49 protein-coding genes (1 of these 49 cut by a window edge) are annotated in these 44213 nt (G+C 45.0%); 31 read left to right on the forward strand and 18 right to left on the reverse strand.

Annotated features, from left to right (window positions below):
- The 4 genes in view from fliF to R7Q38_RS09960 are tightly spaced (at most 15 nt apart) and all read right to left on the reverse strand, a layout consistent with a single transcriptional unit that may run on beyond the window.
- Positions 1 to 1219, reverse strand: the 5' portion of a protein-coding gene (gene fliF / locus R7Q38_RS09945; protein WP_005384024.1) for a flagellar basal-body MS-ring/collar protein FliF. Its footprint begins 533 nt before the window's first position; 1219 of the gene's 1752 nt are visible here — the first part of the coding sequence; it begins with the start codon at positions 1217 to 1219; its stop codon lies off the left edge, out of view.
- 3 nt (positions 1220 to 1222) lie between these two features.
- Positions 1223 to 1579: a flagellar hook-basal body complex protein FliE gene (gene fliE / locus R7Q38_RS09950; protein ID WP_005375045.1), complete on the reverse strand. Its 357-nt coding sequence runs from the start codon at positions 1577 to 1579 to the stop codon at positions 1223 to 1225.
- A gap of 15 nt (positions 1580 to 1594) precedes the next feature.
- Positions 1595 to 2926 carry a sigma-54 interaction domain-containing protein gene (locus R7Q38_RS09955; protein WP_047102378.1) on the reverse strand — a complete coding sequence of 444 codons (1332 nt, stop codon included), beginning with the start codon at positions 2924 to 2926 and terminating at the stop codon, positions 1595 to 1597.
- Positions 2926 to 3945: an OmpA family protein gene (locus tag R7Q38_RS09960; protein WP_318114207.1), complete on the reverse strand. Its 1020-nt coding sequence runs from the start codon at positions 3943 to 3945 to the stop codon at positions 2926 to 2928. The genes R7Q38_RS09955 and R7Q38_RS09960 overlap by 1 nt, the downstream gene beginning before the upstream one ends.
- Positions 3946 to 4324: 379 nt before the next feature.
- Between R7Q38_RS09960 and R7Q38_RS09965 the strand changes: the two genes are divergently transcribed.
- The 9 genes from R7Q38_RS09965 (at position 4325) to lafA (ending at position 12535) form a co-directional block, all read left to right on the forward strand.
- A complete protein-coding gene (locus R7Q38_RS09965; protein ID WP_138939445.1) occupies positions 4325 to 5143 on the forward strand; it encodes a FliM/FliN family flagellar motor switch protein in 819 nt (272 codons plus the stop codon).
- Positions 5140 to 5511, forward strand: a complete 372-nt coding sequence (fliN, locus tag R7Q38_RS09970; RefSeq protein ID WP_005375038.1) for a flagellar motor switch protein FliN — start codon at positions 5140 to 5142, stop codon at positions 5509 to 5511. Before R7Q38_RS09965 ends, fliN begins: the two co-directional genes overlap by 4 nt.
- An 18-nt stretch (positions 5512 to 5529) precedes the next feature.
- Positions 5530 to 6288 carry a flagellar type III secretion system pore protein FliP gene (fliP, locus tag R7Q38_RS09975; protein ID WP_005375037.1) on the forward strand — a complete coding sequence of 253 codons (759 nt, stop codon included), beginning with the start codon at positions 5530 to 5532 and terminating at the stop codon, positions 6286 to 6288.
- A gap of 12 nt (positions 6289 to 6300) precedes the next feature.
- A complete protein-coding gene (fliQ, locus tag R7Q38_RS09980) occupies positions 6301 to 6570 on the forward strand; it encodes a flagellar biosynthesis protein FliQ (RefSeq protein WP_005375036.1) in 270 nt (89 codons plus the stop codon).
- Entirely contained in the window at positions 6570 to 7346 is a 777-nt protein-coding gene (fliR, locus tag R7Q38_RS09985; RefSeq protein WP_005375027.1) for a flagellar biosynthetic protein FliR, read from the forward strand. The genes fliQ and fliR overlap by 1 nt, the downstream gene beginning before the upstream one ends.
- Entirely contained in the window at positions 7343 to 8470 is a 1128-nt protein-coding gene (gene flhB, locus R7Q38_RS09990; RefSeq protein ID WP_239939046.1) for a flagellar biosynthesis protein FlhB, read from the forward strand. Before fliR ends, flhB begins: the two co-directional genes overlap by 4 nt.
- 31 nt (positions 8471 to 8501) lie before the next feature.
- Positions 8502 to 10592 (forward strand): flagellar biosynthesis protein FlhA, encoded by a 2091-nt coding sequence (gene flhA, locus R7Q38_RS09995; protein ID WP_239939045.1) that lies wholly within the window; start codon positions 8502 to 8504, stop codon positions 10590 to 10592.
- A gap of 19 nt (positions 10593 to 10611) precedes the next feature.
- Positions 10612 to 11382, forward strand: a complete 771-nt coding sequence (locus R7Q38_RS10000) for an EAL domain-containing protein (protein WP_005375023.1) — start codon at positions 10612 to 10614, stop codon at positions 11380 to 11382.
- 301 nt (positions 11383 to 11683) lie between these two features.
- Positions 11684 to 12535, forward strand: coding sequence for a lateral flagellin LafA (gene lafA / locus R7Q38_RS10005; protein ID WP_005375019.1), 852 nt, complete (start codon positions 11684 to 11686; stop codon positions 12533 to 12535).
- Positions 12536 to 12605: 70 nt separating this feature from the next.
- Here the strand turns inward: lafA and R7Q38_RS10010 are convergent, their stop codons facing one another.
- Positions 12606 to 12893: a hypothetical protein gene (locus R7Q38_RS10010; protein ID WP_005375016.1), complete on the reverse strand. Its 288-nt coding sequence runs from the start codon at positions 12891 to 12893 to the stop codon at positions 12606 to 12608.
- A gap of 416 nt (positions 12894 to 13309) precedes the next feature.
- On the opposite strand from R7Q38_RS10010, the gene fliD reads away from it, so the two are divergent.
- The 9 genes from fliD to R7Q38_RS10055 all read left to right on the forward strand — a co-directional run bounded on the left by fliD (position 13310) and on the right by R7Q38_RS10055 (position 19941).
- On the forward strand, positions 13310 to 14656 hold the full coding sequence (fliD, locus tag R7Q38_RS10015; protein ID WP_318114208.1) for a flagellar filament capping protein FliD: 1347 nt from the start codon (positions 13310 to 13312) through the stop codon (positions 14654 to 14656).
- A 32-nt stretch (positions 14657 to 14688) separates the two neighbouring features.
- Entirely contained in the window at positions 14689 to 15075 is a 387-nt protein-coding gene (gene fliS, locus R7Q38_RS10020) for a flagellar export chaperone FliS (protein WP_005375014.1), read from the forward strand.
- A complete protein-coding gene (locus tag R7Q38_RS10025) occupies positions 15059 to 15379 on the forward strand; it encodes a hypothetical protein (RefSeq protein ID WP_005375013.1) in 321 nt (106 codons plus the stop codon). Before fliS ends, R7Q38_RS10025 begins: the two co-directional genes overlap by 17 nt.
- Complete coding sequence (locus R7Q38_RS10030) at positions 15376 to 16449, forward strand: flagellar hook-length control protein FliK (RefSeq protein ID WP_239939043.1); 1074 nt, start codon at positions 15376 to 15378, stop codon at positions 16447 to 16449. Before R7Q38_RS10025 ends, R7Q38_RS10030 begins: the two co-directional genes overlap by 4 nt.
- Before the next feature lie 22 nt (positions 16450 to 16471).
- The gene (gene fliL, locus R7Q38_RS10035; RefSeq protein ID WP_239939042.1) at positions 16472 to 16972 is read left to right on the forward strand and encodes a flagellar basal body-associated protein FliL; all 501 of its coding nucleotides are present in this window, start codon (positions 16472 to 16474) and stop codon (positions 16970 to 16972) included.
- Positions 16973 to 16984: 12 nt separating this feature from the next.
- A complete protein-coding gene (locus tag R7Q38_RS10040) occupies positions 16985 to 17713 on the forward strand; it encodes a FliA/WhiG family RNA polymerase sigma factor (RefSeq protein WP_005375008.1) in 729 nt (242 codons plus the stop codon).
- Between the two features lie 10 nt (positions 17714 to 17723).
- On the forward strand, positions 17724 to 18581 hold the full coding sequence (gene motA / locus R7Q38_RS10045) for a flagellar motor stator protein MotA (RefSeq protein WP_005375006.1): 858 nt from the start codon (positions 17724 to 17726) through the stop codon (positions 18579 to 18581).
- Positions 18581 to 19576, forward strand: coding sequence for a flagellar motor protein MotB (locus R7Q38_RS10050; RefSeq protein WP_005375003.1), 996 nt, complete (start codon positions 18581 to 18583; stop codon positions 19574 to 19576). Before motA ends, R7Q38_RS10050 begins: the two co-directional genes overlap by 1 nt.
- A 77-nt stretch (positions 19577 to 19653) precedes the next feature.
- Complete coding sequence (locus R7Q38_RS10055; protein ID WP_005375002.1) at positions 19654 to 19941, forward strand: hypothetical protein; 288 nt, start codon at positions 19654 to 19656, stop codon at positions 19939 to 19941.
- Here R7Q38_RS10055 and R7Q38_RS10060 read toward each other — a convergent pair.
- The 4 genes from R7Q38_RS10060 to R7Q38_RS10075 form a co-directional block, all read right to left on the reverse strand.
- Positions 19938 to 20156, reverse strand: a complete 219-nt coding sequence (locus tag R7Q38_RS10060) for a DUF6500 family protein (protein WP_017634431.1) — start codon at positions 20154 to 20156, stop codon at positions 19938 to 19940. The genes R7Q38_RS10055 and R7Q38_RS10060 overlap by 4 nt on opposite strands.
- A 10-nt stretch (positions 20157 to 20166) precedes the next feature.
- Positions 20167 to 20544: a PH domain-containing protein gene (locus tag R7Q38_RS10065; RefSeq protein ID WP_005386881.1), complete on the reverse strand. Its 378-nt coding sequence runs from the start codon at positions 20542 to 20544 to the stop codon at positions 20167 to 20169.
- A 112-nt stretch (positions 20545 to 20656) separates the two neighbouring features.
- Entirely contained in the window at positions 20657 to 20872 is a 216-nt protein-coding gene (locus R7Q38_RS10070; RefSeq protein ID WP_005374999.1) for a TIGR02450 family Trp-rich protein, read from the reverse strand.
- Positions 20873 to 21010: 138 nt separating this feature from the next.
- Entirely contained in the window at positions 21011 to 21484 is a 474-nt protein-coding gene (locus tag R7Q38_RS10075) for an HPP family protein (RefSeq protein ID WP_064354938.1), read from the reverse strand.
- A 99-nt stretch (positions 21485 to 21583) separates the two neighbouring features.
- Here R7Q38_RS10075 and R7Q38_RS10080 point away from each other — a divergent pair, with 99 nt between their 5' ends.
- Positions 21584 to 22129 carry a TetR/AcrR family transcriptional regulator gene (locus R7Q38_RS10080; protein WP_042521682.1) on the forward strand — a complete coding sequence of 182 codons (546 nt, stop codon included), beginning with the start codon at positions 21584 to 21586 and terminating at the stop codon, positions 22127 to 22129.
- 84 nt (positions 22130 to 22213) lie between these two features.
- Here the strand turns inward: R7Q38_RS10080 and R7Q38_RS10085 are convergent, their stop codons facing one another.
- Both R7Q38_RS10085 and R7Q38_RS10090 read right to left on the reverse strand, forming a co-directional pair.
- Complete coding sequence (locus tag R7Q38_RS10085; protein ID WP_239939041.1) at positions 22214 to 24652, reverse strand: formate C-acetyltransferase/glycerol dehydratase family glycyl radical enzyme; 2439 nt, start codon at positions 24650 to 24652, stop codon at positions 22214 to 22216.
- A 2-nt stretch (positions 24653 to 24654) separates the two neighbouring features.
- Entirely contained in the window at positions 24655 to 25596 is a 942-nt protein-coding gene (locus R7Q38_RS10090) for a glycyl-radical enzyme activating protein (protein WP_078609981.1), read from the reverse strand.
- Between the two features lie 258 nt (positions 25597 to 25854).
- Here R7Q38_RS10090 and R7Q38_RS10095 point away from each other — a divergent pair, with 258 nt between their 5' ends.
- Entirely contained in the window at positions 25855 to 26529 is a 675-nt protein-coding gene (locus tag R7Q38_RS10095) for a fructose-6-phosphate aldolase (RefSeq protein ID WP_053304029.1), read from the forward strand.
- Positions 26530 to 26904: 375 nt separating this feature from the next.
- On the opposite strand, the gene R7Q38_RS10100 is transcribed toward R7Q38_RS10095, so the two are convergent.
- The 5 genes from R7Q38_RS10100 to R7Q38_RS10120 all read right to left on the reverse strand — a co-directional run bounded on the left by R7Q38_RS10100 (position 26905) and on the right by R7Q38_RS10120 (position 31019).
- A complete protein-coding gene (locus R7Q38_RS10100) occupies positions 26905 to 27039 on the reverse strand; it encodes a hypothetical protein (protein ID WP_270022347.1) in 135 nt (44 codons plus the stop codon).
- On the reverse strand, positions 27036 to 27464 hold the full coding sequence (locus tag R7Q38_RS10105) for a DUF2809 domain-containing protein (RefSeq protein WP_045483953.1): 429 nt from the start codon (positions 27462 to 27464) through the stop codon (positions 27036 to 27038). The genes R7Q38_RS10100 and R7Q38_RS10105 overlap by 4 nt, the downstream gene beginning before the upstream one ends.
- Complete coding sequence (creD, locus tag R7Q38_RS10110) at positions 27451 to 28791, reverse strand: cell envelope integrity protein CreD (RefSeq protein WP_239939040.1); 1341 nt, start codon at positions 28789 to 28791, stop codon at positions 27451 to 27453. The genes R7Q38_RS10105 and creD overlap by 14 nt, the downstream gene beginning before the upstream one ends.
- A 75-nt stretch (positions 28792 to 28866) precedes the next feature.
- Positions 28867 to 30309, reverse strand: coding sequence for a two-component system sensor histidine kinase CreC (creC, locus tag R7Q38_RS10115; RefSeq protein WP_239939038.1), 1443 nt, complete (start codon positions 30307 to 30309; stop codon positions 28867 to 28869).
- Positions 30309 to 31019, reverse strand: coding sequence for a response regulator (locus R7Q38_RS10120; RefSeq protein ID WP_053350016.1), 711 nt, complete (start codon positions 31017 to 31019; stop codon positions 30309 to 30311). The genes creC and R7Q38_RS10120 overlap by 1 nt, the downstream gene beginning before the upstream one ends.
- Positions 31020 to 31278: 259 nt before the next feature.
- Between R7Q38_RS10120 and R7Q38_RS10125 the strand changes: the two genes are divergently transcribed.
- Entirely contained in the window at positions 31279 to 31791 is a 513-nt protein-coding gene (locus R7Q38_RS10125; protein WP_005374970.1) for a DUF2799 domain-containing protein, read from the forward strand.
- Positions 31792 to 31825: 34 nt separating this feature from the next.
- Here R7Q38_RS10125 and R7Q38_RS10130 read toward each other — a convergent pair whose 3' ends face one another.
- Both R7Q38_RS10130 and R7Q38_RS10135 read right to left on the reverse strand, forming a co-directional pair.
- Entirely contained in the window at positions 31826 to 32284 is a 459-nt protein-coding gene (locus R7Q38_RS10130; RefSeq protein ID WP_005386911.1) for a GNAT family N-acetyltransferase, read from the reverse strand.
- Positions 32285 to 32308: 24 nt separating this feature from the next.
- Positions 32309 to 32779, reverse strand: coding sequence for a GNAT family N-acetyltransferase (locus tag R7Q38_RS10135; protein WP_054865785.1), 471 nt, complete (start codon positions 32777 to 32779; stop codon positions 32309 to 32311).
- A gap of 132 nt (positions 32780 to 32911) precedes the next feature.
- Here R7Q38_RS10135 and R7Q38_RS10140 point away from each other — a divergent pair, with 132 nt between their 5' ends.
- The 10 genes from R7Q38_RS10140 to R7Q38_RS10185 all read left to right on the forward strand — a co-directional run bounded on the left by R7Q38_RS10140 (position 32912) and on the right by R7Q38_RS10185 (position 44116).
- Positions 32912 to 34102: an MFS transporter gene (locus tag R7Q38_RS10140; RefSeq protein ID WP_239939035.1), complete on the forward strand. Its 1191-nt coding sequence runs from the start codon at positions 32912 to 32914 to the stop codon at positions 34100 to 34102.
- On the forward strand, positions 34077 to 35045 hold the full coding sequence (yidZ, locus tag R7Q38_RS10145) for an HTH-type transcriptional regulator YidZ (RefSeq protein ID WP_318114209.1): 969 nt from the start codon (positions 34077 to 34079) through the stop codon (positions 35043 to 35045). The genes R7Q38_RS10140 and yidZ overlap by 26 nt, the downstream gene beginning before the upstream one ends.
- A gap of 141 nt (positions 35046 to 35186) precedes the next feature.
- Positions 35187 to 36056, forward strand: a complete 870-nt coding sequence (locus R7Q38_RS10150; protein WP_171345524.1) for a DMT family transporter — start codon at positions 35187 to 35189, stop codon at positions 36054 to 36056.
- Positions 36057 to 36445: 389 nt separating this feature from the next.
- On the forward strand, positions 36446 to 38623 hold the full coding sequence (locus R7Q38_RS10155) for an FUSC family protein (protein WP_239939031.1): 2178 nt from the start codon (positions 36446 to 36448) through the stop codon (positions 38621 to 38623).
- Between the two features lie 10 nt (positions 38624 to 38633).
- Complete coding sequence (locus R7Q38_RS10160; RefSeq protein WP_171345526.1) at positions 38634 to 40277, forward strand: TolC family protein; 1644 nt, start codon at positions 38634 to 38636, stop codon at positions 40275 to 40277.
- Positions 40277 to 40480 carry a DUF1656 domain-containing protein gene (locus R7Q38_RS10165; protein ID WP_239939030.1) on the forward strand — a complete coding sequence of 68 codons (204 nt, stop codon included), beginning with the start codon at positions 40277 to 40279 and terminating at the stop codon, positions 40478 to 40480. The genes R7Q38_RS10160 and R7Q38_RS10165 overlap by 1 nt, the downstream gene beginning before the upstream one ends.
- A 12-nt stretch (positions 40481 to 40492) precedes the next feature.
- Complete coding sequence (locus R7Q38_RS10170) at positions 40493 to 41383, forward strand: HlyD family secretion protein (RefSeq protein WP_033906681.1); 891 nt, start codon at positions 40493 to 40495, stop codon at positions 41381 to 41383.
- A gap of 17 nt (positions 41384 to 41400) precedes the next feature.
- Positions 41401 to 42087 (forward strand): potassium channel family protein, encoded by a 687-nt coding sequence (locus R7Q38_RS10175; protein WP_239939028.1) that lies wholly within the window; start codon positions 41401 to 41403, stop codon positions 42085 to 42087.
- Positions 42080 to 43228, forward strand: a complete 1149-nt coding sequence (locus tag R7Q38_RS10180; RefSeq protein WP_005386936.1) for an AI-2E family transporter — start codon at positions 42080 to 42082, stop codon at positions 43226 to 43228. Before R7Q38_RS10175 ends, R7Q38_RS10180 begins: the two co-directional genes overlap by 8 nt.
- A 216-nt stretch (positions 43229 to 43444) precedes the next feature.
- Entirely contained in the window at positions 43445 to 44116 is a 672-nt protein-coding gene (locus R7Q38_RS10185) for a DUF2057 domain-containing protein (RefSeq protein WP_017634411.1), read from the forward strand.
- Positions 44117 to 44213 lie beyond the last annotated feature (97 nt).

Genomic DNA, 44213 nt, shown 5'->3' on the forward strand with positions numbered 1-44213 from the left:
GCTCTTTATCGGCTTCACTCCACGCCACACCATCTGGCGAAGCTTTGGAGTTCAACAGAACCGAGACACTAAGCTTTTCTATTTGGCCTTGTTGGTATTGAGTACGACGAACACTACTACCTACAGCATATTGACGATTCACTTCAGATCGCGCATTCGTGTTTTGGCTATCGTTCGTTTCCACTTCACCAGATCCTGTCACTGGCGGTTGGTTACTTAGAGAACCAGGAACACCCAATGCAATTTGATCAACCGAGTTGTTATGAATGGTGTGCTCATTACGCACAACCGGCGCGTTATCCAAAATTTCTTGTGTTTCTTCAACTTGGCTAAAGTCCAGATCGGCAGCGACTTGTACGCGGAAGTTACTCGGCCCCACAATCGGCGTAAGCATATCTGCTGCGCGTTGGATGATCTGTTTTTCAACACTCTTCTGGTATTCAAGATATTTCGCGTTTACTTTGCCGGCTTCCGCAGAAGCGACATCCGCACTAAGAAGACGGCCATACTGGTCAATGACAGAAACAAATTCTGGCTTCATTGCCGTGACACTACCGACCACTAGGTTAATGATCGCTTCAACTTGTTCAGGCTTTAAGTCTTCACCAGGTTTGAGCTCAAGCATGACAGATGCTGAAGGATTCTCACTGTTTTGGCGGACGAATAGAGTTTGACGAGGTATTGCTAAATGAACACGCGCGTTCGCTACTGAGTTCAAAGACATGATAGTACGTACTAACTCACCTTCTAAACCATGACGATAACGCGCCGTTTCCATAAATTGGCTCGTACCAAGAGAGCTATCTTCCTTGAGCGAATCCAAACCTGTCGGCAGCTTAGCTTTAACACCTTTTGATGCAAGCAACATGCGTACCTTCGCAACCTCACCTTCAGGTACAAGAACTTGTCCATTTTGCTCTTGCATGCGGTAGCTTACGCCTTCGCTTTCTAATACCGACACAATTTCGCCGATATCAAAACGCTCTTGTTGGCTATAAAGCGGACGAAAGCTCTGCGAGGAACTCCATAGTGCAACCACAATAATCGCTGCAACAATCGCAGCTAACACCGCAGATAGCACTAAGTTTCTCTGACTGCTAGACCAGATTTGCTTCAGCTTCGTTGTCACATCGTCCATGCCGTTGGCAGTAGAAAATGTCTGTGCTGTGCCGGTAGCCATAGCTGTGTTTCCGGCGACTTGGGGGGTTAGTTCTGACATGAATTACACCGGCATCTTCATAATATCTTCAAATGAGGTCACGACTTTGTTGCGCACTTGCATCAAAGCATTAAAGGACAAGCTGGCTTTTTGGCTCGCGACCATTGCACCAACTAGGTCATCACTTTTTCCTGTTTCTACGGCCGTCATTTTTTGACTAGCCACTGATTGATGTTGATTCACTGTATCCAACACATTTGTCATCGCTTGTGAGAACGATAAAGGTGCGTTTAGTGATTGTTGATCTAAAGGATTTGCACTCACGATAAACTCTGGCGGCTGCACTTGTGCCTGCATCGCCTGCATTTTTGACAACATAAGTTGCTCTGCCGAGACCGCATGAGTAGGTTGACTTGCCATCTATTTTTTCTCCTATTAGGCAGCCGAGCCTAGTGCCGACTGTAAATCAATACCATGTTCTCGCATTGCTGCGAGCTTGTAGCGTAGCGCTCGAGTAGAGACTCCAAGCGCGTTTGCGGTTTTCGTTCGGTTTCCACCAAACTGACGTAACTTTTCCAAAATAAACTGATATTCAGCTTGCTTCTTCGCTTCTACATGACCAAAGTTTGAAGTTGGCTCTGCTGTAGGAACTGACGCGACAAGCTCAATAGGCAGCATCAGGTCATGGGCTGTAATGTAATCACCATGACGCATGACCAAAGCGCGTTGAATGACATTTTCCAACTCACGAATATTGCCCGGCCAGTGATACTGACTCAGCGCACTAATCGCATCTTGGGATAGGTGACAGCGGCTGCTATCTTGATACTTTTCAATAAAGAATTGGCTAATCGGTAGAATGTCCTCTTTTCTTTCACGCAAAGGCGGCCAGTGCAGAGGCAGCACATCTAATCGATAATAAAGATCTTCACGGAACGTGCCTTTTTGAACTTCCTCACGTAAGTCTTTGTTGGTTGCCGCAATAACACGAATATCGAGCTGAACGGCTTTATGGCTACCAACACGTTCTACTTCACGCTCTTGAAGGACGCGCAACAATTTCGCTTGAACCGCAGGTGACATTTCACCAATCTCGTCAAGCAGAATCGTCCCGCCATTTGCTTCTTCAAACTTACCGCTTTGAGAATTTGTCGCTCCGGTGAACGCGCCTTTTACATGACCGAATAGCACAGCCTCTAACATTGACTCTGGAATGGCGGCACAGTTAACCGCCACAAATGGACCATTGATACGCGGAGAGTGCTCATGCACATATCGCGCCAGCACTTCTTTACCCGTTCCCGATTCACCTGTAATAAGCACACTCGCGTTAGTACATGCTGCACGATGCGCCAATTGCAGAACTTGTTTGCTTCTCCAAGACTCCGCAACAATGTTGGCCATTGGCTTACCTAACGCTTCAACACGTTTAAGCAGATTAACCAACTGATTAGATTCAAATGGGCGTAATAGATAATCAGTAGCGCCCGCTTTCATCGTCTCAGCAGCCAAGATGCCTTGTTCTTGGTCGACAATCGCAATAACAACACCCGAATTTCGCTGCTTTTGGTGACACGCGACAAACTCACGAACACACATATCCGGCAGCGTAGAGCTCACTAAAGTGATTTCTGCTCGCTCTTCAAGCAAAGCGCCTCGACCAGTACGAGTGTGTTTCGCGGTGTAACCTGCATTTTGCAACACATCCAATACTGGTTGAGCAAGAGCTTCATTTGGCTCAACCAACAAAATTTTCGTTTTCGTCATCATTGAACCTTAACTTTCGTTTGTTGATTTTGTGATTGTAGATCTGGGTAGTGTTTCGTAGCCGTATACTCGTTGTCCCTCACTAAACGCAGGGTGACACGTCGGTTTTTTGCTTGGCCATTAACCGAGTTATTGCTGGCAATTGGGTAACGCGAACCATGAGCTCGTGTTTCGATCATCGACTCGTCGACCCCAAGCTCAATCAAAGCGTTGGTGACTTGCTCTGCTCGAGTACGTGACACAGAAAGGTTCGTTAAACTTGAACCAACGTTATCGGTGTGACCGTCGATGAGGATTTTGGTCACTCGATCATCCACAGATACATAGCTATACAGCGCTTCTAGTGTTGCTTTCTGTCCACGACTTAACGTCTTCTGACCAAACTCAAATGAGAGCGCCATATCCCTTGCCTCTGAAAAAGACAATTTAGGCAATCGCGCGCGACACGCATTAAATGATTTCAATGCGTTTTGAATTTGAAGAGTAGGAATCACAATCTCTGAAACAGAGGAAGCATTACTTCCTTTAAGTGACAGCGTCACCCAACTACCCGAAGCAATTGAATCCATGAATTCTTCAGCGCCTTTATTAAAGATGAAACGCTGAGACGGCTTAGTAAATTCAAGGGAGCCAAATTCTTTTCTATAAAGCTCATCACTCCAAGGAGCATTTTGAGTTGTTAAAGCAATCGTTTTCCATTTATTGTTTTCATATTCTATATCGGAAATAAAATAGAATTTATTATTAGGTTCCGCTAGGAAATAAAACTTCCCATAGTCATTATTTGATTGCAACAAGTTGCATTTGAATTTATTTCCCTCATATGTCCATTTAGAGAGGTCCATAGGGATTGTTAAGACTTCTTCTGAATATGACACTTTTGAAAAAATAAAACTGATAACAATAATTGTGTTACAAATTATCAAACGGACATGATTCATGTATATCTTACATTCCCATGACTTAAACCGTTTAATTAAATATGCCACCAAGCCGAGAGAACTGGCATAGCTAATCATTTTAATTACCTATTCTGAATATTAAAATTGTTTACAAAACGCTCAAGAGAGCACGCTTAGCCTCCGTCGGAAGCTTTAAGCATAAAAAACAGTATCTTATAGTTTATTTATTTGAAGTTGTTGTTACGCCATAAAGGCAATTTAAAAAATCTATAACAACTAAAACGCTCAACATTGTTATTTTATTTATTAAGCGATTTATAAAGAAAACTAACTCTTTTTAAATTTCATTAAAAGATTATGACTATATGAACAAAGCAACATGTGAACTAAAGTCACAATCTTAGAGTTTGGAGCTAAAAGATCATTAAAATTTCTGTGTAGACTACACGCCATTAAGTTAAAACACTTTCGATTGTTAACGCACGGTAAAATATAAATGGAAAATAGAGTTAGCGAGCCTATTTCTGATAGTCAACTACTTGATGTAGAATTATTAGGCAAACCTATTCATATCATTCGTGAGAAGCTCGATAATTTAATTTCAGAATCTTGCTCAAACCTTACGACTGAATTACAAAATTGGCTCAGCACAGGAAAAGTGGAAGCTAGCTTAACCTCAGTAGACTTGCACCGCTTTACATCGGTTGAGATGGACAAAGAGCAAACGTCGACCTATCAACATCAGGAAGGCGGCATGGTATTCATCCATGGTAACCCTCACACGCTAATAAAGTTGGCTGATAGATTTTATGGTGCAAGTGCAGAGCGCTCAGCCGCTACTCTGACGGCCAGTGACTTACGTTTACAAGAGCGCATCAGTCGAATCATCATCGGTTGGCTTGCTCCTGGTGAAATGTGGGACACGGGTGAGTATGAGACCCCTAGAGGAATTGGCATTAACGTTCAATTAAACATTGCGTTTGACGATCATCAAGGCTCAATTCATCTCAAGCTAGATAGTCATCTTATTCAAACGCTGATCGAGCAGCTTGAACTGCAACCTGATACCGATTTGTTTCAACCTTTCTGTCGTTCTTTAGAGACGACCCCCGTTCGACTGAACGTTGTTCTAAGTAAAAAGAAGATGCCTTTAAGTGATGTGGTTGGCTTACAACCCAACGATATTTTACCTATTGAGCTTCTTAACACGGTTCCAGTAAGCATTGGCAACCAATCTCTATTTACAGGTCGTATTGCCGAGCAAGACGGCCAACTTGTTTTGATCTTTAACCCTGATAAGGAACCGCAGCGATGAGCGAAGCGCTAGAAACTAATGCATTCGACGCAGAAGAACTGAACTTTGATGATTTTCAATTAGAAGACTTTGAAGCCGAAGATACGCTCCAACAAGAACCAGCCACTGCGGAACGTGACCTTAGCTTTTTCAAAAGCATTCCTGTCACAGTCACGCTGGAAGTTGCGAGTAAGGAGATCCCACTTGGGGACTTAATGAAAGCGGGTGAAGGCACGGTTATCGAGTTGGAAAAGCTCAATGGCGAGCCTTTAGACGTGAAAGTAAACGGTTCTCTTATGGGCCACGCTGAAGTTGTCGTTGTCAATGATAAGTATGGACTTCGTCTGATCGATGTACATGACTCTGCATTGAGTGGCGTTGGTCAATAATCTTAGGTAGGCATCACAATGAAAAATCTGAGCGCTTGGCACCGTTGGTTACCTCTTTTGGTATTGGTGTCACTTTTGTTTGCTTTCCCAACAATGGCGGCTGACAACGGCTTAACTATCTTGTCCGTTTCTGATGGCGACACACAACAAGAATACAGCGTTAAACTGCAAATTCTGTTGTTGATGACGGCGCTCAGTTTTCTTCCAGCATTTATTTTGATGGCGACGAGCTTTACTCGAATTGTCGTTGTCCTTGCGATTTTGCGCCAAGCTCTTGGTCTTCAACAAAGCCCACCTAACAGAGTGTTGGTCGGGATCGCTCTCGCATTGACGTTACTGATTATGCGCCCTGTCTGGAGCGATATTTATGAAAATGCGTTTCAGCCATACGACAACGGCGAAATCACGCTAATACAGGCTTTTTCTGTTGCAGAGAAACCAGTGAGAGAGTTCATGTTGGCACAGACGCACCAAAGCTCTCTTGAACAAATGTTACGTATTGCCAATGAGCCTCTCGACCAAAACGTTGAGGATATTTCATTTGCCGTTGTCTTGCCTGCATTTGTCATTAGTGAACTGAAAACCGCCTTCCAAATTGGTTTTATGCTTTTCATCCCGTTTTTGGTCATCGACTTGGTTGTCGCCAGTGTCCTGATGGCAATGGGTATGATGATGCTATCACCTTTGATTGTCTCACTTCCCTTTAAGTTGGTGGTATTTGTACTCGTGGATGGTTGGGCAATGACAGTTGGCACCTTATCTGCCAGCTTCGGTTAACTAGGAGCAGTTATGACCCCAGAACTAACCGTAACGTTATTTTCCGATGCAGTATGGCTGATCATTTTGATGGTTGCCGTATTGGTTGTTCCAGGCTTAATTGTCGGTTTGTGTATCGCCGTATTTCAGGCTGCCACACAAATCAACGAGCAAACACTCAGCTTTTTGCCACGTTTGCTCGTTACCTTATTAATGGTGATTTTTGCAGGTCACTGGATGCTCCGTAAGATCATGGAACTGTTTGATTTCTTGTTCCACAACATACCAGGGATGATTGGCTAATGGCCATCACATTTGCAGAGCTCTCGGCGATACTCGGTCAACTCTGGTGGCCGTTTTTTCGTGTGGGAGCCGTATTTATTTCAATGCCTTTCTTTGGTGATGCAATTATTCCTGTTTGGGTTCGTACTTTACTGGCCCTCTCGATCGTTGTCATTACTGGACCGTTAATGCCACCCATGCCACAAGTCGAATTATTCTCTATGACTTCCCTGTTCCTTGCTTTTGAGCAAGCTATTTGGGGGGTAATGTTTGGGTTAATTTTGCACATGCTCTTTAACGTTTTCACCATGCTTGGTCAGGTGATTTCTCTGCAAATGGGCTTAGGTATGGCGATGATGAATGATCCTATTAACGGGCTTTCTGTCGCCATTTTGGGACGCATATTTCTGATTTTCTCAACCTTGTTGTTTCTTGCGCTAGAAGGACACTTACTCGTCATAGATATCGTGATTCAAAGCTTTGTTGTTTGGCCAGTCGGATCTGGTATCACATCGCTTTCTCTGCAAGGTGTTGTCAATATTTTCGGTTGGATGTTTGCCTCTTCACTAGCTTTGGCTTTGCCCGCTATTGTTTCCATGCTTCTAGCCAACATCAGTTTTGGTGTAATGAACCGAGCCGCACCATCACTTAATGTCTATGCGTTAGGTTTTCCTATGACGATGCTGCTGGGTCTATTCAGCGTATTAATCTCAGTTTCTGGTGTTCCTGGTCGCTACACGGCGCTCGTTCACGACACCATTAGACATTTGAGTAACTTTATGTTGGGGGGAGCATGAGCGATCAATCTTCTCAAGACAAAACTGAAAAAGCCTCACCGCAGAAGGTAAAGAAAGCCCGCCAGGAAGGACAAATTCCTCGCGCGAAAGAGTTTACTACTGCGGTGATATTTCTAGCGGTGGCGCTCTACTTTTACTCTCAGCTTAATAGTATTTGGGAAAGCATGTCGGGTATCTTTCGCTACAACATGATGCTGACGCGAGCCGACCTAGAAAATCCTAAACAACTTGTCGAGCAATTGGGACGAAGTTTAGCGGTCATCATCGACATGCTATTACCATTGTTTACCGTCATTATTATCGTGACCTGTGGTAGTAGCCTTGTGCTAGGCGGCTGGATGTTCCGTCCCGCGAACGTGATGCCAAAGCTGAGCAAAATTAATCCTTTGAGCGGGATAAAGCGCATTTTTTCGACCCGCTCAGTGGTTGAGCTCTTAAAGTCGACGTTCAAAGTAGCCGTCATCTTCGGCATCTTATATGGCTACTTAGACAACCACTTACAGCCATTACTTGGCATGCAAAATCTCCCACTCAGCCAAGGTTTTTCTCTAGTAATGTCAATTCTGTTTGAAGGCTTACTCTTAATGGGCTTCGCCTTGTTGTTATTTGGGGTTATCGACATTCCTTATCAGCGTTGGGAACACCTAAAAGAACTCCGCATGACGAAACAAGAATTGAAAGAGGAATTTAAAAATAATGAAGGTCGTCCGGAAGTAAAACAACGTATTCGTCAAATACAGCAACAGTTTGCGCGCCGTAAGATCGATAAAATGGTGCCGACGGCTGACGTGATCATCACAAACCCAACGCACTACGCAGTCGCACTGAAATACGAGCCTTCGCTCTCTGACGCGCCCTTTGTCGTCGCAAAAGGCGTAGACGAAACTGCTATGCACATTCAACGTATCGCCCGAGAAAACAAAGTGGAAATCATTAACTCCCCGCCACTTACCCGTTCGATTTATCACACGACGGCGATTGAACAAGCAATCCCAAGCCAACTGTACATCGCAGTGGCACATATTCTTACTTACGTTTTGCAATTGAAAGCCTTTCGTAAAGGTGAGGGAAAAGAGCCAATTCCTTTACCTCATTTTTCGATTCCAAAACATTTGCAGCACTGATTAACCCGCGTTTATCCAAGGACACGAAAGTATGCTTAACCGGTTAAAACAACTTCAAACATCAACCAAAGGCTACGTTGGCATTCCAATCGTCTTGCTAATGATATTAGCAATGGTGATTCTTCCTTTGCCTCCTCTGCTACTGGATGCGCTGTTTACCTTTAATATCGTCTTAGCAATCCTAGTATTGCTGGTCAGCACAACCGCAAAGCGACCATTAGATTTCTCTGTTTTTCCAACTATTTTGCTGGTCGCAACATTATTACGTCTCACATTGAACGTGGCTTCTACGCGAATTGTACTCCTAGAAGGACATAATGGTGGTGACGCAGCGGGTAAGGTCATTCAAGCATTCGGTGAAGTCGTCATTGGCGGTAACTACGTCGTTGGTATGGTGGTTTTCGTCATCTTGATGATCATCAACTTCGTCGTAATCACCAAAGGTGGTGAACGTATTTCTGAGGTTTCAGCCCGCTTTACGTTGGATGCTTTACCAGGCAAACAAATGGCAATTGATGCCGACTTAAACGCTGGCCTTATCGATCAGGAAACGGCTCGCTTACGCCGTAAAGAAGTCGCCAACGAAGCCGATTTTCATGGTTCGATGGATGGTGCATCAAAGTTTGTGCGTGGCGATGCCATCGCAGGTTTGTTGATTCTGTTTATCAATATCATTGGTGGTATCAGTATTGGTGTCTTCGAGCATGGACTCGCTGCGTCTGACGCCTTTAAAACTTATGCCCTACTCACAATCGGTGATGGTCTAGTTGCTCAAATTCCTTCACTACTATTGGCAACGGCTGCCGCGATTATCGTTACGCGAATTAATGATAGCGATAATGGCATGTCGGAAACCATGCAAAAGCAATTACTGGCAACTCCTGCAACGCTATTTACTGTCGCAGGTATTATGGCGGTAATCGGTATGGTACCGGGTATGCCACACCTAGCCTTTTTTGCGTTTGCTGGCGCATTAGCGTTCGCAGGGTGGCGTCAAATCAAGAAGCCAGTGCAAGACTCCCAGATTGAAGAGGTCGAAGCACTTTCACAAGCAATGCAAGACGATGATACACCGCTGACATGGGATGATATTCCTCACGTCCAAACATTATCACTTGCGCTTGGTTACCGACTCGTCCATCTAGTCAACAAAGAACAAGGGGCACCTTTATCACAACGAATTCGCGGTGTGCGTCGAAACCTTTCTGAACAAGTTGGCTTTTTATTACCTGAAGTTCGTATTCGTGACAACCTGAGCCTCAAGCCAAACCAATACACAATTTCTCTAAATGGCGAAGTCATTGAGCAAGGCTTTATTGAACCAGAGCGTTTAATGGCGATAGCGGTTGGCGAAACTTACGGTGAGGTAGATGGCATTTTGGGTAGCGATCCTGCTTATCAGTTGCCAGCTGTATGGATTGAGCATCAAGATAAAGCAAAAGCACTTAATATGGGTTACCAAGTTGTCGATGATGGCACTGTTATTGCCACTCATATTAGTAAAATCATGAAGACAAACCTTGCAGAATTGTTTACGCACGACGATGTGGAAGCAATAACCCAGCGTTTGACACAACAAGCCCCGAAACTAGCAGAAGCATTAGCAGCAGCACTTAATCCAGCGCAGCAGCTGAAAGTATATCGTCAGCTTTTATTGGACCAAGTGCCACTAAAAGATATTCGCACGATTGCCAACACAATGTTGGAATCCGCGGAAAATACAAAGGACCCGATCCTACTTGCATCTGATGTGCGCTGTGCACTAAAGCGTACGCTTGTTAACTTAATTGCAGGACAAAAGAACGAGTTAAATGTCTACGCACTGTCTGATGAGCTAGAACAAATGCTACTAACTTCACTGCAACAAGCACAATCTTCTGGTACGGTAACACTAGATAGCTTCCCAATTGAGCCAAACATTCTTGGTCAGTTCCAACAAAACTTGCCATTGATTAGACAACAGCTTAAACAACAGGGGCTACCTCCGATCCTTCTCGTTATGCCACAGCTGCGCCCTCTTCTAGCGCGTTACGCTCGCACATTTACACAAGGGCTGGCAGTATTGTCTTACAACGAAATCCCAGAAAACAAACAAATCAATGTGGTAGGAAACCTTGGTTAATCTTATTTCAACACATGCGATGTACGAACATTTGGTTGGTCTCGCAGTACAACACATCGTCACGGATGACGATCAATTAGTCTTTGATGCTTTAAAACACAATGATGTCCAACACGCATGCCAAGCAATTAGGGAAGCTCAATCAGGGGAAGTAGAATTCCAACACCTGACGTTGAGATTTGGTATGCGTGGAGAACAAAGTGTCTATCAATTCAAACTCTCTGAACAAATGCAGTACTGCCTGGATTTGTTCAGTCTTTACCTTGCACTAAGACAAACACAATTTCAGTTAGAAGCCTTTCATCACGACTTGATTAGTAATGTTGTCGTGCCGATTCGCGTGGATGCATTACTTTGGGAGCCTGGGGTTTATTTTCTCGAACAGACGATTCAATTCCACTCTTCTGCTTTTCAACATGTGATTCCTTCTCTTCAAGCTGATGAAACGTTATGTGATCGTGATAAAGTCGCCACACTCACCAAAAAGTTAAAAGAGAATGCATATTCACTTTGGTTTGAAGTCGCGACATCGCAAGTGAACTTCGAACGCGTCGCAGACTTTAGTCCCGATATGATCAAATTGTCAGTCACACTAGAGGATAAAGAAGAAAGACACGCTTTCCTACCTATTGCTAAGTTCTTAAGAAAGCATAAATATACTTGGGTTGCCGGACGTGTAGCGAGTCAAACGGAACTTAACCGCTATCGTTTATTGGGTGCCAGTTATTATTTTGGTTATTTCAGCGATATCCCAACCTCTCTCTCCTTTCAGTCTTTTGATGAGGAATAGTTGAAACTCAACCATTTATATTTAAAACAGCACGATTTATTCGTGCTGTTTTTTTATTTATAACGGATAACCACAAGATCATTGGGCAATAGTTTCTTTAACTTAACTAAAAAATTTAGGCTTATATGATGATTTTCCCGGTTTTCATGGAATACAAATCACTAAAAATCATCAATTTTTATCTTTTTTAGAAATTTTTTAATTTTCAAATTAATCATTAAAGCCGACCGACCGCCTCTAGTTAGTGACAAGGGAATATCCCGAGGCCTGAAAGATATAGTGACTAACTAAGGAGACTAAGATGGCTTTATCAATGCACACTAACTACGCTTCGCTTGTAACTCAAAACACAATGAACACAACAAGCGGACTTCTAAACACAGCAATGGAACGTCTAAGCACAGGCTACCGTGTGAACTCAGCTGCTGATGACGCTGCTGGTCTTCAAATTGCTAACCGTCTAGAAGCGCAAACACGCGGCATGTCAGTAGCAATGCGTAACGCACAAGACGGCATCTCTATGATGCAAACTGCTGAAGGTGCGATGGATGAAATGACAAACATCGTTTACCGTATGAACGACCTTGCTACACAATCGTTGAACGGTTCAAACAGTGCAACAGACCGTGCGTCTCTTAACAAAGAGTTCACACAGCTTACTGCAGAACTAAACAACATCGTAGACAACACTAAGTTCGGTGGTCAAAACCTTCTTAAAGGCGGCGGCTTCGGTGCAGGTGACGTAACATTCCAAATCGGTGCATCTTCTGCTGAAACATTGACTGTAAGCGCAAGCGCAGGTATCGGTGAAATCACTACTATCCTTGCTGATGCAGCAATTACAGATGGTATCGATGACGCGACTAAAGCAAAAGCAGCACTAGACAAAATCAGCGGCGCTGACGGTCTAGTAGAAAAAATTGGTAGCTCTCGTGCAGACTTCGGTGCGAACATCAACCGTCTTGAGCACACTATGGCTAACCTTGGTAACATGGTAGAAAACGTTACAGCATCTAAAGGTCGTATCATGGATACAGACTTTGCAGTAGAGTCTTCAAACATGACTAAGAACCAAATGTTGATGCAAGCAGGTACAACTGTTCTGTCTCAAACTAACCAGCTTCCAAGCATGGCAATGTCACTACTACGCTAATTACTTAGTTAATAGTGCGCTTAATTTAAATCGTCTTAATTATAAAGCCTTCCTATGGAAGGCTTTATTTTTATCTACGAATATAAATAGAGCTCGTATTATCTTTGTGAGATTCAGGCACTCTGAATCCGAACTTCAACATAATATTGAATAAAACCTTATTAAACAGTTCTAATTCTATCGTCTCTAATTTACTTCCTATTTTACTATCTCTAAGTTCAGGAAAATTGAACTTAGCTTCCTTTAAGATACTAGCTATCTCATCAGAATTGATGCTCTGTTTACTTAATAGTTTTTTGTTAATGAACTCTTCATATGCACGAGCACATTTCATCAATCGTAACGCAAATTCATTCATAACTGACATTCTTTGAAACGTAAAAAATTTAATTTTTAGTGAGAACACTTGCACATCGCACTATCAAAAATAATATCAGAACGCAATTAATGCACTCTGTAAGAATTATCTGAATCAAGCTGAAGTAAAGGCTGAATATAACGTCTAATTAAAACATCTCTCCTAATTAGAACCGTCAATACAATTAAATATTTTCTTTGTTTAGGTCGCCTTTTCTTATAAGGAAATTACTTTTTCCATGGAGGAAGGCGGAACAAACAAGGTGGAAACACCACTTCCTCCCAAGAAAACAAAATAGCTTTAAACCTTTGTTTTAATTGAATTTAATATACGGCACGCATCTTGCCAATGATAATTAAACTAAGGCGTAGCATTCAAAGTATTCAAGCCAATAAGAGATGAGAGGAGCACACCTCATGAGTTCTTTAGACCCAGTAAAAATGGCAACCCAATTCGCACAATTGGACACAAACCCATTCAAAAACCGTTACCAAGCGCAAGCTAATGTGTACCAGTCACAACTGTCAGCTTTTAATAAAGTTGAAAGCGCACTACGTGATTTTCGTACTGCAATGAAAGAGATGAATAACAGCACAAACAGCATCATCAAAAACAGTGCGACACTCTCTCAAGAAGGTAACTTTACTGCAAACGCGGATGCTAAAGCGCTAACGGGTAACTATCAGATTTTTGTAGAAAAAGTGGCAACGGCGCATCAAGTATCTACAGGAATGCCTGCAGACCTTGAGGCGACGACAGAAGTACCAACTACTGGATCTTTAGAATTCACCATCAACGGTGAAACAATGACTCTAGACTTGTCCTCCGTTGATGTTAATGGTGACGGCACTGCAACGATCAGCGATTTAGCCAGTGCGATTAACAATCACACGGACAACCCTGGCGTTAACGCCACTCTAGTTCGCTCGAATGGTCAAACACACTTTATGCTATCGAGCACTGAGACTGGTGTCGAAAATAAGATCAACGTATCTGCATCGGGTACTGGCCAAGCGTGGTTTGAAGACGCCTTCACCAACCTCAAGCAAATCAACGCTCCGCAAGATGCGGTTATGTGGCTAGGTGCAAAAGACTCAGGCCTGAAACTAACCAACGCAAGTAATACTTTTGAAGGTGTCATCGACGGTGTTGACATTACCGTATCTAAACCGCAAGCCGCGGGAGATTCTCCAATCGGTTTAAAAATTGGAGCTGATAGCGAAGGCACTAAAGAACAACTAGATAAGTTTGTGGAAACCTACAATGCCCTTGTTTCGACAATCGATCAGTACACCCAAATTGGCGGTGAAGATCAGAAACGCGGCGTGCTCGCTAGCGACTCGACATTGCGTTCTATTGAGAGTCAGTTAACGGGGTTAATCCGAGGTGAACACCATGGTATGCGCCTAAGCGAAATCGGCGTGAGCCTAGACCGCAACGGTAAAATGAAAGTTGATCAAGAAAAGTTCAAAGAAGCTCAACAAACAAACAGCGCAGGCTTAGAGGCGTTGTTTAATGGGGATGACGCTTTGCTAGATTCTCTTGACGCGATGGTAGAACCTTTCTTGAAGTTCTCATCAGGTACCTTCAGCACGCGTAAAGACGCAATACAGTCAAGCTTAGACCGAATCAAAGATAAACAAACCAATTTAGAGCGTAAGTACGAAATGTCGTACAACCGCTATCTCAAACAATTCACTCAAATGAATTCAATTATGACCCAAATGAACCAAACCATGTCCATGTTTAATGCTCAAAAATAAGACATTTGGTTCCAAATTTAGGAGAAATATTCATGCTTATGGATTCTGGTTACGATTCGTACCAACAAGTCGATCTCGACGCTCAAGCGGCAGCAGCAAATCCACACCAATTAGTCATCATGTTAATCGATGGCCTACTCGATGAAGTTGAACGTATTCGCGGCCACCTAGCCGCAAATCGTTTGGCTGAGAAAGGGAATGGAATCAACAAATGCATGAACATCTTGATTGGACTAACAAGTGCTTTAGATGATGAAAACGGCGGTGAAATTGCGGAAAACCTACGCCAGCTGTATGACTTCTGCCAAGTCGAACTTTATTACGCTAGCGTGCAAAACGATGCAAATCGCTTGGTTAACGTTGAGCGTGTAATGGGTAACATTCGTGAAGGTTGGATGAATTTTGGACAACAAGCATAAAGTATCGCCAGAGCGATTCCGTCATTTATCTCAGCTCATCCAGTTCGCCGCAAAAACGGCCGATTGGCATGCGCTCAAGCGGTACGACTTGCAGTTGCGAGAGCTTTTGATCAGTCACAAGCCTTTTTTGAAAGATCCTAAGCTTGCCCCTGAAATCCAGCGAGCGAAAACAGTGCACGCTAATGCTTTCGCAGTATTAGAGAAGTCGACCAACGAGTTGAAAAAAGAGATGAACATGGTCAATGACCATCAAGAACGCGCTATGGCCTATCAATTAGCAATGACCATGGAGCTAACTCAATGATCATACCTTCTTCAACTCAGCACTCGGGTAATTCGCCAGCTAACAATGAGGGTCACATCAAGCAAGCGAACTCGGTACACGGCTTTTCTCATGGTTTTAAATCAGGGAACAAGCAGAATGGTGAGCAAAACTTTAACTCTGCGTCAGCGGTACCGAGTTTTCACCTTACGGCCTCTACTTTGAACAGCGCAAACAAAGTACAAAGTCATGGTTTTGATACTGATGACCGCTCAGCTTCAGATCCGGATGCCAGCTTGACCAGTACACCAGGGTTAACAGAATCGACTGATCTTGCAGCGCAAGCTCAAGCTTTAACCCAGGGTATGATTACCATGGCAGAGAAGCAGGCTGAGAAACTAGGAAAAGCGTCATCTTTAATGACTGCGAGCGAAGTTAAGTCTGTTACTCAAGATTCGTCTAACGCTATGTTAAACACATCATCAAAACAAGATGTGAAGCAAAGTCTGCCGACTTCATCGAGTTCGCGTTTGCCTATCTCCGGTGCTGAGTTTCAAACTCTTTTGAATCAACCTGTTCAAGGCCAACCAACCGCATCTCTACTTCAAGCACAAGCTCCTACAACACAACCTGCACATTCACCGGTTGCGACGAGTCATGTTCAAGCTCAAGGCTCTGAGTGGGCAGCGGTGCGTGTTGATACCACTGCCGGAAAGTGGGGGGAGCAAATGATGCAAGTTTTACATGATCGCGTGACGCTCCAAGCTCAACAAAATGTACAAGAAGCAAAAATCCGCCTAGACCCACCAGACTTGGGGAAACTGGATTTACTTGTACGTGTTGAAGGTGACCGATTGAGTGTCCACATCAACGCCAATACCGCAGCAACACGAGAAGCTTTAATGCAAGTTTCGGAACGATTGCGTACTGAGTTACAAGAGCAAAACTTCGTTCATGTCGATGTCAATGTTGGCTCTGATCAAAACCAAGGTCGAAATGACCCACATGCAAACGAAGAAGACGCCAATATTTTCGCCGCACGAGAATCTGGTGCATTCCAAACCACGACAACAACTAACTATTCAGAACACTGGCTAAGCACTCAAGCTTAGTGAATCTTCGAGGAAAAAGGTTATGACCAAACAACAAATGATCGCCCTGTTTATCGCCATGATCATCACCAGTGCCCTCGTTTCGGCCGTCACAATTATGGGCGGAATCTGGTACTTAAACAAACACGCTCAAGAGTCACCTGACTCTGGTTCACTGATCGAAGACTCTCCACTGTCTTTTTTGGTCACAGAACAACCGACAAACAAAGGTCCTAGCTTCCATCCTTTGGACAAAGTCGTTTTGACCGTTAAAGGCAAGAAACAGACTCACTTTGTGATGCTAGAACTGGCAATTGAGACACGCCGCCCAGAGCGTATCAAAGAGATCGATGAATACATGCCTATGGTACAAAACTCTCTATTAAAACTGTTTAGCGACAAAACGTTTGATCAGTTACAGCAAGCGGGTGCCATCGATATTCTGCAAGACGAAGTGAAGCAAACGCTTCTACTCGCTTTTGCTAAAACAGACATCGTCCGAGAAATCGACGATGTTTTGTTGACTAAATATGTTGTGCAATAACGGAGCACAACCATGTTAGACATGAATGTACAAGACACTTACACCACAGAAGAGGAAGTGACAACACCGTCACGACCAATTGATGAAAACGCATTGCTACAACGTCATCAGGTCATGGTAAAACGCGTAGTTAACCAGCTGCGCGTTCATGCCACTTCTCACTGTAGTATTGAAGATATGCAGCAGATAGGCCTTATCGCTCTAGTCGAGGCTGGACGCCGATATGGCGATGTTGACGATCCTCACTTTCCTGCTTTCGCCGTTTGTCGAGTTCGGGGAGCTATTTTAGACGAATTACGCCGACTAGATTGGCGTTCACGTAAGACTCGTCAACAAGCCCACGAGCTCAACGACGTGACTCGAGATCTCACTCGAACGTTAGGTCGAATGCCAACGGATGCCGAAATCATCCAGGCTTTAGGGACGAATGAGCAAGATTATTACAACCGCCAAAATGCCGCTCTCGCAGGCGAGATGCAAAGCCTTGACCAACTGATGGAGAGCAGCGGTGATAGCTACATTGGCGGGCAATACGATGGCATGGAACATGAACATATTCGTCGTAGTTTAGACAGTGCTTTGGGTAAATTACCTAAGCGCGATCAACTGCTCCTGACTCTGTTCTATCAACATGAACTCAACTTACACGAAATAGCTCTGGTATTGGATCTGACACCACCTCGTATATGTCAGCTTCACAAACAAGCGCTGAAACAACTCAACCAATTAATGTCCTCTTAGGAGTCACAAGATGCAAAAGTTTTTTGGAGTGCTCACTATCCTGGTGTGCGTCTTCGGTGGATATATGTGGGCCGGTGGTAGCTTAGGTGCTATCTGGCAGCCAGCCGAATTCCTTATCATTATTGGCGCCGCTGCTGGTTCTTTGATCATCGGTAATCCGCCTCATGTACTGAAAGAAATGCGTCGCCAAGTGCCAGCGACCATTAAAGGTCCAACAGAAGAGCATGAGTACTACATGGAATTAATGGCACTACTCAACAACTTGCTAGAGACAGCGAGAAACCGCGGATACAAGTTTCTGGATTCTCATATTGAGGCTCCGGAGCAAAGCTCTATGTTCCTCGCTTACCCGACGATCGCAGAAGATCATCGCCTAATTTCTTTCATTACTGACAATTTACGTTTAATGGCAATGGGACAGATGTCGCCTCATGAATTAGAGGGACTGCTAGAGCAAGAAATCGAAGCAATACAGAACGAAATGCTTTTACCTTCACGCTCACTACAGCGTACAGCTGAAGCACTACCTGGCTTCGGTATTCTTGCAGCAGTTGGTGGCATCATTATCACCATGCAAGCTATTGATGGCTCAATCGCTATGATTGGTTATCACGTTGCGGCAGCTCTCGTTGGTACATTCATTGGTATTTTCGGTTGTTACTGTGGCTTAGATCCACTAAGTAACGCCATGGCTCAGCGAGTAAAACGTAATATGACTGCTTTTGAGTGCGTTCGTGCAACCTTGGTTGCCTACGTAGCGAAAAAGCCGACATTGCTCGCCATTGACGCTGGTCGTAAACATATTCAGCTAGACATCAAACCAACATTCAACCAAATGGAGAAGTGGTTAGCTGAACAGGAGGGATAATGCAAAAACAAGAGCATGTAGTGTTCAAACGTGCCAAAGTATACAGCCATGATGAGTCGTCTCATGGCGGCGCGTGGAAAGTCGCGTTTGCTGACTTCATGATCGCCCTAATGGCGCTGTTTCTTGTACTTTGGGTTATGCAGGTGGTAGACAAAGAAGAGCGTAAAGCGATTGTTGCCCACTTGCATAGTTCAAGCGTATTCGACAAGAGTTACGGCAACCCATTTGATACGTCACAAAGTATTTCTCCTATCGACTTGGCACAGGACTCTTCTGTGCCAAGTAAACACAACTCCAACCATGTAGTAAGCTCTTACTTTAAAGGTGATGGGGATGGACCAGAAATTGATTCTTTGATTCCTGGTAACTTCGATACTCAAGAGCAACTTGCCGCACTAGCAAAAGTAATTGAGCAAATGACTGCCCAAATTAATGCGCAGGGAAATGTAAACGTCACGGTGACACCACAAGGTTTGCGTATCGTCCTTCAAGATGATTACAAACAGCATATGTTCAGCCGTGGTGGTGCAGAACTTACTCCTTTTTTTGAAGATTTACTGCTCGCACTAGCACCTGTATTTCATCGTGTTAACAACCCTCTGATCATCAGCGGACACACAGATGCAATTCCATTTAAAAAGCGTTTTGGTCGTCAATCTAACTGGGCGTTATCAGCCTCTCGAGCAGACGTAGCAAGAAATACGTTAGTTGAAGGCGGTATGCCGGACGATAGAGTAATGCAGGTAACGGGTATGTCAGATAGAGCGCTGCTTAATCCTGATGAGCCAGATTCTAGCGAAAACCGTCGTATTGAGCTGTTTGTTTTAACGACTCCTGCCGCTAAAGTGCTTGAAACCCTTTTTGGCAACCACCAAGAAAGTGAACTGCAAAAAGCGAAAGATAAGGCTGAATTTAACCAACCAGTCATTCGTCAAGAAGTCATCAATTACTCCGGCGATACCGCCACCAGCGAAGTAAAAATTCAAGAATTATAATCTTAAAAGGTCACCACTCTGATGGTGACCTCTCTAACCAAAGCCTCTGTTACTGTGACTTTTTAGTTGAGTTCTATATGCACATAACATCATCCGAAAAAAGAAAAAGCGACTTACTGAAGAAAGCCTTTTTATGGCTCATTGTCTTCGATTACCTTTTATTGGCGTTTTTCTTAACTCAGCTATCAAGTATGACACTAAACAGCGGAACCATGATCAGCTTGTTACTTGTTGTTTATAACGTCTTACTTGTTTCGCTATGTTTTCAACGAACCAACAAGCAGGACTCTTACATTATCTACCCTGTTTTGTCCGCAACGTTATTAGCATTTGTCTGCTTTCTTTACTTCTTTTTTTTAATTTAGCTCCCCGACTCGACCATTGATTTTATTTTTACTGCTTTTTCGAAGTGGTCGAGCTGATGAGTCTGAATCCACCACGTAGCCGCTTCCATCAACAGCTCTGGGTCGTCATTTTTATTAGCGAAAAACGCATAAAATGAGAGACCAACCAATTCACCTTTACTCGCGATCTTTTTGTCACAGACCTCTATAATTTTGTCTCTCAGCGAAGCTCTCATTTCTAACCCCTTAACCTAGTACATACTCACTAACCATACGGTTGAAAGAAATCAAATCAAACGAGCCTTTAATTTCAAAACGCACTCTTCCCACCTCACTCATGAAGAACTCGATTTCACAATCCAAATCAAAAGTACCAGAGGTCTCGATAGAAAATGCATTGATCTTACTGTAAGGCAAAGAAGTGTAATCCACTTTTGAGCCGGTAATCCCTTGCACATTTGCCGCTATCACTCGCTTGTTCGTAAACACCACTTGGTCACGAACTGTTTTAAAAGCAGCGAAAATAGTCTCACCATCAATCAAGAACTTAAGGAAGTCTTCTCTGGCATTAGAAACGTCAATCGGCTTAAGCTTAAATACAGAGGAATTGTCGAAATCAATCATAATTAATCCTTTGAGTGGGCGTTAGAACGAATTATCAACGTATCAGATAGCACCACTTTTGCCTACTCGCAACGCACGTTTCTGCTTGATTCGCCCAACAACGAAGCGTCACTCACTTCCACCCTTGCATCCATTGCTCAGAGTCTTTTAGGTCTTGCCAGTTCATCTCTCGGTCGCGTTTACTCATGACTGCCTCGATGACACATCTCACAACGTTACCATCTTCATCTAGTTCCATTTCTGTCACGACAAAATGCTTCTCTTTGTTTTTAGGTGAAATTGCCGTCCATTTACTGTGCAATAGTTTCTTAGGGTGGATTCTGTTCATCGCATTGTACCAATTTAACTACCATGTTGATGTATACGACTGAATACCAAGAGAGAATCAGATTTTGTTTTTGCAAACCGACAAAAGATAAAACCGCAAAAGAGATCACTCCCTTTCGCGGCTCTAACTACAATCCGACTAGGTCTTCTGACCATTCAGTCGAGGGTTTAGGTACTGATTTTGTAGCAACTGTAACCCTTTACCGACCAGAACAATCACTACCGCGCCAATCAGGACAGGCGTGAAGAGAAAACTCCATCCCTGCCCAGACGCCATGATCAAAATTGGATTTGCACCCGCAGGTGGATGAGTGGTCTTCGTAATCAGCATCGCAGAAACACCTAGCCCCGTCGCAATCGCGAGCGTGACCGGCGTGACGTCAACATACTGGCTAAACGCAATACCGATAGATGCCGTAATGAAGTGACCAATGATAACGTTTTTTGGTTGAGCGAGAGGGCTGCTAGGCACCCCAAACACCAACACCGCCGTAGCACCAAATGGCGCCATGAGAAGTACTACCTCAGTAAGAGATACCTCGGCGTAGGACAATACGCCAATAGCCAACGTAGCGCCAAGCCCGGCAACCAACGATAAAATTAAATTATTCATAAATACCTCAAAAGTAGACCGAATTGTCTACAAAATAAAATAGACAAATCTGTCTACCTTTGTCAATATGTATTTATGGAACTTTTTGAGGACGTAGTTATGAACAAAAAGAAACAGTTATTGATCGACACAGCTTTGTCACTGTTTTATAAACAAGGCATCAACTCTATTGGCATCAATGAAGTCCTCAATGTTTCCGGCGTGGCTAAACGCACGCTATATAACCATTTTGAGAGCAAAGAAGCGCTTATCATCGCCGCATTAGAACAACGCCACCAAGTATTTATGGAATGGTTGGAGGAAAAGCTTTCTTCAGCACAAACGTGCGCGGAGGTGATCGATCAGTTATTTACAGCACTCAACGGCTGGTTTCATGGCTCTGAAGAAAAGTTGGGCGAGTTTCGCGGTTGCTTTTTCATCAATACGTCCGCGGAATTCAGTGACGACAGTGGCGAGATCGCAACGTATTGCCGCTACCATAAACAGCAAGTCAGAGAGCTAATTCAACGCTATCTCAAATCAGAAAACGCTTCATTACTCGATGCCATTTGCATCATGAAAGAGGGCGCGATCACTACCGCTTACATGACGAAAGAGTACGACAACGTCACGAAGAAATGCGTGACCATTTTGCACAAGCTTTAATGCGTTCAGGTATAGTCATTTGCGGATTAAGTATTCAAACCAAAGGCACCAATCGGTGCCTTTTGTTTTAGTTAATCAGTGTACTTACAGCTCGTGCTCAGTACGTGCGATGATGTCGTCTTGCGCATCTGGTGATAGCGCGGTGAAAAACGCTGAGTAGCCTGCAACTCGTACAACAAGATCACGATATTGCTCTGGGTTCTTCTTCGCAGCTAGCAAGGTCTCACGAGAAACGATGTTGTACTGAACATGCCAGCCTTTGTGGTGGTTGAAGAAGGTACGAATCAACATAGAAAGCTTGAGCTTATCCCCTTCAGACTCAACCGCTGCCGGACTTAATTTCTGGTTAAGCAGCACGCCACCAAGAATCTTATTCGCTTGGATCTTACCGACCGAGTTGTACACTGCCGTTGGACCTAAACGGTCTGAGCCAGACGATGGGCTTGCACCTTCTGCCAATGGCGTTTTCGCTTTACGACCGTCCGGCGTTGCCATGGTTGAGGCTCCGAATGGGACGTTTGCCGAAATACTTGATGTACCAGCGTAGTAACCGCCGCCAATTGGACCTCGACCATGACGCGTATTAACAAACTGCTCTAGCTCATCAATGTACACTTGGTACGCATCTGACAGTAGTTGGTCTACTGCGTCATCATCGTTACCGTATTTTGGTGCAAAGTTGATAAGACGTTGGCGAAGCTGCTCGTTCTCCATTCCGTCGAAATCTTCAGCCAATGCTTTTGCTAGCTGTTGTTGTGAGATAAGAGGCTGAGTAATCTGCGCGTCATCGAAAACAAGGTGCTTGATGGCTGCTAGGCTGTTACCCAAGTTCGCGATACCGACTTGCAAGCCAGATACCCAATCGTATTTCGCGCCACCTTCTTTCACAGTTTTACCGCGAGCCAAACAGTCATCCACCAGCGTTGAACAGAAGATGTCTTGTGCCTGCTGTTCAAGCACACTGTCGACTACCGTATCAATCTCAATCGATTTACGGGTGTAGTAGCGGATTTGCTCTGCCCAAGAAGCCGTCACTTGCTCAAAGTTCTCAAAGTTACCTTTTGCTAATGACTTATCGTGCGGCAAGAAGGCTTTACCCGTTGTTGCATCCACACCTTCGTTCAATGAAGCGAGCAGGATACGAGCGAAGTTAATGAAGCTCATGCCCGTACAACGGTAACCCCATTTGCCGGGAACCGCAGTCTCGATACAGCCGATAGAGGCGTAGTTGTAAGCGTCTTCTTTCTCTACGCCAAGCTTGATGAATTCAGGGATGACAATCTCATCGTTGTTGAACGCAGGCATACCGAAGCCGCATTTAATCACTTCGATACAACCCATCAGGAATTCTTGGTTCAAACCTTCATGGTAACGCACACTCAAGTTAGGTTGCGTCGAACGTAACTGACCACAAGATTCTAGAATCGCCCAAGAAAGGGGATTCACTGCGTCTTCAGGCTCACCCTTTTCATTCAACTTCTGACCACCGATACACACGTTTTGATACAGCGGAGAACCTGCCGATGCTTTCGAGTGCGCACCAGAGCGGATCTTGTTTACTTCAAGCAGCTTCAACCAACAGCTTTGTAAAAGCTCTAATGCAAAGTCTTTCTCAATTGTGCCGTTTTCGATATCACGAACATAAAACTCGTTGAGGAACTGGTCCATACGACCGAAAGAAACCGAGTGACCGTTCGATTCGATTTGTAGCATCAATTGAACAAAGTAGCTCAATTGCAGTGCTTGCCAGAAGTTTTCTGGTGCGTGACTTGCTACATGACGACAGTTTGCCGCAATGCTTTCTAACTCAGCTTTGCGCAGCGGGCGCGTCTCTTCAAGCGCCATTTTTGCCGCCAATTCAGCGTAGCTCACCATGTGATCTTGAATCGCAAGCAGCACGATTTCGACTGATTTATAGAACTGCTCTTTCTTCAAGCCTTCAAAGGTCGAAACATCATTGTTAGCACGGTGCTGACGAACATCCTCTAACAAACCGTTCATGCCTAGTTTAAGAATTTTCTCGTTATCCACCGCAAGGTGCGCATCACCAGAAGTCATGTTGCCTTCAGCTTTAATGATGGTGCTGGCTAAGATCTCTTGCTGCTCATCAGTAAACAAACCATAACAACGGTCTTGAACGGTTTTACCGCGCCAATATGGTGTGATGCTGTGGATGCTTTGCTTATCTTCTTCAGTGACCGCAAAACCTGCACCAGGACGGTCGGCTAGCTCATCAATTTCCGCTTCAATCCAACGCACTGTGTATTCTGGGAAAATAGGCGCAGCGCGTACTTTGCTCGCTTGGTTACCGACGATTAGCTCATCGTGTTTAATCCAAATAGTACGAGTGCGTAAGTGCTCTTGCAGTGCTAGCGCACGTTGAACAATCACAGGTTTGTCTTCGTTTGCTTGATAAGCACGAGTGTATGCCTCTGCGCGCTCGGTACAGACAGGTGGCGTTACGATATTTACCAGTGCCGATTTGTGCGCTTTGATACGCTCAGGAAGGTAATTCAGGTCCATAGTTAACCTCTTACAATCACGTTAAGTTGGGTGTTTTCGCTTGCGTATTGCATGGCGCTTTCTAGCAGTTCTGGTTTGTTTAATGGCTTGTCAGAACACTCGTAAGGCATATCGAGCAAACGGTATTTATTGATGCCGAGCGTGTGGTACGGCAGCAAGTGAAGTTCTTGGCAGCTTTCTAGTGAAGCCGCAAAATCGATGATGTCTTTCAACTCTTCGATGGTGTCATTGAACCCCGGCACAACGGGAACGCGAATCACAATGCGTTTCGCGATAGGTGCCAGTTTTCGGAAATTGTCTTTGATGCGTTTTAGTGAACCTTTCGCCCAGCTAAGAAACTTTTCTTCGTCGGTATGCTTTAAATCCGCCAACCAGCAATCAATATGCGGCGCGGCTTTTTCGACGTTCTTCCACGGCACATGCATGCACGATTCAATAGCCGTAGAGACTTGGTTGTCATGCAGACGCTGCGCGAGTTCTGCCACCAAATCGGCTTGCATGAGTGGCTCACCACCGGAGAAGGTCACACCACCTTGGCTTTGGTCGTAGAAAGGTTTGTCTTTCATCAAGGTGTCGAACAACATGTCTGATTTCGCTTCTTCACCGCAGACGGTCAGTGCTTGCGTAGGACAGACGTTTCGCAGCGCGATCAGTTGGTCTTCTTTGATGGCTTTGCGATTGATGATGATCTGGTTGTCGATGCGTTGAATACCATCGCTCACCGTTTCACTACCCGCAGTAGATTGAGTTGTAGCTTGATAAGCAGAAACGCACAGCTGGCAATCTTCCATGCAGCTTCGCTGATCAAACAACAGTGAATGCTTTTCGCTGCGACTTTCTGGGTTTTGACACCAAGGGCAAGACAAGCTGCATCCTTTAAGAAAAAGAATGGAACGAATGCCATCGCCATCATGGGTAGAGAATCGTTGAATATTGAAATACATCTCTGCTTGCCTCTTGGTCTGTGCTACCGCTGTGTACCTAATTCGTTTCTTTCTTACTGGTTAAGTCTTATGAGCGGTTTTTCTTTGTTCGAACTGAAAGCTTCATTTGAGCGTTTACAAGTTTCACTCAGCTTTCATTTAATGAAATTATTATAGTTTCAAATGAAATCTCAATTGATCAAAATCAAGATCTCGTTCGATTGTCAGATCTATAGTGATCCCATCATCAAAACGAAGATTTTGTTTAAGGTAGAAACCATGATCGAACTTTATTTAGATACTGCTGATGTGGCAGAAGTAAAACGCTTTAACCAATGCCTACCGCTAAAAGGCGTGACGACAAACCCAAGCATTTTGGCGAAGTCAAAACAGGGACTGAATGAAACCCTAGCAGGCATGCAAGAAGCACTTGGCGGGACACCTCGCTTTCACGCTCAAGTAGTGAGTTCAACCGTCGAAGGCATGGTGGCAGAAGCACGCCAATTGAATGAATTGCCTTACGACATGGTGGTAAAAGTGCCAGCAACAGAAACAGGCTTAGCTGCAATTAAGCTAATGAAAAAAGAGGGAATTCAGGTTCTTGCTACCGCTATCTATTCAGCTCAACAAGGTTTCCTTGCAGCACTGTGCGGTGCAGACTACCTAGCACCTTACGTAAACCGCATTGATACGATGAACGGCAACGGTGTTGAAGTGGTCGCGGATCTTCAATTGTTGCTCGATCAAAACCAACTACCAGCGAAGATTTTGGCAGCCAGTTTCAAGAATACTCAACAAGCGATGGAGGTGATGAAACTGGGCATCGAAGCGATTACTCTACCAACTGATGTGGCGGCACAAATGTTCGCTCACCCAGCAGTAAAACCGGCGGTTGAACAGTTCGATAAAGACTGGAAAGAGACGTTCGGCGAGAAACTTTCATTTGAAAGCTAATTAAAAGTAGCAGCGAGATGTCTTAGTTAGGGTCTATTGAACTTTCACGGTTAAATTTTGTTCGAGATAAAAGCGTTTTAATCGCGGCGAGAGGTTTGCCGCCTAGTCATTCTAAGCAATTACCTCTCAACAAAGAGTAAAACGCTTTTAGCCGAACCCTTCGGGCAGCGTTTGTGGTTCATTTATACTTCATTACCGGCTTATCAGTTACACCAACTACATTTCAAATGTCTCTGCCTCATATAAATACCCACAAATAGCTGCAAAAATCAGCTTGAAAGCTCAATAGACCCTATTAATAAAGGGAATCTTAACTCACCCTGTGCGCCGGTGAGTTTAAGATTCCCTTTTGTATTTCATATAAACAGGTGAGGTTTACAGCAGTTCTCTATTGGTCAGTGACCAAAGGTACACGCGCTTGAGTAAACTGATTTTGATCCTTTTACGAATACCTCGTTTGGAATGTCGGAATCGGTTTGGTAGCGCAATGGCTTTCATCTCGGTTTTCATTTCTTTTCCATCCACCAACACAGTAGACCTCCGATGCAGTAAGCCAGCAGATCTTTCCAATCAAATGTAGCGCCCAAAATTACAGCCAGAGGCGATGAAGATTCGATACCAAGCCAAGCTGCAACCTGAAGCAATTGCCCCAACTCGACAGCAAACGCAATCAACACCACCAATGAAACCAGCCAGTTAACGGGCATAGAGAACATACTTGCAAGAAAGTAGTAGAGCCAAACCACAACGAGAACATCACCAACTGTCGGACGAATAAAGCTGTCTCGAACATAGAGCGCAATAACGACCAATGCGATAAAACACACCAAGCTTTTCAGTCCATTTTTTACCGAAAATCGCAGGTGGATAGCGCACGTTTCTTCCACCATATTGCTTGGTTGACCAGTAAGAGTGACTCGTTTAAACATCTTCATGATTCGCCTTTGCACTTTCTTCTGCTTTCTTATTTCGTGCGTACCAGTCGATGTTGCGTGTAATAACCATAGTGAAGCTCAGAATCGCGAAACACAGTAATGTACCCATGACCAATGCGTAGCTTTCTGCTTGTAGCAAGCCAAACAGTAATCCGTAGAGAGTAAGTAAACACGCTCCGAATATCGCGCCGTGTTTGGTGTTGCTCAACATACCGCTCACATACACACTTAAAAGCCCCGTCGATGCGACTGCTGACACCACATACGCCCAGTTAAAGCCGAGGTGTTCACTCATCGAAATCAGCAATAGATAGAAAAGCGCTAAAGCCAGACCAATAAAACCGTATTGTACTGGGTGAACCGGACGCGCTTGGAACAGCTCCAGCAAGAAGAAACTCGCAAACACTAATGTGATAACCAACAGTGAATAGTTCACAGCTCGGTGGGATTTCAAATAGTGGTCCACGGGATCAATCAAATCTACGCCCATTTGTCGCTGTTCAAGCTCGTGACAAGCGTGATTCGATGACAAACAGCTTTGGAACAGCTGCGCGATATTGGTTGAGAAGTTGTTGCTCGCCCATTGTGCGTTAAATCCATCTTCAGATACCTCTGACGACACCGGTAAGTAATCACCGATAAAGCTTGGATGTGCCCAAGTTGAAGAGAGTTCAACCGTTGTTTGACTGCCGATTGGTGTGACTTGAAGCTGCCCCATCCCTTGCAGCAAGAAGTTAAGATCGAACGCCAAAGGTTGTTCTGCGTTTAGGTCTGCGAGTGTCAGATCACTGTGGAAGCCTTGTGGTAACTGATCTAACCCCGTTCCCGGTGCGACTTCGATATCAGAACTCGCCATGGTCATGTCATCCAAACGAATCAATCCGCGGCTGTCTTCAATACCAACCACTAGGCTCATGTTTTCAATATCAAGCCCCTGCAATGCCGTGAGATCGTCTGCATCGAAAGTGCCTTTCAGTGCCACTTGTGCTTTGTATAAACGCGCACGGTAAATGCCTCGGTACTTTTCAAAACTGTCCAGATTCGCGCTCATATCAAAAGTGCTAGGTAAAAGAAATTTACGACGCTCTTTAATCTGTACTTTGTCATCTCGGTAACTGGTTTCGGTGTAGTTAACCATGATGAATGGACCAATGATGCGCTGCTCGCCGCTGCTGCTGCGTGCGATGTCGTTTCTGACTTCATCTTGGCGATATGAGCGCTCTGAGATCAACCCTGTGACCATTGAGAGCGGGATTTGCAGTAAGACAAACAAAAACAGCACGAAGGCGAACTTCATGCCGAGTTGGTTAGTGAGGATCTTTTTCATGTTTCATTCTCCATTTGCTGATGGGAGTAATCTAAATCAGCAATTTGGAGAACAAATGGAGCTAATGTGGAGTTTCTATGGAGTTGGTAAAATCAGGGTCACTTTCACGCCAGAATCGACGTTTTCTACTTGCAACTGACCTTTGTGCAGCTTGATAACCTGCTCAACAAAATTCAGCCCGAGCCCAGTGCTTTTAACACCATTTTCCCGAGCGAGGGAGTAGAAGCGCTCGGTTAAACGAGGCATTGCATAGTCGGGAATGTGAGGACCTGAATTGAAAATCGACAAGCACACTTTCTCTTTCGCGACCTCAGCTTTCCATTCAATGCATCCCTCCGAATCAACAAAATCCAGCGCATTGTCCATCAAGTTAAAAACGGCTTGTTTCAGCAAGAAGGCATCACCAAACACGGAGAGATGGTCATCAATTTGGATTTTGGCAGTGACCGACTTAGCACTCAAACGCGCATCCGCCGATTCAACCACTTCATTGACCATTTGTTTTAGAGAGATAGCTTCGACTTGTTCTAGTTCAGGGCGCTTTTCAAGACGAGCAAGTTCTAGCAACTTATCAATCAATGACTGCATGCGGTCGCTCTCTCGCTCAATGTTGCCAGCAAAGCGCGTGACCTTTTCTTCAGGCAACGGCATTTGCAATATTTCACTCGCGCCTTTAATTGCTGATAACGGGCTTTTCAGCTCATGAGTCAGCGTCTGTACGTACTCTTCCACATACTGTTTGCCATCGAGCTGGTTGCGCATTTTCTCTAATGCGTCGCTTAGCGTGCCGTACTCATAAAAGATACGAAATGTCGGCTTAGAGACCTTTTCACCCTCACCCATTTTGGTCGCGTAGTCTTCTAGCTTGTTCAGTGCCGAGTGAATTCGCCAAGCAAACAATGCTCCTGCCAATAGCACTAAACCACTCATCCACACCATCCAAAACAGCACATTGCGTTTAGAAAGATCGATGAAGGGTTGTACTGAGCGATTAGGTTTTGCCACCGTCACGCTGCCAATAATTTCACCTTTGTGGTAAATGGGCGCAGCCACGTGCATAACGGTTGAGAGCGGATCTTTCGGGTCTTCGATGGTACTGCGCGCACCGTATTGACCACGCAACGTGAGATAAACATCGTTCCATTGCGAGTAGTCTTTGCCTACGTCTTGCTGCCAAGAATCCGCAATAACAATCCCTTGTTTATCGGTGATGTAAATTCGATGGTTAATCGCTTTTTTGCCGATTTCCCAAATGCGCGCTTGAGGCTCTCGCTGTCCATAAGCCGTTAATAGTTTGGAGAAGCGATTCTCAGACAACTTGTCATTCGCGACGTCTTCTTCCGCCAATACCGCAAGCAAGTTCGCCATATCCACCAGCGTCTCTTCGGTGGTTTGGCGCACGGTTGGCTTAAGTTCTTGGACAACCGTTTTGCTCACCATGTAAGCCGTCATCCCGACTAAGATGAAGTAGAGAAAAAACAGTCTGAGTCCAAGTGGGATCTTCGGCCAGCGATTCATCATTCACCTTTAATGCAGTAAAAGTAACCAAAGCCACGTTTGGTACAGATGCGTTCAGACATCTCAAACGGCTTCAACTTATGGCGAATGGCTTTGATGTGGGTATCAATATTGCGCTCGTACGCAGCTTCCGGCGCCATGTCAGCAGCGACCATAAGTTGCTCTCGACTCAATACATTGGAAGAGACAGAAATCAGTTTATCGAGGATCTTGAACTCCACCGCGGTCAGCCCAAGCATTTGCCCGCCAACACCGTAGTCGAAGTTCTGCGCAACTAAATCATGGTTCAAATGAGGTTGTTCTGGAACAGCCACAGGCTCTGGTTTGTGCTCCATCATTGGCGCTTTAGCTTTGATTCTAAGTTTAATGCGAGCCAACATTTCACGCGGACTAAATGGCTTAGTCACGTAATCATCCGCGCCAATCTCCAAGCCCACGACGCGGTCAATTTCATCGCTTCTTGCGGTGAGAAAGATAATGGGAATATCAGAAAACTCACGGATGGTTTTGCACAATTCAAAACCATTACCATCCGGTAAGCCTACGTCTAAGACAAGTAACGCTGCGGAGTTGTGCTGCAAAAAGGCCAAGCCCTCTCCTGCCGTTGCAAACCACTCTGCGTGGTAGCCATCCATCTCTAATACATGAATCAGGTTCTCTGCGATAGCAGATTCATCCTCGATAATAAGGACGGTGGGTTGTTCGCTCAATGTCTTAGCCTCATTGACGGTGTTTATCTTTATGTTGGTATTATCACTTAATTTGGGGCCAAGGCTAGTGGATTGATGCAGCAAAGGCGCAGTTCGTGGATAATACTAATCAAACACACTTCTATTCAGCATAATAAATTTATCACTTAGATTAATGAGTCACCACAATTGTGAATACAATGATTTCAACCATTGATATGAACAGTGTTCATTTTAAACTCAAGTTATCAATTCGATTTTATTTAAAGGACAGTCACTGATGAAAAGAGCGCTAATCCCCCTGGCTTTACTGACTTTGCTCTCAGGTTGCGCCAGCATGTCTCCGGATGAGTGCAAAACGGCAAACTGGTACAACGTAGGTTATCAAGATGGCCGAGACGGCAACGATCCAAACATTATCAATAGCTATACCGAAGACTGTGGTGAAGCGGGTGTGACACCCGACCGAGCGAAATGGAAAGAAGGCTTTGATAAAGGCACTATCCAATATTGCTCACCAGACAATGGGTACACTGTCGGTATCGAAGGCAAAGAATATTACGGTGTATGCAGCAGCAAAGAGTTTATTGAGAACTACCAGTTAGGTCATCAAGAATATCAACGCCAGCAACGCATCCAACAAATCGATACTGAAATCTCGGTCATCGATAATCAGCTTGATGGCAATCCAGACAAAGATAATGCCAAGAGACTGAAAGAGAAGAGAAAGCGATTGGCTGACGAGCGTTCAAGCCTCTTGTCGCCAACCATCAACTTGAATCTGAATTTCTAAATCGATTGGATTTAGCTTCCAAAAATTCATGGCCCTAGCTCAGTTCTAGGGTCATGAATTGACTGTTCGGATCGAGTTCGTAATCCCCGAACGGCTCGCAGTACACAAAGCCATGCTTTTCATACAACAGGCGCGCTGGTTTAAAAAACTCCATCGAGCCCGTTTCTAAACTCAAGCGCTGCAAACCTTTTTGCTTCGCTTGCTCAATCACATGAATCAATAATTGAGATGCCACACCTTGGTTTCTTGCCGTAGGCGTGGTGCGCATGGATTTCAGCTCCGCGTGTTGGTCATCCAACTCTTTAATCGCCGCACACCCAAGCAGTTGCTCACCTTTCCATCCGGTCCAAAATGTCACTTCTGGCGCTTTGAGCTTATCTAAATCTAACGCATGCACGCTTTCTGGTGGTGACGTGGCGTACATGTCCTGTAAATGTCCTTCCAACAGCGCTATCACTTGCGGCCGTTCTAAATTGTCGATTTCAATCCTCATCTTTCCATCCTTGGTTTTTCCTAGCTAAAGCGGCTGTCTCATAATGTGTTGCGGTCCAACGGGGCCTCCGTGGTAAAGCTCATTGGTATCTTCAAACCCTGATTTTAAATAGCACTGATAAGCGGGTATGTTGCGGCAATTCACAGTGAGATAAAGCGCATCAAACTCGGGATAATGGCGTTTGGCGAAATCGGCAAACTGTTGAATGGCTCGCTTGGCGATGCCTTTGCCTTGATGACGGTGATCCACCAGCAAAGCACGCACGCCTAAACTGTTTTTCGGGCAAAAATCGTATTTCTCGCTGTAAGCAGCATCAAATAGAAAAAAGCCAACCACGTCATCGTCCGCCAGAATCAGATGCGGAAGCTCTGTAGGTTCAAGACGCGTAAGCATTTCACCCACATCCGCGACCGTAAACTGCGATTGCTCTTCTAGCACGCTAAGTTCGCAAGTTTGTTCATGTCGCTCAGGCGAATACTTTTCAATGGTAATCATAATCTTCCTTGTTGTTTTTATGCTCAATTCATACAGGGTATGTCGTAAATAGAAATACCTAGTGTCGTATTTCCCACTCGCAGGCAAACGTTTAGCACTCTATTATCCTCGCCATTCGATAGAGAGGTTTCCATGTCCCGTTTTTTACTTTGTAGTTTTGCACTCGTTTTACTCTACCCTACTGCCATTGATTTGTATCTTGTTGGTTTGCCTCAAATTGCGTCAGATCTCAACGCCAGTGAATCTCAGTTGCATATTGCGTTTTCGATCTATTTAGCTGGCATGGCTACCACCATGTTATTCGCGGGGAAAATTGCAGACTCTGTGGGACGAAAGCCTGTTGCCGTCGTCGGCGCGATGATCTTCGTGCTCGCGTCTTTTCTCGGCGGGATGGCTGAGCAACCAAACACTTTCTTGATTGCTCGCTTTTGCCAAGGCATCGGGGCTGGATCTTGCTATGTCGTCGCATTCGCGATTTTACGCGACACGTTAGACGATGAACGCCGCGCGAAAGTATTGTCGATGCTCAATGGCATCACCTGTATCATTCCAGTGATCGCACCCGTGATTGGTCACTTGATTATGCTGAAATTTCCTTGGCCGAGTTTGTTTACCACGATGGCAGGAATGGGCATTCTCGTCAGTGTATTGGCCATTTTTGTTCTCAAGGAATCACTACCCAGCCAACAAGGTGAAGAACAGACAACGCCAGAGAGCCATCAAGAGACGTTCTTCGAGCGATTTTTTATCAGTAGGCTGATCATTACTGCACTTGGAGTAACCACCATTCTGACCTTTGTTAACGCTTCACCAATTGTCGTGATGAGCATGCTTGGTTTTGATCGCGGTGGCTATTCTTCCATCATGGCAGGGACTGCGACGATCAGTATGTTGATTTCGTTCTCGGCGCCATTGGCATTGGGGATTTTTAAGCAGCGAACCTTAATGATGACCTCTCAAGTATTGCTCGCTTGTGCAGGCATCGTGCTCAGTGCTGCCCATTTCCATGATGGACAATCTCTTTACTATGTATTCGGACTTGGGCTGATTTGCGCTGGCTTCGCTTGTGGCTTTGGCGTGGCCATGAGCCAAGCGCTCAACCCATTCTCTCAACAAGCTGGCGTGGCGAGCTCACTACTGGGCATTGCTCAAGTTTGTAGTTCCGCGTTCTATATTTGGTTTATGGGTTTCATCGGCGTGAGTGCACTGAATATGTTGGTGTTTATCTTAGTGTTAGGTAGCGTAATCAGCCTTGCTCTAATACTATTGATTCCAAAGCCTGTTCACGATACCCATTATGAAGAAATCCCTAGCGCGACTTGATTTAAACTTACTGTTCACTCTGCAATTATTGCTGCAAGAGCAAAGCGTCTCGAAAGCCTCGAAAAAGCTGAACGTTACGCCCTCAACCGTAAGTAAGTCGCTCAACAAACTTCGTCATTGGTTCGATGATCCTTTGTTTGTCAAAACACCTAAAGGTCTTGCGCCAACGCCTTTGGCACAAAGCATGGAGCAAGATCTTGCAGAATGGCTGCAAATTGGCAGCCAGATTGCAGAAAAACGCAGCGATATTACGCCTAAAGGAGTGCGTTTTGATATCACGATTGAGTCGCCATTAGTGCTCACAGTGCTGGACAGACTCATCGTCGCTATCCACCAGCGATACCCTGAAGCGAAAGTAAAAACCAGTAACTGGGATTACGATTCACTCGACGCCATCATTCGAGGCGAGGCGGATATCGGTTTTACCGGCCGAGAAAGTCACCCTAGATCGAAAGAGTCGTTGGATCTTCTGCCGTATTTCTTGGATTTTGAGATTCTATTTTATGACCTACCGATGGTGTATTTACATAAAGATCATCCGGCATTACAGCAAGAGTGGAATCTTGAGACCTTTCTGAGCTACCAACACATCAATATTGTTTGGGAAAAAAGTGAAACTTGGGCGTTGGATGAAGTGTTAACGGAACTCGGGCTACAGCGCTCTATCGGGCTGACGATGTCCAACTTTGAGCAATCCCTTTTTATGGCAGCGCAGCCGACGCATGGCATGATCACCACCGCGCCGCACTATTGCAAAAGCTACACAGAAAAGCTGCATCTCGATTTGGTGTGCTTGCCAATTCCGTTAGACCAAACTCAACAAGACAAGTTACTGATTCCATTTACCATGATTTGGCATAAACGCAATGCGTACAACCCCAAATTGCTATGGTTGAAAAACACCATTAAGTCATTGTACAAACAACCTTCCCAACCACAGTAAGACTCAGGCTAAGGTCAGGTTTTCTCTGGTTATTTTTAATGACTTTCTTGCTCTGATAGCTATAACTAATCACTTTATCAACTAATAAAAATGTTCTTTTGGATCTACACTAGCTGTTCATTTACACGCTAAGGATCAAGGATGTCGACCTTCTTACTCACTGCTATTGCAATGCTGGCGTTCGCTGCCAATTCATTATTGTGCCGACTTGCCTTGGCAGAAGGGTTAATTGATGCGGGAAGCTTCACGCTCGTTCGATTGATATCTGGCGCGATTACCTTAATCGCAATGCTTGTCGTGAGAGGTCAGTGGAAAACCGATCGGCCAACTTCTCGCTTTCGCTTTTTTGCTGGCGTGGCGTTATTTGGTTACGCAGCCCTTTTCTCTTTCGCGTACTTACAACTGGCGACAGGAACTGGTGCTTTGCTTTTGTTTGGTGCCGTGCAACTTACATTACTGGCGATCTATTGGTTGCAAGGTGAGCGCTTTCAGTTTCTCGAAATCATCGGTATCGGCCTTTCAATTGTTGGATTTGTTTGGTTAATGTTGCCATCTGCCACTCGCCCCGATATTAGCTCTGCACTTCTTATGTTGATTTCTGGCGTTTGTTGGGCTGCGTTTACTGCGCTCGGTAAACAAGCACCTTCTCCAAGTAGTGGCATCACGTGGGGATTCATCGCTGCATCAATAATTGGCGTGCTCCTTTCGCCATTAATCTTGTCCTCAATCCACCTTTCTTGGAGCGGAGTGTTGCTCGCTATCGCATCTGGTGCCATTGCCTCTGGCCTTGGTTATACGCTTTGGTATCAAGTAATGCGTAAGCTCTCTTTGCTTCAAGCCGCCGTCAGCCAACTTTCCGTGCCAGCCATTGCTTTGCTACTCGGCACCGTCGTACTCCACGAGCCTCTTTCACTGCATATTCTTTTAACCAGCGGCATCATTCTTGGTGGCATCGCTTTGGTTTTTTTATCTCGATCCAAAAAAACAAACGAACAATCGGCAAGCCGATAAAAAGTAATAACTTTCCCTCTCAAGTACCCATTCATCATCTATGCTTTTTAAAGCAGTAAAGCTCATTGCAGATGCTACAAGTGGTCTGCTTTGGTACCAGGCGAAGAATATAAGGTGAGAATTGGCTCACACAATGCAGCGATTTTGTTTCAAAAGTGAGAATCATCACAGATCGCGAATTTGCTCGTTTTAGGCGTTTCACCAATAACGCCAAGGGCTAGCACGAGATCAAGCCAAATACGCACTTTTTGTTTTGACAAAGGGTTTACAAAGCACACTTTTTCACCCGCTATATTCCGCCCCCCCGAATTTATTCAGAACAAGATTCGGATTATTCATATAAGAAATTCATCAACTTATAACGATAAGCCTGAGCAAACTTTGACACTATGAACGACAAAATAAAATTCGCTATTAAAGTATCGCTTAGCCTGACTCTGGCTTATCTGATCCCGTTTGCCATGGGTTGGCCGCAAGCATCGACGGCCGCAACCACAGTGATGCTGATTGCATCCACAGGCAGTCGTCGTGAATCACTCGCCAAAGGTACCTTACGCGTGTTAGGTACATTGGTTGGTGCCGTGGTTGGCTTGTTACTGGTGGGGTTGTTTGCTCAAGACCGCTTGCTGTACATGCTGAGCGTGTCGGTTGTGGTCTCATTCATTTTTTACTTCCGTAATGCCTATCAAAAAGATCCAACGCTACTCATGTTGACCGGCGTGATGACACTGATGATGTCCAATGGCGGTGACGCAGAAGGTGCGTTTCTTTATGGCGTTGACCGCGCCTATATGACGGTGTTTGGGGTGGTGGTTTACACACTCGTGGGGACTTTCTTATTCCCGACCAAAACAGAACAAAACCTAAGACAGCTCATCGAACAACTCAACCAAGCACAACGCGCGTTGTTCTCCGCTATCTTGCAAAATTTCGAGCAAAAATCGGCAGGGCAAATCTCTCCTCAAGAAGGCGGAGAAGAAAATCCAGAAGCGGAAGAGCCACAACCTCCTAGCGTGGACACTCTCATCGAACAGATGTTTGCCGCTCAAAATGCGCTCGAACAGCGTTTTGCCACGGTCAGTGTGGAATGCAGTGACGTGTCGGCCTACATGAAAGAGTGGCGCTTGGCAGTTCATTTGAACAAGCAGGTAACGCAACAATTGACCGTCGCGGCGCACAGCCACTTTAGCCACCAGCAAGACCGTGAAAGCATCAGCAACTTTGATCAAGCCGTGGCGGAAATTGACGCGCTATTTGATACCTGCCAACAAGTCTGGGACGAAAAAGAACCCGCTTATCGTGCCCAGGAATTCAAAGTCAAATACAACCAAGCGTTGCTTGAAGACGCAGCTCACCTAGTGAAAGGCTCTGCGCTTACGCTTGGTCACCTATTGGAACTGATGCATCAAAACTTGTCGCGTTTAGCGGAGAGCATTAGCTGTATTGACTCTGTGACGAACAATGTCTCCTTTGACGTGCCACTGCCGAAACCGAAAGGCAAGTTTCTATGGTGGGACGCAGAAAACTTTAAAACCGCGGTCAAAACCTTTGTCACTTATTGGGTTGCTGGACTGATTTGGATTTATTTCAATCCACCAGGCGGCTATTCATTCGTGGTCTTCTCGACGATGTTTATGTCTTTGCTGTCGTTCGTGCCTGTGCACCCAATTTTGTTGCTTGTGCTGTTCACTTTCGGCTTCTTGTTCGCGGTGCCTTCTTACGTCTTCATTCTTCCGCAATTGGATCTCGGGTTAGAACTTGGCCTGTTCATCTTTATCTACACCTTTATCGGCTTTTATCTGTTTAACGGGCCAGTGACGATTTTCTACATGGTGGGCTTGTTTGTTCTTGGTTTAGACAACAACATGTTCTATCACTTCGGGATCCTCATGACGATCATGCTGTTGTTCTACATGGTGGTGTTCATGATTATTTTCGCGCACTACTTCCCGTTTAGCTCACGACCAGAACACCTCTTTTTGACCATAAAAGAACGCTACTTCCGACATACCCGAGAGCTGTTCACTACCTATCAACAGCAGTCTAGCTCGGTTATTACGCCGCTCAAACGGGCCTTACACTTGGCGACGCTCAATGTCTCATCGAAAAAGCTCAAAGTCTGGGGTTCGAAAATCAACCACAAACACTTTGATAAAACCACGCCAGAAGCGATTGGCGCGTTTAGCAAAGCGTGTGATGTACTCAGTAATCACATCAACATCTTAATGGCCGCCGAGAAAAAGTTGATGACCAATCCACTAATTACTCAGCTTCGCCAACAGCACCGCGATTCCATCATTCCTTTGATGGCGGGCGCTTTAGCCAGCCATCAAGCAACACAAGAACTCGACTCCGTATTCGACCAATACAGTCAGGATTACCAAACATTCGAAGATAAACTGGAAGATTTTTTTAGTGAGTTGGATTTATCTGACTACGCTTATTCAGAGATAGCCGGTTTTTATATCTTGCTGAATTTAAAACGGAACGTGTTCGAAGCAATCAAGCATTGCAAGCAAACCTACGAGGATATCGATTGGGTGAACTTACAACAGAAGCGTTTTTAAAGGTGGGGATATGATGCTTCCAAAACTAACCAAACCAAGCCTCGCCATACTTTCTTTGCTCGGACTCAGTGCGTGTACCACGGTAGGACCAGATTATGTTCATCCAAAGCAGGCGCCACTGCCAAGTGACTGGTCGGTGCAAAAAGCAGCCAAAGATACGCAGCAATCAGAGCAACAGCTACAACAATGGTGGCAGCAATTTAATGACTCAACTCTTAATCAGCTGGTTGAGTTGGCGAGCAAACAAAACCTCGATTTAGAAGCCGCAGGGCTACGAATTGTCCAAGCACGTTCATTGCTTGGTATTTCGACTGGCTTGCAATACCCACAAGTTCAAACCGTGTCAGGAAACCTAGCGCGTGCCTACGTAAATGATCAGGGCGTGAATAACGCCACTTTGTCGTTTGATGCTGCTTGGGAAATGGATGTTTGGGGCAAGTATGCTCGCGGTATTGAGTCGGCAGAAGCGGGTTACTACGCATCCATCGCATCGTATCACGACATCATGGTCACCATAACCGCCGAAGTGGCGCGCAATTACATCAACTATCGCACATTCCAAGAACGTATTTTGCTGTCTCGCCGCAACATAGAGATTCAAGAGCGTGTCGTACGTATTACTCAGGTGCAGTTCGACTCTGGCAACGTTACAGAATTGGACGTTCAACAAGCTAAAAACCAACTCTACACCACCAAAGCAGCGTTACCGAGCCTCGAAGTGGCAATGAAGCAATCACGTACTGTGTTGGCTTTGCTACTGGGTCTGTTACCAGAAGAAGTAGATCGGCTGCTACAGTCGGATGGGATGCACAAGCAAATCGCTGAGTACGAAGCCCAGTTCAAATCGACGGGCAGAAAATCGGCGCTATCGGGCACCGACGAGCGTTCCATTGTGCCACGTCCACCGCTTTTGGATACGCAAGTGGATGCTAACTTAGTGATGCGACGTCCGGATTTGCAAGTCTCTGAGATGCAAGCTCGCGCGCAAAGTGCGCAGATTGGCGTGGCAGAAACCGCTCTGTACCCAAGCTTTTCGTTGTTCGGTTCCATCGGTATCGACAGTACGGTTCCCGATGGCAGCAGTTTCAGTTTTAGCGATTCGCTCACCATGGTGGTTGGCCCAACGTTCAGTTGGAACATTTTCCAATACGGACGCGTGAAAAATAACATTCGTTTCGAAGATGCTCGCTTCCAAGAAACGCTGACGAACTACAACAAAAAGGTACTGCAAGCCGTTAATGAAGTCACCAATGCAATCGAAGCGTATGACCTGTATTTGCAACAAAAAGATTTACGCTTGCAATCGGTCAACTCTTCCATTCGTGCGTTCAACATATCCATGACACAGTACGAAAACGGACAAATTTCATTCGAACGTCTGCTTAACTCGGTAGAAAAAATGACCCGTGCGGAAGACAGCTACGCAACGATCAAAGGGAACGTGGCGAACCAAGTTGTTGCACTCTATAAAGCCCTCGGTGGAGGCTGGCAAACCCAAACAGGCAAACCCTTCCTCAGTGAATCTATTGCCAAGCAAATGACAGAACGAACTGACTGGGATGGTTATTTAAATGAAGAAAACCGCGTATTGCCGCCTTTGCGCCTCGAAACTCCGGCTGAGACCAGTGATGAAAACAAAACGGAGGATCTCTAATGCCTCATGAACTTTCTTGGGGAGACGTTTACTTTTCTCCCACGTTACCGGTGCTCTTTCTCGCCGTCACGGCCACGTGGATAACGGTGATGATATTGAACAAGACACGTTTGTCTCGCTTCATCGCTTTTCCGTCTCTGACGTTTATTGCCATCATGGTCGGTTATGTGGTGGCCATCGACAGCTTTTATATTCAATTTTAGGTGCCAAACAAGATGAAAAAACTATTCGTAATCGCACTCAATCTTGTCATTCTTGGTGGCGCAGCTTGGCTCGGCTATCAAAAGTTTGAGGAATACTTTAATAACCCATGGACACGAGATGGGCAAGTGCGTGCTAACGTCATCAAAGTGGCTCCTCGCGTATCAGGCCCAATTGTAAATGTCGCGGTGCAAGACAACCAAGAAGTAAAAACGGGGGATTTACTGTTTGAAATCGACCCTGCGACTTACCAGGTTGCGTTATCTCAAGCTGAAGTAGCACTGGAGCGCTCCATTGTTAGCTCTCGCGGTAAAAAAATCGAATATGACCGCTTAAAAGACATTCGTGCCAAAGACCGTGGCGCAGTTTCACACAAGGATCTGATTCGTCGTGAAATCGCTTACGAAGAATCGCTACTGCAAATCAAATCTGCAGAAGAGCAACTAAAATCAGCACGCCTTAACCTCAGCTTTACCAAAGTTTATGCGACCGTCGATGGTTTTGTATCTAACCTCGATATTAGAAACGGTACGCAAGCGGTCGCAAACCAACCACTGCTCGCACTGATCGACAAAAACAGCTTTTGGGTATTTGGTTTCTTCCGTGAAAACCAACTTGCGCAAATCGAACCTGGCAGCCAAGCGCGTGTCACTTTGATGTCACACCCAGACACGCCAATTGACGCAACGGTTGACTCGATTGGTTGGGGGATTGCGCCCAAAGACGGTACGGTCGGCTACAACCTTCTTCCAAACGTAAACCCTGTTTTTCAGTGGATTCGCTTAGCACAACGTATTCCGGTGCGAATCTCCCTACAAGAACTTCCTGAAGATGTTGATCTTCGATTCGGGCTTTCTGCGTCCATCATGGTGATGAAAGAGTCATCCGCAGAAAGTGAACAATAACTTAAGTGAGAAGAGCCATGGTCATTGGTAAAAACCTCAAAAACATTAATCAAGAAAACAACTTCTTCTATCTAACCTTAGCACTAGTGATTTTGTTGCTAGGGAGTGCGATGGCACAAGTCGTAGGTGAAGGGACGATTGAACACATACTTCAGGCTTTCACGGTTCTGACGTTTATCGTCTGTTTTGCGAGCCTTCGCTTTGACAAAACCTGGTCTCGTTTCCTCTACAGCCTGTTTGGTGTTTGGGTTCTTGTGATTGTGATCAAGACCGTTTTCGACATCAGAGAGATGAATGTGGTGATGCTTGCCCTCACCTTTGCGTTCTTTTTCGGCACTTTTAAATCCATCGCAAGACAGATTCTTTTCACCGGCCATGTCAACAGCAACAAAGTCATTGGCTCGGTAGCGCTTTTCTTGCTACTTGGTCTGATGTGGGCGATTGCCTACCTCATTCTGCTTGAGTTTTCGCCTGAAGCCTTTACCGGTATGGAAGCGATTTCTTGGGGGCAGAACTTCTCCAATGCAGCGTATTTCAGTTTCGTTACCTTAACCACGCTCGGTTATGGCGACATTAGTCCTCTAACACCACTGGCTCAAGTCGTGGTGTATTTAGAGGCCATCACAGGTGTTTTTTATATGGCGATTGTTGTTTCAAGTCTCGTCAGTTCTAACATTGATCATCAGGTAAACAAAAATGGATAAACAATCGGTAAAAATCGACAGTAAGCTTTTCATCAGTAATATGGTGGAATCGGCAATACGCATTGGCTTGATCTTTGTCTTGCTGATGTTTACGTACGACATCATCAAACCCTTCATCCTTCCGGTTATTTGGGGCGCTATTATAGCCGTCGCTTTAATGCCGCTTACCCAAAAATTGCAGCGTGTATATGGTGGTCGTAGAGGCTTGGCAGCCACAACCATTGCTTTACTTGGTATTGCCCTCCTTGTCACGCCACTTGTTATGGTATCAGGCTCCATTGTGGATGGTGCAACGCACGCGCTTGAAGTACTACAAAATGGACAAGTGAAAATACCAGGGCCAAAACCTTCCGTAGCGGATTGGCCTATCGTGGGTGATAAGCTCTACGAAGTGTGGACCCTATTCGCTACTAATCTTGAACAAGCTATTCAAACCTTTATGCCACAAATAAAGGCAGGACTCACATCTTTACTGGGTACACTGGGGGGCGTATTGGGAAGTTTACTGCTTTCAATCTTGTCACTTGCGATTGCAGCAGGTTTCATGACGTACTCTGAATCTGCGGCATCAGGCTTAAGAACCATCGCGATTCGAACCGCAGGTGAAAACGCAAAAAGCTGGACCACGCTTATCGCAGCGACAATTAAAAGCGTACTGCTTGGCGTAGTCGGTGTAGCGGCGATTCAAGCACTGTTGATCGGTGCTGGTTTCTTCGTATTTGGCGTTCCGGCAGCAGGTTTACTCACACTGCTTCTAATGATCTTATGTATCGCTCAGCTCCCGGCGTTGCTCGCTGTGCTACCTGTGATTGGCTTCATGTACATGACCCAAGACACCTCAACAGCAACCATGTTTACTGTTTGGGTCGTAGTTGCGGCTCTTTCTGAAAACCTGTTCAAACCAATGTTGATGGGACGTGGCGTCGACGTGCCAATGCCTGTGATTCTGCTCGGTGCCATCGGTGGTATGCTTTTCTACGGCATCGTTGGTCTGTTCTTAGGTGCCGTTATCCTAGCAATTTGGTATGAGTTATTTGTTTGGTGGTTGAGCATTGAGAAAGCACAACAGCAAGAAGAAATGGCAGAACAACAAGACGCTTCTGATGACCAATCAGAACCTGGACATGGTGCAGGCATATAATAAATCAATAAGTTAGAAAGAAATTTAATCTATAACTTATAGAATCAAACCGCTGAATTTCAGCGGTTTGATTCTATTTGGATCACAGTTTCGTCGTAATAAATGCGATAAAAATGACGTTCTTGTTAAATTTTCATACTTATTACACTTGGGAGTTGCAATCGGGCAATGAACGATGCACTCTCGATGACCACTAATTTGCTTAGGATAAAAACAATGAAATTGATCAAGCCTTTAACTTGTGCGCTTGCTCTCGCAATGAGTGGCATGGCATTCGCAGATGTAACCGTGAGTGTTCCTGACAACGTTTCAGTATTAGCGGCTAACGGTGAAAAAGCAGATCTTTCGGGTGGTTTTTTCGCCTCTGAGAGAACACTGACGTTACCTGATGGCCTTAACCAAGTCGTATTTCGTTTCGCCCCTTACTTCAACCAAGGTAATGACCGTTTAAGTGTTGAAAGCGATGTTATCGTTACACGATTTGACGCGACCAATGCCGAACTCACTCTACAAATGCCAGAATACCGCAACCTACGTGATGCGGAAGAGAAGATCAAAGACTTAGATTGGAAACTGGTTGATGATTCTGGCAACGCAATCGCGGTTGACCAAGACAAGTTGCTCAAACCGGGTATGCAAATCGGTCGTGATTACGTACGTGAAATCGAAGATTATAACCAAGCTGGCGGTGCAGCAGCCGTGGCTTTTGCTGGCGCAGCGACCATGCAGCCAGTCACGCTTCCTGCAAAGGTTCCTGCGGATATGAAGCAAGTGAGAGCAACTGCGGTTAAAGCGGATTCGACAGCTGAAGAGATGCTGCACTTCTGGTACCAAAAAGCAGACGCAGAAACCAAAGCTCGCTTTAAGAAATATGTTAATCAACAGTAAATCTGGTTAACTTTATCGATGTAAATTACCACCTTCTAAAGAAGGTGGCTTTGTGTGAGCCCCCTAAAAGGGGGCCTTTGTTTAGTCCAGCGCCAAT

The sequence above is a fragment of the Vibrio sp. Vb0598 genome (genome assembly GCF_033338935.1).
GTDB lineage: Bacteria > Pseudomonadota > Gammaproteobacteria > Enterobacterales > Vibrionaceae > Vibrio > Vibrio alginolyticus.

What these genes read in the sequence shown, in the direction of transcription:
- lafA (WP_005375019.1), top strand. Translation starts at nt 11,684, where the DNA reads ATGGCTTTATCAATGCACACTAACTACGCTTCGCTTGTAACTCAAAAC.
- R7Q38_RS10065 (WP_005386881.1), bottom strand. Translation starts at nt 20,544, where the DNA reads ATGATTGATTTCGACAATTCCTCTGTATTTAAGCTTAAGCCGATTGAC.
- R7Q38_RS10125 (WP_005374970.1), top strand. Translation starts at nt 31,279, where the DNA reads ATGAAAAGAGCGCTAATCCCCCTGGCTTTACTGACTTTGCTCTCAGGT.
- R7Q38_RS10030 (WP_239939043.1), top strand. Translation starts at nt 15,376, where the DNA reads ATGATCATACCTTCTTCAACTCAGCACTCGGGTAATTCGCCAGCTAAC.
- R7Q38_RS10000 (WP_005375023.1), top strand. Translation starts at nt 10,612, where the DNA reads ATGTACGAACATTTGGTTGGTCTCGCAGTACAACACATCGTCACGGAT.
- fliQ (WP_005375036.1), top strand. Translation starts at nt 6,301, where the DNA reads ATGACCCCAGAACTAACCGTAACGTTATTTTCCGATGCAGTATGGCTG.
- flhA (WP_239939045.1), top strand. Translation starts at nt 8,502, where the DNA reads ATGCTTAACCGGTTAAAACAACTTCAAACATCAACCAAAGGCTACGTT.
- R7Q38_RS10140 (WP_239939035.1), top strand. Translation starts at nt 32,912, where the DNA reads ATGTCCCGTTTTTTACTTTGTAGTTTTGCACTCGTTTTACTCTACCCT.
- R7Q38_RS10070 (WP_005374999.1), bottom strand. Translation starts at nt 20,872, where the DNA reads ATGAACAGAATCCACCCTAAGAAACTATTGCACAGTAAATGGACGGCA.
- motA (WP_005375006.1), top strand. Translation starts at nt 17,724, where the DNA reads ATGCAAAAGTTTTTTGGAGTGCTCACTATCCTGGTGTGCGTCTTCGGT.
- R7Q38_RS10050 (WP_005375003.1), top strand. Translation starts at nt 18,581, where the DNA reads ATGCAAAAACAAGAGCATGTAGTGTTCAAACGTGCCAAAGTATACAGC.
- fliR (WP_005375027.1), top strand. Translation starts at nt 6,570, where the DNA reads ATGGCCATCACATTTGCAGAGCTCTCGGCGATACTCGGTCAACTCTGG.
- R7Q38_RS10055 (WP_005375002.1), top strand. Translation starts at nt 19,654, where the DNA reads ATGCACATAACATCATCCGAAAAAAGAAAAAGCGACTTACTGAAGAAA.
- R7Q38_RS10090 (WP_078609981.1), bottom strand. Translation starts at nt 25,596, where the DNA reads ATGTATTTCAATATTCAACGATTCTCTACCCATGATGGCGATGGCATT.
- R7Q38_RS10100 (WP_270022347.1), bottom strand. Translation starts at nt 27,039, where the DNA reads ATGAAAACCGAGATGAAAGCCATTGCGCTACCAAACCGATTCCGACAT.
- R7Q38_RS09965 (WP_138939445.1), top strand. Translation starts at nt 4,325, where the DNA reads ATGGAAAATAGAGTTAGCGAGCCTATTTCTGATAGTCAACTACTTGAT.
- R7Q38_RS10160 (WP_171345526.1), top strand. Translation starts at nt 38,634, where the DNA reads ATGATGCTTCCAAAACTAACCAAACCAAGCCTCGCCATACTTTCTTTG.
- fliP (WP_005375037.1), top strand. Translation starts at nt 5,530, where the DNA reads ATGAAAAATCTGAGCGCTTGGCACCGTTGGTTACCTCTTTTGGTATTG.
- R7Q38_RS10040 (WP_005375008.1), top strand. Translation starts at nt 16,985, where the DNA reads ATGTTAGACATGAATGTACAAGACACTTACACCACAGAAGAGGAAGTG.
- R7Q38_RS10165 (WP_239939030.1), top strand. Translation starts at nt 40,277, where the DNA reads ATGCCTCATGAACTTTCTTGGGGAGACGTTTACTTTTCTCCCACGTTA.
- yidZ (WP_318114209.1), top strand. Translation starts at nt 34,077, where the DNA reads ATGAAGAAATCCCTAGCGCGACTTGATTTAAACTTACTGTTCACTCTG.
- R7Q38_RS10095 (WP_053304029.1), top strand. Translation starts at nt 25,855, where the DNA reads ATGATCGAACTTTATTTAGATACTGCTGATGTGGCAGAAGTAAAACGC.
- R7Q38_RS10105 (WP_045483953.1), bottom strand. Translation starts at nt 27,464, where the DNA reads ATGAAGATGTTTAAACGAGTCACTCTTACTGGTCAACCAAGCAATATG.
- R7Q38_RS10075 (WP_064354938.1), bottom strand. Translation starts at nt 21,484, where the DNA reads ATGAATAATTTAATTTTATCGTTGGTTGCCGGGCTTGGCGCTACGTTG.
- R7Q38_RS10135 (WP_054865785.1), bottom strand. Translation starts at nt 32,779, where the DNA reads ATGATTACCATTGAAAAGTATTCGCCTGAGCGACATGAACAAACTTGC.
- creD (WP_239939040.1), bottom strand. Translation starts at nt 28,791, where the DNA reads ATGAAAAAGATCCTCACTAACCAACTCGGCATGAAGTTCGCCTTCGTG.
- R7Q38_RS10180 (WP_005386936.1), top strand. Translation starts at nt 42,080, where the DNA reads ATGGATAAACAATCGGTAAAAATCGACAGTAAGCTTTTCATCAGTAAT.
- R7Q38_RS10080 (WP_042521682.1), top strand. Translation starts at nt 21,584, where the DNA reads ATGAACAAAAAGAAACAGTTATTGATCGACACAGCTTTGTCACTGTTT.
- fliS (WP_005375014.1), top strand. Translation starts at nt 14,689, where the DNA reads ATGCTTATGGATTCTGGTTACGATTCGTACCAACAAGTCGATCTCGAC.
- flhB (WP_239939046.1), top strand. Translation starts at nt 7,343, where the DNA reads ATGAGCGATCAATCTTCTCAAGACAAAACTGAAAAAGCCTCACCGCAG.
- R7Q38_RS10010 (WP_005375016.1), bottom strand. Translation starts at nt 12,893, where the DNA reads ATGAATGAATTTGCGTTACGATTGATGAAATGTGCTCGTGCATATGAA.
- R7Q38_RS10060 (WP_017634431.1), bottom strand. Translation starts at nt 20,156, where the DNA reads ATGAGAGCTTCGCTGAGAGACAAAATTATAGAGGTCTGTGACAAAAAG.
- R7Q38_RS09955 (WP_047102378.1), bottom strand. Translation starts at nt 2,926, where the DNA reads ATGACGAAAACGAAAATTTTGTTGGTTGAGCCAAATGAAGCTCTTGCT.
- fliD (WP_318114208.1), top strand. Translation starts at nt 13,310, where the DNA reads ATGAGTTCTTTAGACCCAGTAAAAATGGCAACCCAATTCGCACAATTG.
- R7Q38_RS10130 (WP_005386911.1), bottom strand. Translation starts at nt 32,284, where the DNA reads ATGAGGATTGAAATCGACAATTTAGAACGGCCGCAAGTGATAGCGCTG.
- fliN (WP_005375038.1), top strand. Translation starts at nt 5,140, where the DNA reads ATGAGCGAAGCGCTAGAAACTAATGCATTCGACGCAGAAGAACTGAAC.
- creC (WP_239939038.1), bottom strand. Translation starts at nt 30,309, where the DNA reads ATGAATCGCTGGCCGAAGATCCCACTTGGACTCAGACTGTTTTTTCTC.
- R7Q38_RS10150 (WP_171345524.1), top strand. Translation starts at nt 35,187, where the DNA reads ATGTCGACCTTCTTACTCACTGCTATTGCAATGCTGGCGTTCGCTGCC.
- R7Q38_RS10085 (WP_239939041.1), bottom strand. Translation starts at nt 24,652, where the DNA reads ATGGACCTGAATTACCTTCCTGAGCGTATCAAAGCGCACAAATCGGCA.
- R7Q38_RS10170 (WP_033906681.1), top strand. Translation starts at nt 40,493, where the DNA reads ATGAAAAAACTATTCGTAATCGCACTCAATCTTGTCATTCTTGGTGGC.
- fliE (WP_005375045.1), bottom strand. Translation starts at nt 1,579, where the DNA reads ATGGCAAGTCAACCTACTCATGCGGTCTCGGCAGAGCAACTTATGTTG.
- fliL (WP_239939042.1), top strand. Translation starts at nt 16,472, where the DNA reads ATGACCAAACAACAAATGATCGCCCTGTTTATCGCCATGATCATCACC.
- R7Q38_RS10155 (WP_239939031.1), top strand. Translation starts at nt 36,446, where the DNA reads ATGAACGACAAAATAAAATTCGCTATTAAAGTATCGCTTAGCCTGACT.
- R7Q38_RS09960 (WP_318114207.1), bottom strand. Translation starts at nt 3,945, where the DNA reads ATGATTAGCTATGCCAGTTCTCTCGGCTTGGTGGCATATTTAATTAAA.
- R7Q38_RS10185 (WP_017634411.1), top strand. Translation starts at nt 43,445, where the DNA reads ATGAAATTGATCAAGCCTTTAACTTGTGCGCTTGCTCTCGCAATGAGT.
- R7Q38_RS10175 (WP_239939028.1), top strand. Translation starts at nt 41,401, where the DNA reads ATGGTCATTGGTAAAAACCTCAAAAACATTAATCAAGAAAACAACTTC.